General features: G+C 74.5%; 55 protein-coding genes and 1 riboswitch (1 of these 56 only partly in view). Of the genes, 10 read left to right on the top strand and 45 right to left on the bottom strand.

All coding sequences use genetic code 11. From position 1 onward, the window contains the following. The 3 genes from CLT72_RS02090 to CLT72_RS02080 form a co-directional block, all read left to right on the top strand. A protein-coding gene (locus CLT72_RS02090) for a cation-translocating P-type ATPase (protein WP_486484167.1) crosses the window boundary here: on the top strand, positions 1-1398 show its 3' portion. The gene continues 1275 nt to the left of window position 1, outside the view; only the last 1398 of its 2673 coding nucleotides appear in the window; its start codon lies beyond the left edge, outside the window; the stop codon is at positions 1396-1398. Between the two features lie 50 nt (positions 1399-1448). Beyond that, entirely contained in the window at positions 1449-2345 is an 897-nt protein-coding gene (locus tag CLT72_RS02085; protein WP_101409272.1) for a universal stress protein, read from the top strand. Between the two features lie 127 nt (positions 2346-2472). Then, positions 2473-3342: a universal stress protein gene (locus tag CLT72_RS02080; RefSeq protein WP_101409271.1), complete on the top strand. Its 870-nt coding sequence runs from the start codon at positions 2473-2475 to the stop codon at positions 3340-3342. Positions 3343-3390: 48 nt separating this feature from the next. Here CLT72_RS02080 and CLT72_RS02075 read toward each other — a convergent pair whose 3' ends face one another. From CLT72_RS02075 to CLT72_RS02065, 3 genes are all read right to left on the bottom strand, one after another. Beyond that, entirely contained in the window at positions 3391-4014 is a 624-nt protein-coding gene (locus CLT72_RS02075; protein WP_101409270.1) for an FMN reductase, read from the bottom strand. Next, positions 4011-5105 carry an LLM class flavin-dependent oxidoreductase gene (locus CLT72_RS02070; protein WP_101414884.1) on the bottom strand — a complete coding sequence of 365 codons (1095 nt, stop codon included), beginning with the start codon at positions 5103-5105 and terminating at the stop codon, positions 4011-4013. Before CLT72_RS02070 ends, CLT72_RS02075 begins: the two co-directional genes overlap by 4 nt. A gap of 153 nt (positions 5106-5258) precedes the next feature. Next, positions 5259-5888: a DNA-3-methyladenine glycosylase gene (locus CLT72_RS02065; RefSeq protein ID WP_374208848.1), complete on the bottom strand. Its 630-nt coding sequence runs from the start codon at positions 5886-5888 to the stop codon at positions 5259-5261. 93 nt (positions 5889-5981) lie between these two features. On the opposite strand from CLT72_RS02065, the gene CLT72_RS02060 reads away from it, so the two are divergent. Continuing rightward, positions 5982-6398: a DNA-binding protein gene (locus CLT72_RS02060; protein ID WP_101409268.1), complete on the top strand. Its 417-nt coding sequence runs from the start codon at positions 5982-5984 to the stop codon at positions 6396-6398. A 50-nt stretch (positions 6399-6448) separates the two neighbouring features. Further along, positions 6449-6805, top strand: a complete 357-nt coding sequence (locus CLT72_RS02055) for an MmcQ/YjbR family DNA-binding protein (protein ID WP_101414883.1) — start codon at positions 6449-6451, stop codon at positions 6803-6805. 41 nt (positions 6806-6846) lie between these two features. Here CLT72_RS02055 and argH read toward each other — a convergent pair whose 3' ends face one another. The 19 genes from argH to CLT72_RS01960 all read right to left on the bottom strand — a co-directional run bounded on the left by argH (position 6847) and on the right by CLT72_RS01960 (position 26978). Further along, positions 6847-8310, bottom strand: coding sequence for an argininosuccinate lyase (gene argH, locus CLT72_RS02050; protein WP_101409267.1), 1464 nt, complete (start codon positions 8308-8310; stop codon positions 6847-6849). Positions 8311-8324: 14 nt separating this feature from the next. Beyond that, entirely contained in the window at positions 8325-9530 is a 1206-nt protein-coding gene (locus tag CLT72_RS02045) for an argininosuccinate synthase (RefSeq protein ID WP_101409266.1), read from the bottom strand. Next, complete coding sequence (locus tag CLT72_RS02040) at positions 9527-10042, bottom strand: arginine repressor (protein WP_089000931.1); 516 nt, start codon at positions 10040-10042, stop codon at positions 9527-9529. Before CLT72_RS02040 ends, CLT72_RS02045 begins: the two co-directional genes overlap by 4 nt. Then, the gene (gene argF, locus CLT72_RS02035) at positions 10039-11016 is read right to left on the bottom strand and encodes an ornithine carbamoyltransferase (RefSeq protein ID WP_101409265.1); all 978 of its coding nucleotides are present in this window, start codon (positions 11014-11016) and stop codon (positions 10039-10041) included. Before argF ends, CLT72_RS02040 begins: the two co-directional genes overlap by 4 nt. Next, the gene (locus CLT72_RS02030) at positions 11013-12365 is read right to left on the bottom strand and encodes an aspartate aminotransferase family protein (RefSeq protein WP_486484166.1); all 1353 of its coding nucleotides are present in this window, start codon (positions 12363-12365) and stop codon (positions 11013-11015) included. Before CLT72_RS02030 ends, argF begins: the two co-directional genes overlap by 4 nt. Next, entirely contained in the window at positions 12362-13411 is a 1050-nt protein-coding gene (gene argB, locus CLT72_RS02025) for an acetylglutamate kinase (protein ID WP_486484165.1), read from the bottom strand. Before argB ends, CLT72_RS02030 begins: the two co-directional genes overlap by 4 nt. Further along, on the bottom strand, positions 13408-14580 hold the full coding sequence (gene argJ, locus CLT72_RS02020; RefSeq protein WP_101409264.1) for a bifunctional glutamate N-acetyltransferase/amino-acid acetyltransferase ArgJ: 1173 nt from the start codon (positions 14578-14580) through the stop codon (positions 13408-13410). Before argJ ends, argB begins: the two co-directional genes overlap by 4 nt. Before the next feature lie 166 nt (positions 14581-14746). Next, positions 14747-15748: an N-acetyl-gamma-glutamyl-phosphate reductase gene (gene argC / locus CLT72_RS02015; RefSeq protein WP_101409263.1), complete on the bottom strand. Its 1002-nt coding sequence runs from the start codon at positions 15746-15748 to the stop codon at positions 14747-14749. Positions 15749-15905: 157 nt separating this feature from the next. Then, entirely contained in the window at positions 15906-16931 is a 1026-nt protein-coding gene (locus tag CLT72_RS02010) for an NAD-dependent epimerase/dehydratase family protein (protein ID WP_101409262.1), read from the bottom strand. 8 nt (positions 16932-16939) lie between these two features. Beyond that, on the bottom strand, positions 16940-17734 hold the full coding sequence (locus CLT72_RS02005; protein WP_101409261.1) for a glycosyltransferase family 2 protein: 795 nt from the start codon (positions 17732-17734) through the stop codon (positions 16940-16942). Further along, positions 17731-18936 carry a nucleotide sugar dehydrogenase gene (locus CLT72_RS02000; RefSeq protein WP_101409260.1) on the bottom strand — a complete coding sequence of 402 codons (1206 nt, stop codon included), beginning with the start codon at positions 18934-18936 and terminating at the stop codon, positions 17731-17733. The genes CLT72_RS02005 and CLT72_RS02000 overlap by 4 nt, the downstream gene beginning before the upstream one ends. Positions 18937-19168: 232 nt before the next feature. Next, positions 19169-21748 (bottom strand): phenylalanine--tRNA ligase subunit beta, encoded by a 2580-nt coding sequence (pheT, locus tag CLT72_RS01995; protein WP_101409259.1) that lies wholly within the window; start codon positions 21746-21748, stop codon positions 19169-19171. A gap of 39 nt (positions 21749-21787) precedes the next feature. Next, positions 21788-22867, bottom strand: coding sequence for a phenylalanine--tRNA ligase subunit alpha (pheS, locus tag CLT72_RS01990; RefSeq protein ID WP_101409258.1), 1080 nt, complete (start codon positions 22865-22867; stop codon positions 21788-21790). A gap of 219 nt (positions 22868-23086) precedes the next feature. Beyond that, the gene (locus tag CLT72_RS01985) at positions 23087-23926 is read right to left on the bottom strand and encodes a TrmH family RNA methyltransferase (RefSeq protein WP_101409257.1); all 840 of its coding nucleotides are present in this window, start codon (positions 23924-23926) and stop codon (positions 23087-23089) included. 32 nt (positions 23927-23958) lie between these two features. Continuing rightward, positions 23959-24351 carry a 50S ribosomal protein L20 gene (rplT, locus tag CLT72_RS01980; RefSeq protein ID WP_030335718.1) on the bottom strand — a complete coding sequence of 131 codons (393 nt, stop codon included), beginning with the start codon at positions 24349-24351 and terminating at the stop codon, positions 23959-23961. A 32-nt stretch (positions 24352-24383) separates the two neighbouring features. Beyond that, entirely contained in the window at positions 24384-24578 is a 195-nt protein-coding gene (gene rpmI, locus CLT72_RS01975) for a 50S ribosomal protein L35 (RefSeq protein ID WP_007458415.1), read from the bottom strand. A 19-nt stretch (positions 24579-24597) separates the two neighbouring features. Further along, positions 24598-25221 carry a translation initiation factor IF-3 gene (gene infC, locus CLT72_RS01970; protein WP_089000940.1) on the bottom strand — a complete coding sequence of 208 codons (624 nt, stop codon included), beginning with the start codon at positions 25219-25221 and terminating at the stop codon, positions 24598-24600. Positions 25222-25555: 334 nt separating this feature from the next. Further along, on the bottom strand, positions 25556-26029 hold the full coding sequence (locus tag CLT72_RS01965) for a PH domain-containing protein (RefSeq protein WP_101409256.1): 474 nt from the start codon (positions 26027-26029) through the stop codon (positions 25556-25558). A 58-nt stretch (positions 26030-26087) separates the two neighbouring features. After that, positions 26088-26978, bottom strand: coding sequence for a Crp/Fnr family transcriptional regulator (locus CLT72_RS01960; protein WP_350820702.1), 891 nt, complete (start codon positions 26976-26978; stop codon positions 26088-26090). 175 nt (positions 26979-27153) lie between these two features. Between CLT72_RS01960 and CLT72_RS01955 the strand changes: the two genes are divergently transcribed. From CLT72_RS01955 to CLT72_RS01945, 3 genes are read left to right on the top strand one after another with little or no spacing between them, the layout of a single operon-like run. Next, positions 27154-27978, top strand: coding sequence for a hypothetical protein (locus tag CLT72_RS01955; RefSeq protein WP_101409255.1), 825 nt, complete (start codon positions 27154-27156; stop codon positions 27976-27978). Next, entirely contained in the window at positions 27975-30227 is a 2253-nt protein-coding gene (locus CLT72_RS01950; RefSeq protein WP_101409254.1) for a hypothetical protein, read from the top strand. The genes CLT72_RS01955 and CLT72_RS01950 overlap by 4 nt, the downstream gene beginning before the upstream one ends. Continuing rightward, entirely contained in the window at positions 30224-31048 is an 825-nt protein-coding gene (locus tag CLT72_RS01945; RefSeq protein ID WP_486484164.1) for a hypothetical protein, read from the top strand. The genes CLT72_RS01950 and CLT72_RS01945 overlap by 4 nt, the downstream gene beginning before the upstream one ends. Before the next feature lie 34 nt (positions 31049-31082). Here CLT72_RS01945 and CLT72_RS01940 read toward each other — a convergent pair whose 3' ends face one another. From CLT72_RS01940 to rpe, 10 genes are all read right to left on the bottom strand, one after another. Continuing rightward, positions 31083-32123 (bottom strand): DMT family transporter, encoded by a 1041-nt coding sequence (locus CLT72_RS01940; RefSeq protein ID WP_250101270.1) that lies wholly within the window; start codon positions 32121-32123, stop codon positions 31083-31085. After that, entirely contained in the window at positions 32120-32965 is an 846-nt protein-coding gene (gene hisG, locus CLT72_RS01935) for an ATP phosphoribosyltransferase (RefSeq protein ID WP_101409253.1), read from the bottom strand. The genes CLT72_RS01940 and hisG overlap by 4 nt, the downstream gene beginning before the upstream one ends. A 45-nt stretch (positions 32966-33010) precedes the next feature. Beyond that, a complete protein-coding gene (locus CLT72_RS01930) occupies positions 33011-33274 on the bottom strand; it encodes a phosphoribosyl-ATP diphosphatase (RefSeq protein ID WP_088947482.1) in 264 nt (87 codons plus the stop codon). 105 nt (positions 33275-33379) lie between these two features. After that, positions 33380-33877 carry a 6,7-dimethyl-8-ribityllumazine synthase gene (gene ribH, locus CLT72_RS01925; RefSeq protein WP_101409252.1) on the bottom strand — a complete coding sequence of 166 codons (498 nt, stop codon included), beginning with the start codon at positions 33875-33877 and terminating at the stop codon, positions 33380-33382. A gap of 2 nt (positions 33878-33879) precedes the next feature. Continuing rightward, the gene (locus tag CLT72_RS01920; RefSeq protein ID WP_101414879.1) at positions 33880-35145 is read right to left on the bottom strand and encodes a bifunctional 3,4-dihydroxy-2-butanone-4-phosphate synthase/GTP cyclohydrolase II; all 1266 of its coding nucleotides are present in this window, start codon (positions 35143-35145) and stop codon (positions 33880-33882) included. Positions 35146-35162: 17 nt separating this feature from the next. Next, positions 35163-35861: a nicotinamide riboside transporter PnuC gene (gene pnuC / locus CLT72_RS01915; protein ID WP_101409251.1), complete on the bottom strand. Its 699-nt coding sequence runs from the start codon at positions 35859-35861 to the stop codon at positions 35163-35165. Continuing rightward, a complete protein-coding gene (locus CLT72_RS01910; protein WP_101409250.1) occupies positions 35861-36529 on the bottom strand; it encodes a riboflavin synthase in 669 nt (222 codons plus the stop codon). The genes pnuC and CLT72_RS01910 overlap by 1 nt, the downstream gene beginning before the upstream one ends. A 1-nt stretch (position 36530) precedes the next feature. Next, entirely contained in the window at positions 36531-37592 is a 1062-nt protein-coding gene (gene ribD / locus CLT72_RS01905; protein ID WP_101409249.1) for a bifunctional diaminohydroxyphosphoribosylaminopyrimidine deaminase/5-amino-6-(5-phosphoribosylamino)uracil reductase RibD, read from the bottom strand. Positions 37593-37751: 159 nt separating this feature from the next. Continuing rightward, a riboswitch (FMN riboswitch) is annotated at positions 37752-37926 on the bottom strand. 81 nt (positions 37927-38007) lie between these two features. Next, complete coding sequence (locus CLT72_RS01900) at positions 38008-38964, bottom strand: GGDEF domain-containing response regulator (RefSeq protein WP_101409248.1); 957 nt, start codon at positions 38962-38964, stop codon at positions 38008-38010. Between the two features lies 1 nt (position 38965). Further along, positions 38966-39646 carry a ribulose-phosphate 3-epimerase gene (gene rpe, locus CLT72_RS01895; RefSeq protein WP_089000949.1) on the bottom strand — a complete coding sequence of 227 codons (681 nt, stop codon included), beginning with the start codon at positions 39644-39646 and terminating at the stop codon, positions 38966-38968. A 248-nt stretch (positions 39647-39894) separates the two neighbouring features. Between rpe and CLT72_RS01890 the strand changes: the two genes are divergently transcribed. Then, the gene (locus CLT72_RS01890) at positions 39895-40782 is read left to right on the top strand and encodes a septum formation family protein (protein ID WP_101409247.1); all 888 of its coding nucleotides are present in this window, start codon (positions 39895-39897) and stop codon (positions 40780-40782) included. 110 nt (positions 40783-40892) lie between these two features. Next, entirely contained in the window at positions 40893-41783 is an 891-nt protein-coding gene (locus CLT72_RS01885; protein ID WP_101409246.1) for a septum formation family protein, read from the top strand. A 42-nt stretch (positions 41784-41825) separates the two neighbouring features. On the opposite strand, the gene CLT72_RS01880 is transcribed toward CLT72_RS01885, so the two are convergent. From CLT72_RS01880 to pyrF, 13 genes are all read right to left on the bottom strand, one after another. Then, positions 41826-43565, bottom strand: a complete 1740-nt coding sequence (locus CLT72_RS01880) for a M28 family peptidase (RefSeq protein WP_101409245.1) — start codon at positions 43563-43565, stop codon at positions 41826-41828. A gap of 134 nt (positions 43566-43699) precedes the next feature. Next, positions 43700-45298: an RsmB/NOP family class I SAM-dependent RNA methyltransferase gene (locus CLT72_RS01875; protein ID WP_350820705.1), complete on the bottom strand. Its 1599-nt coding sequence runs from the start codon at positions 45296-45298 to the stop codon at positions 43700-43702. Continuing rightward, positions 45295-46221, bottom strand: coding sequence for a methionyl-tRNA formyltransferase (gene fmt / locus CLT72_RS01870; RefSeq protein ID WP_101409244.1), 927 nt, complete (start codon positions 46219-46221; stop codon positions 45295-45297). The genes CLT72_RS01875 and fmt overlap by 4 nt, the downstream gene beginning before the upstream one ends. Before the next feature lie 4 nt (positions 46222-46225). After that, the gene (gene def, locus CLT72_RS01865) at positions 46226-46786 is read right to left on the bottom strand and encodes a peptide deformylase (RefSeq protein WP_101409243.1); all 561 of its coding nucleotides are present in this window, start codon (positions 46784-46786) and stop codon (positions 46226-46228) included. Between the two features lie 42 nt (positions 46787-46828). After that, entirely contained in the window at positions 46829-48100 is a 1272-nt protein-coding gene (locus CLT72_RS01860; RefSeq protein ID WP_101409242.1) for a cytochrome P450, read from the bottom strand. A 134-nt stretch (positions 48101-48234) separates the two neighbouring features. Next, positions 48235-49218: an AAA family ATPase gene (locus CLT72_RS01855; protein ID WP_101409241.1), complete on the bottom strand. Its 984-nt coding sequence runs from the start codon at positions 49216-49218 to the stop codon at positions 48235-48237. Positions 49219-49462: 244 nt separating this feature from the next. Beyond that, on the bottom strand, positions 49463-51448 hold the full coding sequence (locus CLT72_RS01850) for a primosomal protein N' (protein ID WP_101414877.1): 1986 nt from the start codon (positions 51446-51448) through the stop codon (positions 49463-49465). Next, the gene (metK, locus tag CLT72_RS01845) at positions 51445-52638 is read right to left on the bottom strand and encodes a methionine adenosyltransferase (protein ID WP_089000957.1); all 1194 of its coding nucleotides are present in this window, start codon (positions 52636-52638) and stop codon (positions 51445-51447) included. The genes CLT72_RS01850 and metK overlap by 4 nt, the downstream gene beginning before the upstream one ends. Before the next feature lie 88 nt (positions 52639-52726). Further along, complete coding sequence (gene coaBC, locus CLT72_RS01840) at positions 52727-53935, bottom strand: bifunctional phosphopantothenoylcysteine decarboxylase/phosphopantothenate--cysteine ligase CoaBC (RefSeq protein ID WP_101409240.1); 1209 nt, start codon at positions 53933-53935, stop codon at positions 52727-52729. A gap of 14 nt (positions 53936-53949) precedes the next feature. Then, positions 53950-54213, bottom strand: coding sequence for a DNA-directed RNA polymerase subunit omega (gene rpoZ, locus CLT72_RS01835; RefSeq protein ID WP_007075826.1), 264 nt, complete (start codon positions 54211-54213; stop codon positions 53950-53952). Positions 54214-54229: 16 nt separating this feature from the next. Then, positions 54230-54793 (bottom strand): nucleoside/nucleotide kinase family protein, encoded by a 564-nt coding sequence (locus tag CLT72_RS01830; RefSeq protein ID WP_101409239.1) that lies wholly within the window; start codon positions 54791-54793, stop codon positions 54230-54232. Positions 54794-54818: 25 nt separating this feature from the next. Next, the gene (gene mihF, locus CLT72_RS01825; protein WP_007458370.1) at positions 54819-55136 is read right to left on the bottom strand and encodes an integration host factor, actinobacterial type; all 318 of its coding nucleotides are present in this window, start codon (positions 55134-55136) and stop codon (positions 54819-54821) included. A 175-nt stretch (positions 55137-55311) separates the two neighbouring features. Then, complete coding sequence (pyrF, locus tag CLT72_RS01820) at positions 55312-56151, bottom strand: orotidine-5'-phosphate decarboxylase (protein WP_101409238.1); 840 nt, start codon at positions 56149-56151, stop codon at positions 55312-55314. Positions 56152-56178: the final 27 nt, after the last annotated feature.

Genomic DNA, 56178 nt, shown 5'->3' with positions numbered 1-56178 from the left:
CGCTCCTGCGACCAGCGGTACCTGGTGGTGTGCAAGGGTGCCCCGGAGAACGTGCTGGCCGCGCCGCTGGTCGACGCCTCCGCCGAGGAGATCGCCGAGCTGACCGCCGCCGCGCACCGGCTGGCCGCCGAGGGGCTGCGGGTGCTGGCGGTCGCGTCCGCCGTGGTGGACGCCCCGCCGGCCGACCCCGCCCGGCCGGTCGGGCTGCGGCCCGTGGGGCTGGTCGCCGTCGGCGATCCGCTGCGCACGGGCGCGGCCGACATCGCGGGCAGCTTCGACGACGCCGGGGTCCGGCTGGTGCTGATCACCGGCGACCACCCCGCCACCGCCGCGGCGATCGGCGGCCAGCTCGGGCTCTGGCGCGAGGGCGACCCGGTCGTACGCGGGGACGACGGCGACCCGGCGCGGGCGCACCCGCAGGCACGGGTGTTCGCGCGGACCCAGCCGGAACAGAAGCTCGACATCATCGCCGGCCTCCAGTCGCGGGGGCACGTGGTGGCGATGACCGGCGACGGGGTGAACGACGCTCCGGCGCTGCGCCGGGCCGACATCGGGGTGGCGATGGGCGGCGGCACGGAGGTCGCCCGGCAGGCCGCCGACCTGGTGCTCGTCGACGACGACCTGTCCACCGTCGCCGCGGCGATCGGCGAGGGCCGCCGCATCTACGACAACATCCGCCGGTTCCTGCGCTACGCGCTCTCCGGCGGGGTCGCCGAGATCGCGGTGATGCTGCTCGGTCCGCTGTTCGGGCTGGCCGTGCCGCTGCTGCCGGCGCAGATCCTCTGGGTGAACCTGCTCACCCACGGCGTGCCGGGCGTGGCGCTGGGCGCGGAGCCGGCGGAGCCGGGCACGCTGCGTCGGGCGCCGCGCTCCCCGTCCGAGTCGGTGCTCGGTGCCGGCCTGGGTCGCGACGTGCTGGTCACCGGCGCGCTGATCGCCGCCGTGGTGCTCGGCGCCGGGGTGCTCGCCGCGCACTGGGACCGGCCCTGGCAGTCGGTGGTCTTCGTGGTGCTCGGCCTGGCCCAGCTCGGGGTGGCGCTCGCGGTACGCGCGCCGCGCCCGCGCGGCGCCCGGCACGGCAACTGGGCGCTACCGGTCGCGGTGGCGGTCTCCGCGCTGCTCCAGGTCGCCGGGGTGCTGCTGCCTCCGCTGCGGGAGCTGCTCGGCACCGAGCCGCTCGGCGCGGCGGAGCTGCTGGCCTGCGCCGCCGTCAGTGTGCTGCCCGGACTGGTGCTGCGGCTGGCCCGCCGGCCGGCCGGCGGCACCCCGACGGGCGCCGTCGGGACGGATCCGGCCGGGATGGACGTCGCCGCGACGGGCGCGGGGACGGACGCCGTCGACGCCCGTTGGCCTGCGATCCGGGACCAAGGTCCCACCGGTCGGGACGCCCGGCCCTGACCGGTAGCGTTCGGAGGGAGCAGGCTGGAGTTGGACAGAAGGAGGAGTCGATGACCATCAAGACCGGTGCCCCCGTCGTGGTGGGTGTGGACGGTTCGGCCGCCGCCCTGGACGCGGTCCGGGTGGCGGCGCGGGAGGCGGCCGACCGGCAGCGTCCGCTGCGGGTCGTACACGCCTTCATCTGGCCCCTGACGCGCGCCCCGCTCGGCGCCGCGGAGGGCGCGCCGGCCGGCGCCGGCCTGCGCAACCAGGCCGAGCGGTTCGTCGCCGAGGCCATCGCCGAGGCCAACAAGACCGCCCCGGACGTGCCGGTGACCGGCGTGGTGGTCGACGGCGCGGCGACTCCCGTCCTGCTCGGCGAGTCCCAGGACGCCGCCCTGCTGGTGCTGGGCCACCGGGGCCTAGGCGGTTTCGCCGGGCTGCTGCTCGGCTCCGTCACCGTGCAGGCCGCCGCCCACGCGAAGGTCCCCGTCCTGGTGGTACGCGGCGAGCAGCGTGCCGACGGCCCGGTCGTGGTGGGCGTCGACGGCTCCGAGTGCTCCCTCGAGGCCGTCGCGTTCGCCTTCGAGGAGGCGAGCCGTCGGGGCGCCCCGCTGGTCGCGGTGCAGGCCTGGCTCTACCCGACGCCGGTCGGCCCGGGCGACATCCTGCCCCTGGTCTACGACCTGGACGCCCTCGCCGCGGACGAGGAGCGCGCCCTCGCGGAGTCCCTCGCCGGCTTCGCCGAGCGCTACCCCGACGTGCCGGCGCAGCACCGGCTGGTCCGCGGCTCCCCCGGCGGCGTACTGGTCGAGGAGTCGAAGAAGGCCCAACTGGTGGTCGTGGGCGCGCGCGGGCGGGGCGCGTTGGGCGGGCTGCTGCTCGGCTCGGTCAGCCACGCGGTCCTGCACCACGCGCACTGCCCGCTGGTGATCGTGCGGCACCCCAAGCAGGCCGACGCGTCCTGACCCGGTCACCGCACCACGACGCCGTCGCGTCGGCCGCTCCCCCGGCCGGCGCGACGGCGTCGGCGCAAATGCCGGCGCCCCGGCGGTGCCGCGTCGACAATGACCTGATCGACCTCTGGGAGGGCTGATGAACCGACCCGTGGTGGCGGGTGTGGACGGATCCCCGGCGAGCCTGCTGGCGGCGGAGCACGCCGCGCGGGCCGCCGTGCTGCGGTCGCGCCCCCTGCACCTGGTACACGGCTACCTGCACCCGCTCGGCTACGGGGTGCCGCTCAACCCGTACGACGTGGGGTTGCCGGCGCCGACCGAGGAGGCGCAGAAGATGTTGGATCGCACGGCCGTCGACCTCGAGGGGCGTTGTCCGGGGCTGACCGTCGAGGTGCGCCAGGTGGCGGGCGGGCCGGGGGCGACGCTGGTCGAGGAGTCCCGACGGGCCGAGCTGGTGGTGGTGGGCAGCCGGGGGCTGGGCGGCTTCGCCGGGCTGCTGCTCGGCTCGGTCGGCACGCAGGTGGCCGCGCACGCGCACTGCCCGGTGCTGGTGGTGCGTCCCGCCGAGGAGCCGATCCCCGTCGCCGGGCCGGTGCTGGTCGGGGTGGACGGGTCGGAGTCCGCCGAGCTGGCGGTGGGGTACGCGGCCGACGAGGCGACCCGCCGCGGCGACGGGCTGGTGCTGGTGCACGTCCAGCCGCCCGACGGGGACGGCCCGGCGGACGGGGCGACCCGGACGCCGGACGCGGAGTCCGCCGAGCTGCTGGCCACCGCCGAGGCGGCCGTGCGGGGCAGCCACCCGGGGCTGGCCGTCGAGGCGCGGGTGCTCCGGGCGCCGAAGGCCGAGCAGGCGCTCGTCGAGGCCAGCGCGGACGCGGCGCTGGTGGTGGTCGGCTCCCGGGGCCGGGGCGGCTTCGCCGGGCTGCTGCTCGGCTCGGTCAGCCAGGCCCTCGTGCAGCACTCGCACTGCCCGGTGCTGGTGGCCCGCCCGTACGGTCACGCCCGCTGACGTGCCCCGGCCCGCCGGCCCCGGGTGGGGTCGGCGGGCCGGCGGGCCTCAGCGGTCCCGGCCGCCGAGCAGCTCGTCGAAGCTGGTGGTGAGCGCGAACGGGTCGGCGGGGCCGGTGGACGCCGGCCGTTGGTGGATCTGCTCGGCCAGCTCGTTGCCGGCGCGGACGATCCGCGCCCGCAGCGCGCCGTCGGCGACCCCGGCGGACCAGTCCTCCGGGGCGGCGAAGACGGCGGTGGGCACCACGACCGAGCGCAGGTGGGCGAACATCGGCCGGACGGCGTGCTCCAGCGCCAGCGAGTGCCGGGCCGTTCCGCCGGTGGCCCCGGCCAGCACCGGCCGGTCCGCCAGCGCGCCGGGCCCGACCAGGTCGAAGAACGACTTGAACAGCCCGTTGTACGAGGCGTGGAAGATCGGCGTGACGGCGATCAGCCCGTCCGCGCCGGTGACCGTGTCGAGCACCTGGCGCAGTGCGGGCGACGGGAAGCCGGTCAGCAGGTGGTTGACGACGTCGTGGGCGTGCTCGCGCAGCTCCACGGGGCGTACGTCGACGTCGTCGCCGCGCCGGGCCAGCTCGTCGCGGGTGGCCGCGGCGAGCTGGTCGGCGAGCAGCCGGGTCGACGAGGGCTGCCCCAGCCCGGCCGACACCACGGCGAGGGTACGGCGGCTCATCGGCCGGCCTCCGCCCCGGCCCGCTCGGCGTCCCGCAGCGAGGCGTGGGTGGGCGCGGCCGGCACGTGCGCCGGGCGCAGCGACTCGAACTCCTTGCGCAGCACGGGCACGACCTCCTCGCCGAGCAGGTCGAGCTGCTCCAGCACGGTCTTCAGCGGCAGGCCGGCGTGGTCCATGAGGAACAGCTGACGCTGGTAGTCGCCGACGTAGTCACGGAAGCCCAGCGTGCGGTCGATGACCTGCTGCGGGCTGCCCACGGTCAGCGGCGTCTGGGCGGTGAACTCCTCCAGCGACGGGCCGTGGCCGTAGACGGGCGCGTTGTCGAAGTACGGCCGGAACTCCCGCACCGCGTCCTGCGAGTTGCGCCGCATGAACACCTGCCCACCGAGGCCCACGATGGCCTGGTCGGCGGAGCCGTGGCCGTAGTGGGCGTAGCGCTGCCGGTAGAGCCCGACCATCCGCTGGGTGTGCTCCTTCGGCCAGAAGATGTGGTTGGCGAAGAAGCCGTCGCCGTAGTAGGCGGCCTGCTCGGCGATCTCGGGGCTGCGGATCGAGCCGTGCCAGACGAACGGCGGCACGCCGTCGAGCGGGCGCGGCGTCGACGTGAACGACTGCAACGGGGTGCGGAAGCGGCCCTTCCAGTCGACGACGTCCTCGCGCCAGAGCCGGTGCAGCAGGTCGTAGTTCTCGATGGCGAGGGGGATGCCGTTGCGGATGTCCTGGCCGAACCACGGGTAGACGGGCCCGGTGTTGCCGCGCCCCATCATCAGGTCCACCCGGCCGTCTGCGAGGTGCTGGAGCATCGCGTAGTCCTCGGCGATCTTCACCGGGTCGTTGGTGGTGATCAGCGTGGTGGAGGTGGAGAGCAGCAGGCGCTCGGTGCGGGCGGCGATGAAGCCCAGCATGGTGGTGGGCGACGACGGCACGAACGGCGGGTTGTGGTGCTCGCCGGTGGCGAAGACGTCGAGGCCGACCTCCTCGGCCTTGAGCGCGATGGTGACCATCGCCTTGATCCGCTCATGCTCGGTCGGCTCGCGACCGGTGGTCGGGTCGACCGTGACGTCGCCGACGGTGAAGACTCCGAACTGCATGACCAGCTCCTCGTGTCGTCCCTGGCCGGGGCCGTACGGCTCCCGGACGCACGGCACAACATATTTGACGAGTCAACTATTCCGCCGCCGGAGGCGCCGCCGGTGGCCGCCGTCACGCGTTCGCGTGGATCGCGCGGCAGGCGCCCGGGCAGGTCAGCGGCTGCGCGGCACGTGCCGGCGGTAGGCGCTCACGGTGGCATCGCCGGCGATCCAGAACCGCCACGGCACGTCGTGCGCGCCGGTCACGCCCACCCGGGGCCCGGCCGCGATCGCCTCCGCGGGCACCGGCACGTCGGCCGGGCGCAGGCGGACGGGGCCGTCGCCGAGCAGCCAGCGGCCGTAGGCGCCCTTGTCGATGCCCAGGGCCGCGCAGAGCCGGGCGGGCCCGCGCGCCAGGTCGACGTCCCGGCGTACGGCGGGGCGTCGGGCGCGGGCCGCCTCGACGCCGTCGACCACCTCGCCGGCGCGCAGCAGCACCGCCGAGGCCTCCCCGTCGAGCCCGGTGACGACGTTCATGCACCAGTGCATGCCGTAGGTGAAGTAGACGTAGGCGTGCCCCGCCGGCCCGAACATGACGGCGTTGCGCGGGGTGCGGCCCCGGTGCGCGTGCGAGGCCGGGTCCCCGGCCGTCCCGGCGTACGCCTCGACCTCGGTGATCCGGACGGTGACGCCGCCGGCGGTGAGTCGGCAGCCCAGCAGGCCGCGCGCCGCCGGCACCACGTCCCCGGCGAGCAGGTCGGCCAGCCCCGCGAGGTCGGCGGGGCGACGGTCGGAGTACGCCACCACGGCAACGACCCTATCTGCCGGCGGCGGTCGACGCCGACCGCTTATCAACATTTCGTTGACAACGGTTCGTTTGCATGCTGGAGTGTGGGCATGACCGACTCCTTCACCGGTCCCGACCCGAGCCGGGCCAGGGCCCACCGCACCTACGAGGCGCTGCACCGCATCAGCGAGCGGCACGCCGGCACCGAGGCTCAACGCCGCCGGCACACCAACCCCTACCTGCCGGACACCTGGGAGGCGGTCGCGCTGGTCACCGCCCTGGCCGCCGGCGGGGCCGAGGTCGAGCCCGGCGAGGAGCCGGTCGACGACGCGGACCTCGTCGCGGCGCTCACCCTCGTGCCGCACCTGCGTGCCGAGGTCGACACGATGGAGGCGGGGCTGCTGACGCTGGCCCGCAGCCGCGGGCTGACCTGGCAGCAGATCGCGTACGGGCTCGGGCTGGGCAGCGCGCAGGCCGCCAAACAGCGCTACGAACGACTCTCCGCCCGCACCGCCACCACCGACTGACCCCGCCGATGGGCGAGACTGGGCCCGACAGCGGTGTCGAGGAGGACGCGATGACGCGCGAGGAGATGCTGGCGTACTGCCTGGGCAAGCCGGGCGCCCGGCTGGACCAGCCGTGGGAGGGCGACGAGGTGGTGAAGGTCGGCAGCCGGATCTTCGCCTTCCTGGGCTCCTCCGGGGCCGACGACCCGACGGTCGGGGTCAAGTGCGGGCCGAGCCGGGAGGTGGCCGACGAGTGGCTGCACCGGCACCCGGGCGACGCGCGGCCGTCGCCGTACATCGGGCGCTCCGGCTGGAACACGCTGCGCCTGGCCGGCGGGATCGACGACGAGGAGCTGATCGAGGCGGTCGACGCCTCGTACGACGCGGTGGTGGCGAAGCTGCCGAAGCGCGAACGCCCGGCGGGCTGAACCCCGCGCGGCACCGGGTGGCGCCGCGCGGGGTCGGCGACTCAGCGGGGCACGACCCGCTCGACGGCCCACTCCCGCCAGCCGACGAGCTGGTCGGCGGCGGCGGCGAGCTGGTCGGCGACCGGCCCGGGGCCGGTCGAGCCGGGCGTGATCCGGGCGGCGAGCGCCGAGCGGACCGAGAGCACGTCGCGCACCGACGGGTCGAGGTGCTCGCTGACCGCCGCGAGGTCGTCGTCGCTGACCTCGTCGAGGGCGCAGTCCCGGGCCACGCAGAGCGCCACCAGCTTGCCGGTGATCTCATGCGCGTCGCGGAACGGCACGTTGCGGCGGACCAGCCAGTCGGCCACCTCGGTGGCGAGGGAGAAGCCCACCGGCGCGGCCGCGACGAGGCGGTCGGCGCGTACGGTCATCGTGGAGATCATCCCGGCGAGCGCGGGCAGCAGCAGCTCCAGGGTGTCGACCGCGTCGAAGGCCGGCTCCTTGTCCTCCTGCATGTCCCGGTCGTAGGTCATCGGCAGGCCCTTGAGCATGGTCAGCACGCTCATCAGCCCGCCGACGAGCCGACCGGACTTGCCTCGCGCCAGCTCGGCGATGTCCGCGTTCTTCTTCTGCGGCATGATCGACGAGCCGGTGGCGAACGCGTCGTCCAGCTCGACCCAGCCGAACTCCTGCGACGTCCAGAGCACCACCTCCTCGCCGAGGCGGGACAGGTGCACCCCGATCATCGCGGTGGCGAACAGGAACTCGGCGACGAAGTCCCGGTCGGCCACGGCGTCCATCGAGTTGGCGAAGGACGTGCGGAAGCCCAGTTCCTTGGAGACGGCCACCGGGTCCAGCGGCAGGCCGGAGCCGGCGAGCGCGCCCGCGCCGAGCGGGCTGACCGCCGTGCGGTGGTCCCAGTCACGCAGCCGCTCCAGGTCACGCAGCAGCGGCTGCACGTGCGCCAGCAGCCAGTGCCCGAAGGTGACCGGCTGGGCGTGCTGGAGATGCGTCATGCCGGGCGCGGCCGTCTCCACGTGCCGCTCGGCCTGCTCCACCAGGGCGTCGGCCAGCTCGACCAGCCGGCCGGCCACGCCCCGGGCGTGGTCGCGCAGGTAGAGCCGCAGGTCGGTGGCGACCTGGTCGTTGCGGGAGCGGCCGGCGCGCAGCTTGCCGCCGAGGCTGCCGAGCCGCTCCAGCAGCCCGCGCTCCAGGGCGGTGTGCACGTCCTCGTCGTCGACCGTGGGGCGGAACTGCCCCGAGGCGCAGGCCGCCTCCAGGTCGTCCAGGGCGGCGAGGATGCGGCCCAGCTCCTCCGGGTCGAGCAGGCCGGCCCCCGCGAGCACGCGGGCGTGCGCGCGGGACGCCGCGATGTCGTACGGGGCCAGCCGCCAGTCGAACTGCACGCTCACCGACAGGCGGGCCAGTGCCTCGGCGGGGCCGCCGGCGAACCGGCCACCCCACAGGCTCGTGCGGTTGGTCGCGGCGCTGTTCTCGGTCAGGCTCTTGTCGTCCACGCCGCCCATTGTGGTGCCCATGCTCAGCAGCCTCCCAGCCGGGCGTCCCGCGCGGCGGCCAGCTTGCTCGGCAGGCCCCAGAGCTGCACGAAGCCCTTGGCCAGGGACTGGTCGAAGGTGTCGCCGGTGTCGTAGGTGGCCATGCCGAAGTCGTACAGGCTGGCCTCCGAGCGGCGCCCGGAGACGGTGGCCCGACCGCCGTGCAGGACCAGCCGTACCTCGCCGGTGACGTGGCGCTGCGCGTCGTCGATGAACGCGTCCAGGGAGCGCTTCAGCGGGGAGAACCACAGGCCGTCGTAGACCAACTCGCCCCAGCGCTGGTCGACGCCGCGCTTGAACCGGGCCAGGTCCCGCTCCACGGTCACCGCCTCCAGCTCCTGGTGGGCGGTGATCAGCGCGACCGCGCCGGGCGCCTCGTACACCTCGCGGCTCTTGATGCCCACGAGGCGGTCCTCGACCATGTCGAGCCGGCCGACGCCCTGGGCGCCCGCGCGCCGGTTGAGTTCCAGGATCGCCTGGTACGGGGTGACGGTCTCACCGTCGATCGCCACCGGGACGCCGGCGTCGAAGGTGATCACGACCTCGTCGGGGTCGCGCTCCTGCGCCGGGTCACAGGTGTACGCGTACAGCTCCTCGACGGGTGCGTTCCAGATGTCCTCCAGGAAGCCCGTCTCGACGGCGCGGCCCCACAGGTTCTGGTCGACGGAGTACGGCGACCTCGCCGACACGTCGATCGGCAGCCCCTTCTCCTCGGCGAAGGCGATCGCCTTGTCCCGGGTCCACGCGAAGTCCCGGGCCGGCGCGACGATTCTCAGGTCGGGCGCGAGCGCGCCGAGGCCGACCTCGAAGCGGACCTGGTCGTTGCCCTTGCCGGTGCAGCCGTGCGACACGATGGTGCCGCCGTGCCTGCGGGCCGCGGCCACCAGGTGCTTGACGATCAGCGGCCGGGACAGCGCGGAGACCAGCGGGTAGCGGTCCATGTAGAGCGCGTTCGCGCGGATGGCCGGCAGGCAGTACCCGGCGGCGAACTCGTCGCGCGCGTCGATGACCTCGGACTCCACGGCGCCGCAGTCCAGCGCGCGCCGCCGGATGGCGTCGAGGTCCTCGCCGCCCTGCCCGACGTCGACCGCCACCGCGATCACCTCGGCGCCGGTCCGGTCGGCCAGGTAGGGGATGGCGACGGAGGTGTCCAGTCCTCCCGAATAGGCGAGTACGACCCGCTCGGTCATGGTGTGGCGTTCCCTTCCACGTTCTCCTCCCGGCGGGCCCACCCGGTGAGCTTGTCGCCGAGCGCGGCGCCGCCGACGGCCTCGCGGGCCACGACGAGGATGGTGTCGTCGCCGGCGATGGTGCCGACGATCTCAGGCAGGCCCGCCCGGTCCAACGCGCTGGCCAGGTAGTGGGCTGCGCCCGGCGGGGTACGCAGCACGGCGATGTTGCCGCTGGCGTCGACCCCGTTGAGCAGCTCGCGCAGCAGCCGGACCAGCCGGGCCGGCGCCGCCTCCGCGTCGCGCAGCGGCCGGTGGCCGTCCTCGGGGATCAGGTAGACGGCCCGCCCGTCGCCGCCGCGCGCGGTGACCGCGCCCAACTCCTTGAGATCCCGGGAGAGCGTGGCCTGGGTGACCTGGATGCCGTCGCCGGAGAGCAGGTCGGCCAGCTCGGTCTGCGAGTGGATCGCCTTGTCGCGGATCAGCTCGACGATGCGGGCGTGCCGGGCGGCGCGGGTCAGTGGGGCGGTCATGGTGTCTCCCTGGTGGCGGCGACGCCCGGCCCCGCTGCGTCCGGGGCGACGGGCGCGGCCCCGAGGAGGAACGTCAGCAGCGCCTTCTGGGCGTGCAGTCGATTCTCCGCCTGGTCGAACACCACGCTCTGCGGGCCGTCGAGCACCTCGTCGGTGATCTCCTCGCCCCGGTGCGCGGGCAGGCAGTGCAGCACGACGGCGCCGGGCGCGGCGTGCCCGAGCAGCGCGGCGTTGACCTGGTACGGCAGGAACGGGGTGATCCGGTCCAGCCCGTCGTCCTCCTGACCCATCGAGGTCCAGGTGTCCGTGGCGACCACGTCGGCGCCGGCCACCGCCGCCACCGGATCGGTCAGCGCCCGCACCGAGCCCCCCGTCCCGTCGGCGATCTTGGCGGCCCGGTCGACCACCTCCGGGTCGGGGCCGAAGCCGACCGGCCCGGCGACCCGGACGTGCATGCCGGCCATCGCCCCGGCCAGCAGGTACGAGTGGGCCAGGTTGTTCGCGGCGTCCCCCACGTACGCCAGCGTCCGCCCGACGGTGCCGCCGCAGTGCTCGCGGACGGTGAGCAGATCGGCCAGGAGCTGACAGGGGTGGAAGCCGTCGGTCAGCGCGTTGACCACCGGCACGGACGCGCCGTCGGCCACCTCGGCGATCCGGTCGTCGCCGTGGGTACGCAGCACGATCGCCGCCACGTAGCGGGACAGCACCCGGCCGGCGTCGGCGAGGGTCTCGCCCCGCCCGAAGTGGGTGACCTGGGTGTCCACCACGAGCGGATGCCCGCCCAGCTCCGCGATGCCGACGTCGAACGAGAACCGGGTACGCAGGCTCTGCTTGTCGAACAGCACCGCCACCGAGCGGGGCCCGGCCAGAGGCCGGTAGCCGAACCGGTCGGCCTTCATCCGCGCCGCGAGGTCGAGCACGGCCGACTGCTCGGCGGGGGTCAGGTCGTCGTCGCGCAGGAAGTGCCGGATCACGCGCTCGCCTCCGTAGCGTTCGGCATCGCCGCCACGCTGGCGGTGGGCGTGGTCGGCGTGGTCGGCGAGATCTTGGTAGGTTCCGGCCCCTCCAGGGGCCGATTCGTACCAAGATCTGAAACGGGATCGGGGGCGGCGGCCGGGGACACTCCGGCCAGGGTCGGGACGGAGCCGGCGGCGGCGGGGGTTGCGGCGTCCAGAGCGGCCGGGAGGGCGGCCAGGAGGGCGTCGGCCTGGGCGACGGTGAGGATCAGCGGCGGGGCGAGCCGTACCACGCCAGGCTGCACCGGGTTGACCAGGAAGCCGGCCTCGCGCAGCGCCTCGGCGAGCACCTTCGCGACGGGCGCGGCCAGCACCACACCGAGCAGCAGGCCGGCGCCGCGTACGCCGTCGATCAGCGGGTGGCCCAGCGCCTCGATCCCCCGGCGCAGCCGCTCGCCGACCCGCTTGACGTGGTCGAGCAGCCCCTCGCTGGCGATGGTCGACACCACCGCGAGGGCGGCGGCGCAGCTGACCGGGTTGCCGCCGAAGGTGGTGCCGTGCGACCCGGGGGCGAGCAGCTCGGCGGCCCGGCCGAAGGCCAGGCAGGCGCCGATGGGCAGCCCGCCGCCGAGCCCCTTGGCCAGGGTCACCACGTCGGGCTCGACACCATCGGCCTGGTGCGCGAACCAGTGCCCCGTACGCCCGACGCCGGTCTGCACCTCGTCGAGCACCAGCAGCGCGCCGTGCCGGGCGGTGATCCGCCGCGCGGCGGCCAGGTAGCCGGCCGGCGGGACCACCACGCCGTTCTCCCCCTGCACCGGCTCCAGGATCACCATGGCGGTGGCGTCGCCGACCGCCGCCTCCAGGGCGGCCACGTCGCCGTAGTCGACGTGCGTCACCTCGCCGGGCAGCGGGCGGAACGGATCGGCCTTGGCCGGCTGGCCGGTGAGGGCGAGCGCGCCCATGGTGCGCCCGTGGAAGCCGCCCCGGGTGGCGACCACGTGCGAGCGGCCGGTGAGCCGCGACAGCTTGAACGCCGCCTCGTTGGCCTCCGCGCCCGAGTTGGCGAAGAAGACCCGCCCGGGCCGCCCGGCCAGGGCCAGCAGCAGCTCGGCGAGGGCCACCGGCGGCTCGGCGACGTAGAGGTTGGAGACGTGCCCGAGGGTGGCTACCTGCTTCGACACGGCCGCCACCACCGCCGGATGGGCGTGCCCGAGGGCGTTGACCGCGATGCCGCCGACGAAGTCGACGTACTCCCGGCCGGCGTCGTCGACCACGACGGCGCCGGAGCCGGAGACGAGGGCGAGCGGCGGCGTACCGTAGTTGTCCATCATGGACTGCGCCCAACGCTCGACGAGCGTGCTCATCCGGCGGCCCTGCCTTCCTGGTTGACGACCGCGGGGCCCGCGGATCCACTGCTCGCGCTCCCGGCGCCCGCGTCGTTCCCGACTGCGGGGCTCACAAGCTCACTCCTCGCGCCCACCACACCGCCCTCGTTCCCGACTGCGGGGCTCGCAAGCTCACTCCTCGCGCTCACCACCATGGTGCCGAATCCTTCGGAGGTGAAGACCTCCAGCAGCGTGGAGTGGGCGACCCGGCCGTCGACGACGTGCGCGGCCGGCACCCCCTGTTGCACCGCCCGCAGGCACGCCTCCATCTTGGGCACCATGCCGCTGGACAGGGACGGCAGCAGTGCCGCCAGTTCGTCGACGGTGATCTCGCTAATCAGGCTGTCGGTGTCGGGCCAGTCGGCGTAGAGGCCGGGCACGTCGGTGAGGACGACCAGCTTGCGGGCGTCGAGGGCGACGGCGAGTGCGGCGGCGGCCGTGTCGGCGTTCAGGTTGTGCAGCACCCCGTCGACGTCGGGCGCCACGGTGGAGATCACCGGAATGCGGCCGGCCGCGATCAGGTCGGTGACCGCCGATGCGTCGACCGACTCCACGTCGCCGACCTGCCCCACGTCGACCGCCTCCCCGTCGACGTACGCGGGCCGCCGCACGGCGGTGAACAGCCCGGCGTCCTCGCCGGAGAGGCCCACCGCGAACGGCCCGTGGGCGTTGATCAGCCCGACGAGTTCCCGGCCGACCTGGCCTACCAGGACCATCCGGACCACGTCCATCGCCTCCGGGGTGGTTACCCGCAGGCCGCCCCGGAACTCGCTGGCGATGCCCAGCCGGCCGAGCATGGCGGAGATCTGCGGGCCGCCGCCGTGCACCACGACCGGCCGGAGGCCGGCGTAGCGCAGGAAGACCATGTCGGCGGCGAAGGCCCGCTGGAGCTCGGGGTCGACCATGGCGTTGCCGCCGTACTTGACCACGACGGTCGAGCCGGAGAAGCGGGCCAGCCAGGGCAGCGCCTCGATCAGCGTGGCCGCCTTGACCTGGGCGCGGGCGAGATCGGTGGAGAGGCTCATGTCGAGTAGGCCGAGTTCTCGTGCACGTACGCGTGGGACAGGTCGTTGGTCCAGATCGTCGCCTCGGCGGCGCCGGCGTGCAGGTCGATGCGAATGGTGACGTCCCGGCCGCTCAGGTCGACCTTCGACCGGTCCTCGGCGGCGGCGCCGGAGCGGCACACCCACACGCCGTTGACCGCGACATCGACCCCGTCGGGCTCGAACGCGGCGGCGGTCGTGCCGACGGCGGCGAGGATCCGCCCCCAGTTCGGGTCGTTGCCGAACAGCGCGGTCTTGACCAGGTTGTTGCGCGCCACCGACCGCCCCACCTCGACGGCGTCGTCCTCGCTGGCCGCCCCGACCACGTCGATGGCGATCTGCTTGGTGGCGCCCTCGGCGTCGGCGATGAGCTGCTGGGCCAGGTCGTGGGCGGCGGCGGTGACCGCCGCCGCCAGCTCGGCCGGGGTCGGCGCGATGCCGCTCGCGCCGCTGGCCAGCAGCAGCACCGTGTCGTTGGTCGACATGCAGCCGTCGGAGTCGATCCGGTCGAAGGTGACCCGGCACGCCTCGCGCAGGGCGGCGTCGAGGGCCTCCGGCCCGGCCACCGCGTCGGTGGTCAGCACGCAGAGCATGGTGGCCATCGCCGGGGCGAGCATGCCGGCGCCCTTGGCCATGCCGCCGACGGTCCAGCCGCTGCCCCGCGCCACCGCGGTCTTGGGCCGGGTGTCCGTGGTCATGATGGCCTCGGCGGCCGCCGCGCCGCCGTCGCGCGACAGCCGGCGGATCGCCGAGCGTACGCCGGGGAGCAGCTTCTGCATGGGCAGCCGCTCGCCGATCAGGCCGGTCGAGCAGACCGCCACGTCGGCGGCGCCGAGCATCATCCGCGCGCTGGCCGAGGTGAGCGCGGCGGCGGTGTGCTCGGCGGTGGCGTGGGTGTCCTGGAAGCCGGCCGGCCCCGTGCAGGCGTTGGCGCCGCCGGAGTTGAGCACCACGGCCCGGGCGACCCCGCCGCGCACCACCTGCTGTGTCCAGAGCACCGGCGCGGCCTTGACCCGGTTGGCGGTGAACACGCCGGCGACACCGGCGTCCGGGCCGTCGTTGACGACCAGCGCGACGTCGCTCGCGCCGCTGGTCTTGAGCCCGGCGGCCACCCCGGCCGCCCGGAACCCCCGCGGGGTCGTGACGCTCACCGCGCTCCCCCTTCGTCCGCGACCGCCCGGCCGCGCCGCGCCGCACTCACAGCTACTGCTCCCTCGCTCGCTACCGCCCGGATCCGCCGCGTCGCGTTCCTCACGCCCACAGGTGCCGCTCCCTCGCTCGCAACCGCCGGGCTGCGCCGCGTCGTGCCCCACGCGCTCACGGTGCGACGCCCCAGACGGACAGGCCCGTGGTCTCCGGCAGGCCGCACATGAGGTTGGCGTTCTGCACCGCCTGGCCGGCGGCGCCCTTGCCGAGGTTGTCCAGCGCGCTCAGCACGATCATCCGCCGGGAGTCGACATCGACGGTGGCCTGGAGGTGGCAGGAGTTGGAGCCGAGGGTGGCGGCGGTGTGCGGCCAGGCCCCCTCCGGCAGGACGTGCACGAAGGGCGCGTCCGCGTACGCCTCGGCGAGCACCGCCCGGGGGTCGACCCCCCGGGCCGGCACGGCCGTCACCGTGGCGAGGATGCCCCGGGGCATCGGCGCGAGCACCGGCGTCAGCGACAGGCCGGTCGCGCCGGTGGCCTGCTTGATCTCCGGTACGTGCTGGTGGGTGCCCACGCGGTAGGGCGACAGGTCGCCCATCACCTCGCTGCCGAGCAGGTGCGGCTTGGCCGCCTTGCCCGCGCCCGAGGTGCCCGAGGCGGCGACGACCACCACGTCGGCCGGGGCGGCGGCGCCGGCGGCGACCAGCGGGGCGAGGGCCAGGATGATCGCGGCGGCGTAGCAGCCCGTGTTGGCGACCCGGGTGGAACCGGCGATCAGCTCCCGCTGGCCGGGCAGCTCCGGCAGGCCGTAGGTCCACGGGCCGGCGTGGGTGCCGCCGTAGTAGTTGGCCCAGGCGTAGGGGTCGGCGAGCCGGTGGTCGGCGCCCAGGTCGACGACGCGCACCTCGGGCGAAAGCTGGGCCGCCAGGGCCGCCGACTGCCCGTGCGGCAGGGCCAGGAAGACCAGGTCCGCGTCGGCCAGCGTCGCCGCGTCCGTCTCGCCGAGGATCATGTCCAGGCCGGCGAGCTGCGGATGTACGACGTCGAGCCGGTGCCCGGCCTGGCTGTGCGCGGTGGCGGCGACCAGCTCGAACTCCGGGTGCCCGGCGACCAGGCGGATCAGCTCGCCCCCGGCGTAGCCGCTCGCTCCGGCGACCGCGACTCGGATACCCATCCCCACCTCCGCATGACTATGCAGAGAGCCTAGCAATGACGGACCCCCTCTGCAAGTTCATGCAGCCGGCCGCATGAGGATACGAGACGTGACCCCGGTCACGACGGAGGCCCGCGCCGCAGTACCGCGACACGGGCCTCCAGCCGACGGAAACCACTCAGAGGCGGCCCTCCTTGACCGCGCGGGTCACCCACGGGATCACCTCGTCCAGCATCTCGTCCAGCGAGGTGCTCGCCGTGAAGCCCAGCACCTCACGGGACTTGGTCACGTCCGGCACCCGCTTCTGCACGTCGTACTGGTAGGGCTCGTCGGAGACGTACTGGAACGGCACACCCTCACCCTTGATCTTGCGCCAGATCAGCTCGGCCAACTCCAGCACGGTGGTCGACTCGGCGGTGGAGAGGTTGAAGTCCTCGTTGCGTGCCGCCGGATGCTCGATCGCCGTGGCGATGCCCCGGGCCAGGTCGCCGCCGTAGGTGTAGTGCCGGATCTGGTTGCCCTCGCCGAGGATGTGCAGCGGGTCCTGCCCCTTCACGATCTTCTGCACCAGATCGGGCACGACGTGCGACATGGCCAGCTTGACGTTGCCGGAGAGCACCTCGGCCTGTCCGAGCGCCCGCCCCTCCCCCACGCCGACGCAGTTGAACGGTCGCACGATCGTGTACGGCAGCTGGTACTGCTCCCAGGCCGCCCGGGCGTAGTACTCCACGGCCAGCTTCTGGAAGCCGTATGACGACAGCGGCGGCGGGATGCGGCGCTCGTCGCCCTCCCGGCTGGGCCAGTGCTCAGTGGACTCGAAGACCATCGAGGAGGAGAGGTAGGTGACCTTCGCCAGACGGCCGTCGCGATGAGCGCGGATCGCCGCGTCGCAGGTGGCCGCCATGATCCGCTCGTTCGTGGCGAGCAGGTCGTAGGCGTACGCGTGGAAGTAGGAGATGCCGCCGATCATCGCCGCACCGGCGACCAGGTGGTCGCAGCCGTCCAGCAGCTCGGTGAGCAGGTCCGCGTCCCGGGCGTCGCCCTCGACGAACCGGAACCGGGGGTGCTGGTCGTAGCTGTGGGTGACCGGGCCGTACTTGGAGAAGTCGTCGACACCGACGACCTCGTGGCCCCGGTCCAACAACTCGGAGACGAGGTAGCCGCCGATGAAGCCGGCAGAACCAGTTACCAGGACCTTCGCCACGTGCGCTCCTATGCGGTCTGTTCGAACTCGGTGCTGTCCTGCGGGCCGCGCTGGGCCGGCACGACCCCGGTCGGGATGGTGCGCCCGGACAGTTCCTCCCGTGCCAGCCGTCGACCGTATGCGAAGAAGTACCAGCGCAGGTAGCCGGGAAGGAAGCGACCCAGGTCGAAGTGGGACTCCCCCAGCGGCCGATCCAGCCAGATGGTCGGGATCTCGGCCACGGGCAGCCGCAACCGGGTCGCCTTCGCGGTCAGTTCCAGTCCGATCTCGAAGCCGGTCCGCGACTCGATCCCCACCTCCCGCACGAACGCGGTGTCGTACGCCTTGAAGCTGTTCGTGGCGTCGCGGGTGCCGACGCGGGCGAGGGTGTAGAGGCTGCGTCCCGCCCAGCGCGACATCATCCGCTTCAGCCGGGGCCCGCCGACCTGCTGGCCTCCGGGCATGTAGCGGGAGGCGGCGGCGACCACCACCCCCCGGTCGACCAGCCGGGCCAGCTCGTCGATCTGTCGGGGATCGTCACAGCCGTCGGCCATGGTCACGACCACGACCGGCGCGAGCGCCGTGTCGATGCCGAACCGGATCGCGTTGGCCGGACCGCGACCGTAGGTGTTGAGCACCGCCCGCACCCGCGGGTCCGTGCGGGCGACCTGCTCGACGTACGGCACGGTGGTGTCCTCGGGCATGTCGTGCACGATTAGCACCTCGGCGGGCAGCCGCATCTCGCGCAGCATCCGCTCGAGGCAGCGCAGGATCGCCTCGCCCTCGTTGTAGACCGGCACGATCACCGAGACCTGGGGCTTCACACCCGCACCCCCTGCCCGGTCAGGCCCCACATGTCGATGACCGGCTTGTCGGTGTCCAGGCGGGCGTACTGCTCGTGCGGGGCGGCGATCACCAGCAGGTCGGCCCGGCGCAGCACCTCGTCCAGGTCGATCAACCGCTCGTCGGCCACGTGGGGGTCCGTGCAGAGCGTCTCACGGGTCTTCAGCGCCAGGATCTTGCGCAGCTTGTACGCCAGGCTCTCCCGGGGATCGTCGCTGCCGCCCTTGAAGGCCATCCCGAGGATGCCCACGGTCAGCTCGGACAGGTCGAAGCGGTCCTCCAAGCGGGACACCAGGTAGAGCGGCAGCCCCTCGTTGATCAACATGGCGGAGTGGCCGAGCACGAAGTTGTTCCGGTTGAACGCGGCCAGCTGCATGGCGTCCTTGAACAGACACGGCCCGGCCGCGAACCCGGGCATCGGCAGGTCCGCCGCGCGCGGGTAGTCGTACGCCACGGCGTGCCGGATCCGGGCGAAGTCCAGACCGAAGTCGTTGGCCATCATCCAGAACTGGTTGGCGGTGGCGAACTTGATGTAGCGCCACGTGTTGGTGAACAGCTTCGCCAGCTCGGCCTCCTCGGGCTCGAGCGGCACGATCTGGGTGGTGAGGTGTCGGAACAGCTTCTCGGCCCGGGCCAGTGCCCCCGGCGTACGGGCGGCGACGATCTGCGGCAGCGTGAACAGCTCCGTCATCGCCCGCCCCTCGGCGATGCGCTCCGGACAGAACGCCACGTCGGCGCGGATGCCCTTGCCAACGAGCAGCTTCTCGGTCAACGCGGTGACCCCGGGGTAGACGGTGCTGCGCAGCACGACGAGCTGCCCGTCGCGCAGGTGCTCGGCGCAGCGCTCCAGGGCGCGGGGCACGGCACCCAGGTCCGGGTTGAGGTGCTCGTCGACCGGGGTGCCGACCACCACGACGAGGTGCTCGGAGGCGCCGACGCTGGACGGGTCGGTGCTGGCCCGCAGTCGGCCGGCGGCCACCGCCTCCGCGAGCGCCTCGGCCGCGCCGGGCTCGGCGAAGGGCAGCGTGGCCGCGTTGACGGTGTCGACCGCGTCAGCGTTGAGGTCGTACAGCACGACGGAGAGGCCGCGCGAGGCGAAGGCGATGCCCAGCGGCAGCCCCACCCGCCCGCAGCCGCCCACGATGCAGACATCGACGGTGATGATCGGCGGATCCTCGGACATGACTCGACTCCCGTGGGGGCGGCGGGGGTGTGACTCCGGCTACACCTGGAATCAAAGCAGGTTAACCGCTCGGATGTGACTGGCGGGTAGCCAAAAATTCCGAGGCCCCTGACCTTTTAGCCGATACGTCGAAGGTGATCTTGTGTCGAGTCGCTCGCTCCTCGAGGAGCAGGATCTCCGGGTGCATGACGAATGCCCCTCCCGCGCCGGCGGAAGGGGCATTCGTCGTCACTCAGGTGCCGCGCAGGGTGGCGCCGAAGCGCTCCGCGGCGCGGGCGACCGCCGCGTCCCGGGCGGCCACCGCCTCCTCCACGGTCAACGTGCGGTCCGGTGCCCGGAAGGTGAGCTTGTACGCCAGCGACCTGCGGTCCGCCCCCAGCTGCTCCGAGGCGTACACGTCGAACAGGCGCACGCCCTCCAGCAGGCCGCCGGCACCCTCGACGAGGGCCTGCTGCACCTGTGCCGCGGGCACCGAGGAGTCGACGACCAGCGCCACGTCGATCAGCGCCGGGGGGAAGCCCGACACGACCGGCGCGGACGCCACCGGGGCGGCCGGCAGCGCGTCCAGGTCGAGCTCCATGGCGCTGGTGCGCCGGGGCAGCTCCAGCGCTGCCAGGACCGCCGGGTGCAGTTCGCCGGCGTGCCCGACCACGGTGCCGTCGACCAGCAGCTCGGCGCACCGCCCGGGGTGCCAGGGGGCGTGCTCGGCGGCCCGGACCTCGATCCGCTCGGCGGGGACCTCGGCGGCGGCCAGCACGTCCCGGCCGGCCTGCACGGCGTCGGCCCAGCCGGCCGGGCGGCCCGCGCCCCACCAGCCCGCCGGCTCCACGTCGCCGGTCAGGACGACGGCGACGTGCCGGGGCTGCTCGGGCACCACCGCGTCGGCGGCGGCGAACTCCTCGTCGGTGGGGCGCCGGTCCACGCCCATCGCCGGCGGGCTGCCGGCGCCGGTACGCGGGTGGAACACCGCGCCGATCTCGTAGAGGGCGAGGTCGCGCTGGCCCCGGCCGAGGTTGCGCTTGACGATGCCGAGCAGCGGACCCAGCAGCGTGGTGCGCAGCAGCGGCTCCTCCTCCGACAGCGGGTTCGCCAGCCGCACCGCGCGCCGACGCGGGTCGTCGGCCGGCAGGCCGAGCTGGTCGGCCAGCCCGGGGGCGACGAACGGGTGCGCGAGCACCTCGACGTACCCCCGCTCGGCCAGCGACCGGGCCACGGCCCGGCGGCGCCGCTGCTGCCAGGTCAGGCCGCGGCCGGGCGGCGCGGTCGGCAGCACCGACGGCACCCGGTCGTACCCGTCGAGGCGGACCACCTCCTCGACCAGGTCGGCCGGGTCGGTCAGGTCGGGCCGCCAGGTCGGCGGGGTGACGCTGAGCGCGTCGTCGGCACCGGCGCCGACGCCGACCTCGCCCGGATCCTCGGCCAGCCGGTCGGCGCCCCGCGCGACGGTGCAGCCGACCTGCTCCAGCAGGGCGACCACCCGCGCCGGCGGGTAGCTCACGCCGACCCGCCGGCTCGGCAGGTCGACCGGCAGCACGACGGGGGTACGCGGACGCACGTGGTCGATGTCGAGGATCTCGTCCCCGGCCGCGCCGCCGGCGTGCTCGGTGAGCAGCCCGACCGCCCGCGCGATGGCGACCAGCGGCAGGGCCGGGTCGACGCCCCGCTCCCACCGCTTCGCCGCCTCGCTGAACAGCTTGTGCCGGCGGGCGGTGCGCCCGACCATCACCGGGTCCCAGTGGGCGGCCTCGAAGAGCACGTTCGTCGTCCCGGCGACGACCTCGCTGGTCTCGCCACCCATCACGGCGGCCAGCGAGATCGGGACGCCGGCGCCCTCGCCCGCGAGGGCGTTCGGAAGCCCGGCGTCGCAGATCACCATGTCCTCGGGCGCGAGGGTGCGGGTGACCCCGTCCAGGGTCGTCAGCTTCTCCCCCGCCTCGGCGCGGCGGACCACCAGCGGCCCGGCGATCCGGTCGGCGTCGAAGGCGTGCATCGGCTGGCCCAGTTCGAGCATCACGTAGTTGGTGATGTCGACCGGCAGCGAGATGCAGCGGATGCCGGCGGCGGTGAGCCGCCGCTGCATCCAGCCGGGGGTGGGCGCCGCCGGGTCGACGCCGCGCACGAGGCGGGCGGCGAACCGGTCGCAGCCGACGGTGTCGCGCACCTCGACCGGGTACGCGGGCATGTCGGTGCCGCCGGGCGCGGGCGCCAGGCCCGGGTCGCGGAACGGCACGCCGAGGGCGTGCGACAGCTCCCTGGCCAGGCCGCGCACGCTCATCGCGTACCCCCGGTCGGGGGTGATCTCCACCTCGACCACGACGTCGTCGAGCCCGACGACGGGCCGCGCGTCGTCGCCCGGCTTGGCCGGTACGTCCCCGGGCAGCACGATGATGCCGTCGTGGTCGTCGCCCAGGCCGAGCTCCCGCGCGGAGCAGATCATGCCGTTGGAGTTGCGCCCGTACGTCTTGCGCGCGCCGATGGCGAAGCCGCCGGGCAGCACGCCACCGGGCAGGATCACCACGACCCGGTCGCCGGGGGCGAAGTTGCGCGCCCCGCAGACGATCTCCTGCGGCTCGCCGGTGCCGTTGGCGTCGCCGACGTCGACCCGGCAGAACCGGATCGGCTTCTTGAAGCCGGTCAGCTCCTCGATCTCGCGGACCTCACCGACGACCAGCGCACCGGTGACGGTCTCCCGCAGGTCCACCACGGACTCGACCTCGACGCCGAGGTCGACCAGGGCCTGCTCCAGGCCGGCCGTGGGCAGGTCGGCGGGGAGGTCGACGTACTCCCGCAGCCAACTGACAGAAACTCGCATGACTCAGACCACCGTCTCCGTGACTCGTACCCGCATCGCCTACGCCCCGACCCCGAACGCGCGGGTGAACCGCACGTCGCCCTCGGCCATGTCCCGCATGTCGCTGACCCCGTGCCGGAACATCACCGTCCGGTCGATGCCCATGCCGAACGCGAATCCGGAGTAGACCTCGGGGTCGATGCCGCAGGCGCGCAGCACCCGCGGGTTGACCATGCCGCAGCCGCCCCACTCGACCCAGCGCGGGCCGTCGCGGTGCTCGGGGAACCAGACGTCGAACTCGGCGGACGGCTCGGTGAACGGGAAGTAGTGCGGCCGGAAGCGGGTCCTCGCGCCCGCGCCGAACATCGCCCGGGCGAAGTGGTCCAGGGTGCCGCGCAGGTGCGCCATGGTGATGCCCCGGTCGACCACGAGGCCCTCCACCTGGTGGAAGACCGGCGCGTGGGTGGCGTCCAGCTCGTCGGTGCGGTAGACCCGGCCGGGCACGATCACGTAGATCGGCGGCTTGCGGGCCAGCATGGTGCGCGCCTGCACCGGCGAGGTGTGCGTACGCAGCACCAGGCCGGAGCCCTCCGCGCCCTGCGGCGGCGCGACGTGGAAGGTGTCCATCAGGCCGCGCGCCGGGTGGTCGGCCGGGATGTTGAGGGCGTCGAAGTTGGTCCACTCCAACTCGACCTCGGGCCCCTCCGCCACCTCGTAGCCCATGCCGACGAACAGGTCGCTGACCTGCTCCATCAGCGTGCTGATCGGGTGCCGGGCGCCCCGGGGCCGCCGGTCGTTCGGCAGCGTCACGTCGACGCGCTCCTCCACCAGCACCCGCTGCGCCTGCTCCCGGTCCAGCACCTCCTGGCGGGCGGCGTACGCGGCCTCGACGGCGCGGCGGGCCTCGTTGACCCGCTTGCCGGCGTCGGACTTCGCGGCTGGCGGCAGCGCGCCGATCTCGCGGCGGGCCAGCGAGATCGGCGACCGGTCGCCGAGGTGCGCCGGGCGCAGCGCGGTCAGCGCGTCGGGGTCGGCGGCCTCGGCGAACGCCTTCTCGGCGGCGGCGACAGCCTCGGCCAGGGCGGCCGGGTCGAGCAGGGCGACCTGCTTCGGATCGTACGGATCGTTGCGGTAGCTCATGACGTACGGGCACTCCCTCACGGCGGCGCCAGCCCTCACTCAGGCGGCGAAGCGAGTCTACGGACGCGCGGCTGTGCCGCAGCCCGCCGGTGGGAGTTGTGCGGGGAGCAGGTCAGGCCCGCCGCCCGCCGACACCGGCGGGCTGGCTAAACGAACGCCGTGGCGCGTTCATGGGCGGACGCTCTCCTCTGCTGGACGGCTCGCGGGACCGGCGACCGGTCACCGCTGCGCTCTCGCTGAAGCGTACAGGCAGACCGCGGCGGCCGCAGCCAGGTTCAGGCTCTCGGCGCGCCCGTGCAGGGGCACCCGGACCCGGGCGTCGGCGGCGGCGGTGAGGGCCTCGGGCAGCCCGTGCGCCTCGGAGCCGAAGAGCCACGCGGTGGGGGCGGCCAGCCGCCCCTCGTCGGCCAGGTCGTCGAGGTCGTCCTCACCGTAACCGGTGGTGGCGAGGACGGTGAGCCCGGCGGCGCGCAGCGCCGCGACGACGTCCACCGGGTCGGGGGCGCGGACCACGTCGACGTGGAAGAGGCTGCCGGCCGAGGCCCGCACGCACTTGCCGTTGTACGGGTCGACGGCCTCGCCGGCGAAGACCACCGCGCTGGCACCCGCGGCGTCGGCGGTGCGCAGCACGGTGCCCGCGTTGCCCGGGTCACGGATCCCGGCGAGCACCGCCACCAGGCGGGGCCCCTCGGCCAGGGCCCGCTCCAGGGGCACGTCGAGGTGGCGGCAGACGGCGACGAGGCCCTGCGGGGCCACGGTCTCGGCCAGCGCGGCGAGCGCCTCGTCGGTCGCCTCGGACACGGGCACGTCGGCGCGGGCCGCGACGGCGGCCAGGTCGGCGTGGCGGTCCAGGGCGGCGGGCGTACCGAAGAGTTCGGTGACCACCCCCGGGCGGGCCAGGGCCTCGCGGACCGCCTGCGGTCCCTCGGCCAGGAAGCGGCCGGCGGCCTCGCGGTCCCGGCGGCGTTGCAACCGCCGGGCGGCGACCACCCGGGGCGTACGCGGGGTGAAGGGGCCGGAGACAGCGTCGAGGCGTCTCCCGCGCGATGGTGACTGCATGGGAGACGCCTCGATCTGCTGGTGCGCGGGGATCAGGCGGCCTGGGCCGCCGCGCCGCCGGTGCCCTCGGCCGCGACCGCGGCCCGGGCCAGCTCGACGATCGCCGCGAAGGCGGCGGCGTCGTTGACGGCCAGGTCGGCCAGGATCTTGCGGTCGACCTCGATGCCGGCCAGGCGCAGGCCCTGGATCAGGCGGTTGTAGGTCATCCCGTTGGCGCGGGCGCCCGCGTTGATCCGCTGGATCCACAGCTGCCGGAAGTCGCCCTTGCGGTCGCGACGGTCCCGGTAGGCGTACTGCATCGAGTGCAGCACCTGCTCCTTGGCCTTGCGGTAGAGGCGGGAGCGCTGACCGCGGTAGCCGCTCGCGGTCTCCAGCAGGGTACGGCGCTTCTTCTGGGCGTTCACAGCCCGCTTGACGCGTGCCATCTCAACTCCTAGTTACGTAAAGGTGGCGCGCGTCAGCGGCCGAGCAGCTTCTTGATGCGCTTGACGTCGGCCTTGGCCAGCACCACGGTGCCGGTCAGCCGACGGGTCTGGGTGGAGGGCTTCTTCTCCAGGTTGTGCCGGAGGCCGGCCTGCTGGGCAACGATCTTGCCCTTGCCGGTCACCTTGACCCGCTTGCCCATCCCCGTGTGGCTCTTCATCTTCGGCATGTGGAACGTCTCTCCCCTGTTACTCGCCGCTGTTGTCGGCGACTGTGCCGGTGTCACCGGCCGCTGCGGGCTCGCCGGCCGGGGCGCCCTCGGCGTCCCGTTCCCTCGGCCCGCCTCGGGTGGCCGTGGCGGCGACCGCTGCGGCCTTGGTGGCGCGGTGCGGCGCGAGCACCATGATCATGTTTCGACCGTCCTGCTTCGGAGCGGCCTCGACGTACCCCAGCTCCGAGATCTCCGACTCGAGCCGGCGCAGGAGCCGGTAACCCAGCTCCGGGCGGCTCTGCTCGCGACCGCGGAACATGATCGTCACCTTGACCTTGTCGCCGGCCTTCAGGAACCGCACCACGTGACCCTTCTTGGTCTCGTAGTCGTGCGGGTCGATCTTCGGCCGGAGCTTCATCTCCTTGATGACGGTCTGCTGCTGGTTACGCCGCGCTTCGCGCGCCTTGAGTGCGCTCTCGTACTTGAACTTGCCGAAGTCCATGAGCTTGCACACCGGCGGGCGCGCCATCGGCGCAACCTCGACCAGGTCCAGGTCGACGTCCGCGGCCAGCTGAAGGGCGCGCTCCAGCGGGACGATGCCCACCTGCTCACCCTCGGGGCCGACCAGTCGGACCTCACGTGCCCGGATCTGCTCGTTCACGCGTGGTTCGACGCTGATGGGGCCTCCTCGAGTCAAAATCTCTGCGTGGCCGACCCCGCGGCTCCCGGGTGGGAGCCGACCTGGAAAGCAGAAGGCCCCGGCGCATGCCAGGGCCCGCTCGACCGGTCGGCACGATCACAGGATCGCGCATCCGGCGCCGGGACGTGCCCGGAACCGGTGACCGGACCCGGCCACCGTGGCGGTGACTCGGGTGGGAGCAGGCGCTCCTCTTTCAAGGCTGTCGTGCGTGGCGCGACTGCGCACACGCGGGGACAGCCTGGTCGACTTGCCCACACTACACCCTCGCCGGGGCGAGCACCCACCCGGCACCCGGTCAGCGGCCGGTGGCGCCCTCGGCCAGCCGGGCCTGGTGCGCCTGGTGCAGCCGGCGCAGGGCGCGGACCCCTTCCACGGCCCGCTCCTTGTCGGCGGCCTGGAGGGCGACCATCGGCAGCAGGTCGTCGTCGTGCAGCTCCAGGCTGGCCCAGGGCGCGCCCCGGTCGAAGCGGACGCCCCGGACGACCTCCCACGGCAGCTCGTACGAGCCGACGAGATTGCGGACCCGCACGCCCCGTGCGGTCGCGTCGACCCGGGGGCGGGTGAAGATCAGGAGGGCGAGCGCGCCCAGGACGCCGAGCCCGACCATCGCGATCTGGTCGCCGCGCTGGAAGCTGCCGTAGCCGTTGCCGGTCGCGCCGCTCAGCGTGGTCGCCAACAGGCTGAACACCACGAACAGCACGGCTGCGGAGACCCAGCAGACCAGCCGGACGCGGTGCGGGCGGAGGTGGACGGACTCGGTTTCGCTCACCCCACCAGTCTGCCACCCGCACCCGGCCGCCCCCGCGCCGCCACACGCCCCGGCCCTGTCAGCCCTCCTCGGCCTCCAACTCGCCCATCCGCCGCAGGCGGGGCAGGTCGCGTACGGTGATCCGGCGATAGTCCGTGTCGACCAGGCCCTCCGTGCGCAGGTCCCGCAGGGCCTTCTGGATGGACGTCTCGGCGGCGCCGCAGATGCTGGCCAGTTCGGGCTGCGTGAGCCGCACGTCGATGACCACGCCGTCACGCACCTGGCGGCCGTGCGTACGGCAGAGTTCGGCGACGACCCGGGCGACCCTGATCTTCACCGGGTACGAGGTGAAGTCGATGCGGCGCCGGTTGGACCAGCGCAGCCGGTCGGACACCATCGCCGCCAGTTCCAGGGCGGCCTCCGGGTGCTCCGTGAGGAACGCCTTGAACCGGTCGGGCTGGATGACCCGGTAGGTCGCCGGCCCGCAGGTGGTGACGCTCGCCGAGCGGGGCCGGTCGTTGAGCGCCGACATCTCGCCCACGAGGTCTCCGCCGACGCGCAGGGCCAGCAGCGCGGCGCGCCCGTCCGGGAGGGTCGCGGTGACCTTCGTCAGCCCCTCCTCGAGCAGCACCAGGTGCGACTCCCGTACGCCCTCGTGGATGACGATCTGCCCGGGCGGCACCCGCCGGCGCACACCCAACTCCAGCAGGGAGACACGGACCGCGGGGCCGAGTCGTTGCAGGAACGTGCCGTACGGCCAGGTGACGGCGGACGGTTCGGCCGGTCGTCGCATCAGCGCTCTCATCCTCCTCGGCCAGCGACAGCGGTCGAAGCGTAGCCGGCCCTGCGCGGTGCGCGACGCCCGCAGCCGCAGGGCGGCGGCGACGGCGAGCTGGACGACGACCAACGCCAGCAGGACGCCCGGCGGCCAACCGACCGCGAGCAGCAGTTCCAGCAGACCGATCCTCATGCGACCAGGACACCGGCCCGCCGCGCGCCGGACACCCGCACAGGAGGGGATGACGCCCCGCCGACAGTTGCGGTGATGCCGTACTTCTACGGGGTTCCGCGGTGCCGGCCCCGGTTCGATGTCCCCTGCGGTGCCCGCCTGTGGGGCGGGTCGGGCGAGGAAGGGCGGCACGACGATGCGACATCCCGAGCGGCGACTGTTGATCTCCGTGGACATGGAGCGGTACAGCCGACGCACCAATCTCCAGCAGTACGAGGCGCAGCAGGACTTCCGGGACCTGCTGCACGAGGCCGCCCACGACGTCGGGCTGGACCGGGTCGCCTGGACGACGCAGCAGGCCGGCGACGGCGAACTGGCCATCCTGCCCCGGGACGTGGCCGAGTCCCGCGTCATCGGCCGCTTCGTACCGGAGCTGAACCGGCGGCTGCGCGCCTACAACAGCAGCCGGGTGCCCGCCGCCCGGATCCGCCTGCGGGTCGCCGTCCACCAGGGACTCGTCCACCTCGACGGGGCCAACGGCTTTCCCGGCAACGCCGTCGTCTTCGTCTGCCGGCTGTGCGAGGCGGAGCCCGTCAAGCGCGCCCTGGCGGCCTTCCCCGACGCGGGGGTGGCGCTGGTCGTGTCGGCGGAGATCTACCGCGACGTCGTCACCGAGTACCCGGAGGAGATGCGCCCGGAGCGGTTCCGCCGGGTCGAGGTCGTCCACCCCGACAAGGGGTTCCAGGAGGACGCGTGGCTCTGCGTCGTGGACGAGGACATGTCCGCCCCTCCGGGGGCGGGGACCTCGACGCCGCCGCCCGCACCGCGCGGCGGCGGACCCGCCGCGGAGCACCGACGGGAGCCGTCGGACCCCCCGGCGAGGCCACGGGACGCGGGCGGCATCCGGACGGGCGACGTGCGGGTCGACGGCCAGAACGCGATCGGGCCCGGCGCCACGGCGATCGGCTCCGTCGGCCGCGACGTGACCTTCGGCGGCGGGCGGGAGGGCCGGAACCGGTGACCGCCCCCGACTTCCCGTACCCGCACGGCGACGTCGTCGGGGGCCCGGCCGGGCCCCGGGACGACCCCGACGAGGGGTACGACCGGCTCGGGGCTGGCCCGGAGCAGGACCCACCGGACGGGCCGGCGGACCCGGGTGGGCCGTCGGACGGCGGCGAGGCGGACGAGCCGGAGGAGCAGCTCGACTCGGGCGACGTGCTCCGCCGGCTGGCCGGCCTGCTCGGCGGCCCCACGATCGGCCTCGGCGACGTGCGCGTACGCGGCCAGAACGCCACCGGTCACGGCGCCGTCGCCATCGGCACCGTCAACGTGACCACTTCGGCGCCCGACGGCACGGGACGGATCTGGTACGAGCGACTGAGCGCCACCGACGTCCGGGAACTGGCGCAGGGGTACGCGCCGACGTCGAGCGACCAGCAACTCGACCGGCACCTCAAGCGCCGCCACCTGGTGTGCCTGTCCGGCCCGCCCGCCAGCGGCCGGTTCACCTCCGCCGTCCTGGCCAGCGCGCGCAGGCACGGGCACGACCGCGCCTGCGTACTGGGCGCGGAACAGCCCGACGACCTGCTCGGACAGAGCGAGCGGTTGCCCGCCGGCCACGGGTACGTGCTCCGGCTCACCGACGCCGCGGCGAACGCCGTCGACGGGTTCACCCTGGTGGCGCTCGCGGCCCGGGCCGAGGCGACCGGCATGACGCTGGTCCTGGTGGGCGACTTCGCCCGGCGCGGTCAGGATCTCGCCGGGCACGTCGTGGAGCACCGGGTGCCGCCGGCGGTGGAGGTGTTCCGGGCCCGGCTGCGCCAGCAGCTGGCGGGACGCTGCGTCGGCTGGTGCCCGGACGGCTGCGACGGCAGCTGTGTGGAGCGCTACCTCGACGACGAGTGCGTCGCCCATCCGTTGCTCTCGGCCTACCTCGCCGGCGAGCCCCGCCCGGGGGAGGTCGTGCCGGTGGTGGAGCTGGTCGCCCGGTCGGTTCCGCACGGCCCCGCCCTCACCGAGCGGTTGGAGCAGCTGCTCCCCCGCCAGCTGCGCGAACGCGCCACGCAGATCCTCGACGTCGGCCGGCACGAGGGCCCGGACCGGGTCGACGGCTGGGCAGCCGACCAGGCCCGCGCGTTCCGGCTGGCCTGCGCCGTGCTGGCCGGGCAGCCGGTGGCGGAGATCCGGCAGGCGGCCCACCGCCTGGCCGGGCCCGACCTCGCCGGGATCCCGTCCGCCGGCCCGCGGCTGCGCGGCCCGGACCTCGACACGCTGCTCGGGTCGACGCTGCGCCAGGCGGTCGTCGTGGTGAGCGACGAACGCGCCGCAGGTGGCTGGCGCATCGAGTTCGGCGCCGGCAGCGAGCAGCTGCGCTCGACGCTGCTGGAGGTCGCCTGGACGGACTGGTGGCTGCCCGGGCACCTGCTCGGCTGGCTGGCGGACCTGGTCCGCTCCGACGTGCCGGGAGTCCGGCAGGCCGCCGCGGGAGCCATCGGCTGGTCGGCCGGGCGGGACGTGCGGGCAGCCCTGGAGACGGTCGGCGAGCTGGCCCGGGAACGGCGGGCGGGCGTCCGGCAGGCCGCCGCCATCGTGCTGGTCGCGATGGCGATGCAGCCCGGCCTGCGACAGCGCGTACGCGCCGAACTCGACCAGTGGGCGGCCGGGTCGGCGGCGCACCTGCGGGACACCGTCGCCCGGGCGTACGGCCTCGGCCTGGCGCGCCTCTGGCCCGACGCCGCCCTGATGCAGCTGCGCCTGGTGGCGCAGGCCCGCATGCAGCGGCGGAACAACTCGGTGGTCCGCGGCCTGGTGGAGGTCTACCGGGACGGCCACGCGGCCACGCTCGTGCCGGAGCTGGTCGACTGGAGCGCCTCCGACGACCCGGAGGTGCGGCTGCACGCGGCGCGCACGCTGCGCGTCCTCGCCGACCGCTGGGCCGAGCCGCCCCGGGCGCACTGGCCGGAGCTGCTCGACCTCGTCCGGCGGCGGGTCGTCGAGCCGGGCGACGTCGCCGCGCTCTGGGCCGTGGCGCTGGGCATGCCGCAGACGGCCTACCGGTCGTGGCGGACGCTCGGCTTCTGGCTCAACCGGGCCGACGGCGACGGCGAGGTCGCGGCCCAGTGCCTGGACCTGCTGCGGCACGTGATCGCCGGCCGGCCGCCGCTGCGCCACCGCCTCGACCACCAGATCCGCCACGTCTGGCGGCCCATCATGCCGCGCAACGACCTGCTCGACGCCGTACACGCACTCATCGACGAGGACCTGCCATGACCACTCACCCCACCGGCCCGCCCACCACCGCGACGTCCGTGCCGTCCCAGCCGGAGCGCCGCCGCTGGTGGCACACCTTCCTCACGCCGGCCGGACCGCTCCCCCTCCCCTCGCCGCCGCCGGTTCCCAGCACGGTGACGTTCCGCCACGACGTGCCGCAGCCGATCCTGGTCCCGGCGAGGGGCGACGCCTTCGACTTCCGGCTGCACGCCGTCTACACCTGGACCGCGCAGAACATGGCCTACGAGGAGCTGCGGCTGCGCGCCGAGCGGTATCTCGCCTGGGCGGGCGGCATCGTCCGGGAGCGGGCGGTGGAGCTGGCCCGGCAGTACGAGCCGCACCGCTCGCACGACCTGGAGCGGGCACTGAACGACCGGCTGGCCGGTCAGCGCTGGCCCCGGGAGGGTTCCCAGCCGCACTTCCGGGTGCAGGTGCGGGTCAGCCCGGACGAGCGGGTCCGGGAGCGGCTGCGGCCGTACTGGGAGGAACGGATCAAGCTCGAGTGCGACCACGAGTTGCAGAAGATCAGGGCGCAGCAGGCGGACGAGTTGACGCGCCGGTGGTGCGCCGTGTTGCAGAGCCTGGAGGACGATCCGGTGACCGCGCACGCGGCCCGGCTCACCGGTGAGCAGTTCGCCGAGGTCTTCCGTCGCTACGTGCAGGAACGCCGGGAGACGGTGCCGGAGCTGGTCGAGCTCCTGCGCGAGGCCGTACGTGGGCACGGCGACCTCGGCATGGGGCCGTCGGAGTACACCGAGGCGTGGGACGCGGCGATCCGGACGTACGAGCGGCGCCACGGGCTGGGCGAGCGGGTGAACTGACCGTTGCTGCTGCGTACCGCCGGATCGTCGGCGCCTACCCGGGCGTCGCTGATCCGGCGGTCGCCGCGGCAGCCCGCGGGCCACCGGCGGTGGGCGGACCGGCGTCGCGCGGGCCCCGGCGGCCGGTTCCCCGGCCGGCGACCAGGGCCGCCGTCAGGGTGAGCAGAGCCCCGGCGAGCACCGGCAGCCGCAGGCCGGGGCCGCCCGGCAGCAGCGCGTCCAGCAGCAGGGCGCCGCCCAGCTGGCCGGCGACCAGGGCGAGCCCGGTCCGCAGCACGCCGACGGCCGGGACCCCGACCAGCAGGGCCGCCACGATGACGACGCCGAGCAGGCCGCCGGTGTAGAGGTACCAGTCGCCCGGCCAGGTCGGACGCGGCCCGGTGAGGGCCCCGGCCAGCGCCGCGACCAGCAGTACGACGGGCGTGGCCGTGGCGAAGTTGACCACCATCCCGGCGGCGGCCGAGCTGGCGGCGGAGACGCGCGCGTTCAGCGCGGACTGGAGCGCGACGCCCAGCCCGCCGGCCACGGCGAGCAGGACCAGGCCGAGGGCGAGGTCGCCGACGGGCTGGCCGAGCTGGGCCAGCGTCACGGCCGCCACGCCGAGCAGCGCCCCGGCCACCCGTGCCCGGGTGAGCGCCAGCCGTCCCACGGGCGCCAGCCCGGCCCGGTCGACGGCCAGCCCGCCGAGGCTGCCGCCGGCGACCTGGGCGATGGTGAAGACCGCCACCCCGAGCACCGGCACGATGTACGCCCCGGCCAGCACGATCGCCGCCCCGCCGAGCCCGCCCAGGTACGTCCACCAGGGCAGCCGGGACCGGCGCAGCGCGGCGAGGCCGGTGCGGGCCGACGGCAGCGCCAGCACCCCGAGGCCTACCAGCAGGGCCCCGCCGAGGTTGTTGACCACCGCGCCGAGGGTCGCGTTGCCGGCCCGCTCGCCCAGCTCGGCGTTGGCCGCGCCCTGGGCCGCCGAGGCGACGCCGGCGAGGGTGACCAGGGTCAGCGCCGCCCACGGCGGCAGGGCGCGCGACACCGCCGACGGCGCCGCGGCGCCCGCCGCCGTGGGCGGGCGGCTCACAGCCGGCAGGCGTGGATGTTGGTGACCAGGATCGCGCGGGCGCCGAGCTCGTACAGCTCGTCCATGATCCGGTGCACGTCGTCGCGGAGCACCATCGCCTGCACCGCCACCCAGCCCTCGCGGTGCAGCGGCGAGACGGTGGGCGACTCGATGCCCGGGGTCAGCGAGCTGGCCCGGTCGAGCAGGCCGGCGGGCACGTCGTAGGCGAGCATCACGTAGCGGCGGGCGACCAGCACCCCGTGCAGCCGGCGCAGCAGCTGCGCGGACTGCGGGTGGGTCTCGGCGGCGGCGCGGCGCACCAGCACCGCCGACGAGCGCAGCAGCGGCTCGCCGAAGACCACCAGGCCGGCCTGGCGCAGCGTGGCGCCCGTCTCCACCACGTCCGCGACCACGTCGGCGACGCCGAGGCGTACGGCGTTCTCCACCGCGCCGTCGAGGCGGATCACCTCGGCCTCGAGCCCCAGCTCCGCGAGGTGCCGCTCGACGAGCCCCGGGTACGCGGTGGCGATGCGGTGCCCGCCCAGCTCCCGCACCGAGGCGATGTCGTCGGGGCGGGCGGCGAAGCGGAAGGTGGCCCGGCCGAAGGCGAGGTCGACGACCTCCTCGGCGGGGGCGCCGGAGTCGATCAGCAGGTCCCGGCCGGTGATGCCCAGGTCCAGGTCGCCGGAGCCGACGTAGGTGGCGATGTCCTTCGGGCGCAGGTAGAAGAACTCGACGTCGTTGGCCTCGTCGCGGCAGACGAGGTCCTTCGGGTCGGTGCGCTGACGGTAGCCCGCCTCGCGCAGCATCTGGGCGGCCGGCTCGGCCAGGGTGCCCTTGTTGGGGATGGCGACACGCAGCATGACGGAGTGCTCCTTCGATCGAAACTGATCAACGACGGGGCGCACTCACAGATGTCGGTAGACGTCCTTCAGGTCGAGACCGCTGGCCAGCATCAGCACCTGGACCTGGTAGAGCAGCTGGGAGATCTCCTCCGCCGTACGCTCCGGTCCCTCGTGCTCGGCGGCCATCCACGACTCGGCCGCCTCCTCGACGACCTTCTTGCCGATGAAGTGCACGCCCTTCTCGAGCGCGGCGACCGTGCCCGAGCCGGGGGTGCCCGCGGCGGCCTTGGCCTGCAGCTCGGCGAACAACTCCTCGAACGTCTTCACGCCGCGATTCTTCCAGCCGCCCCGACGACCCCGGCGCGCCGGGTAGGAGCCCCGTTCACCGACCGGGAACGCCACACGGCGGTGCGTCCCCGGTCGGGGGCGGGATCAGCCGCCGAAGCCGACCCGGTGGCCGTTGCCGGCGAGGTCGCGGATCGTCAGCGCGGCATCCAGGGCGGCCACGGTTGCCGCCCAGCCCTTGTCCTCCGCCGAGCCGGGCAGCCCGGCGCGGTCGCGGGCCTGCGCGAGGGTGTCGACGGTCAGCACGCCGTGCGCGACCGGCTTGCCCTCGTCCAGCGCCACCCGGGTCAGCCCGTCCGTCACGGAGCGGCACACGTAGTCGAAGTGGGCCGTGGCGCCCCGGACCACCACGCCGAGGGCGACCACCACGTCGCAGCGCCGCGCGAGGGCCTGGGCCACCACGGGCAGCTCGACCGAGCCGGCCACCCGGGCGGTGACCGCCCGGGCCCCGCACGCCTCGGCGGCGGCGACCGCCCGGTCGAGCATGTGATCGGTCAGCTCGCCGTGCCAGCGGGCCGCGACCACGCCGACGGTCATCCCGGCGGCGTCGACCGCCGTCACTCCCGGTTCACCGAAACCCGCCACGCCTACGCTCCGATCTCGTCGCCGAGGACCGGGCGGCCCATGGGGGCCTCGGTCACCTCGTCCAGCTCGTCCAGCAGGTGCCCCATCCGGTCCCGCTTGGTGCGCAGGTAGCGCACGTTCTCCGGGTGCGGGCGCACCGGCAGCCCCTCGCGGCCGGTGACGGTCAGCCCGTAGCCCTCCAGCCCGGCGCGCTTGGCCGGGTTGTTGGTGAGCAGCCGCATCGAGCGCACCCCGATGTCGTAGAGGATCTGCGCGCCGGTGCCGTAGTCGCGGGCGTCGGCCGGCAGGCCCAGGTCGAGGTTGGCGTCGACCGTGTCCCGGCCCTGGTCCTGGAGCTGGTACGCCTGGAGCTTGTGCAGCAGCCCGATGCCGCGCCCCTCGTGGCCGCGTACGTAGAGCACCACGCCCCGCCCCTCCCGGGCGACCCGGTCCAGGGCGGCGTCGAGCTGCGGGCCGCAGTCGCAGCGCACCGAGCCGAACACGTCGCCGGTGAGGCACTCGGAGTGCACCCGCACCAGCACGTCGCGCCCGTCGCCGATCTCGCCCATGACCAGGGCGACGTGCTCGGCCGAGTCGTGCTCGCTGCGGTAGCCCAGGGCCCGGAACACGCCGTGGCGGGTGGGCATCCGGGCGTCGGCGACCAGCTCGACCTGCTTCTCGGTGCGCCGCCGGTACGCGACCAGGTCCGCGATGGTGATCAGGGTCAGCGAGTGCTCGGCGCAGAACTTCTCCAGGTCCGGCACCCGCATCATGGTGCCGTCGTCGTTGACCAGCTCGCAGAGCACGCCGGCGGGGCGCAGCCCGGCCAGCCGGGTCAGGTCGACGGCGGCCTCGGTGTGCCCGGGCCGGCGCAGCACGCCGCCCTCGCGGGCCCGCAGCGGCACCACGTGCCCGGGGCGGGCCAGGTCGGCCGGGCCGGTGCCGGGGTCGGCGAGCAGCCGGATGGTGTGCGCCCGGTCGGCGGCGGAGATGCCGGTGCTGACGCCCTCGCGGGCGTCGACGGTCACCGTGTAGGCGGTGCCGCGCCGGTCCTGGTTGGTGTGGTGCTGCGGCGGCAGGTCCAGCCGGTCGCACTCGCTCTCGGTCAGCGGCGCGCAGATGTAGCCCGACGTGTGGCGCACCATGAAGGCGAGCAGCTCCGTCGTCGCCAGCTCGGCGGCGAAGATCAGGTCGCCCTCGTTCTCCCGGTCGGCGTCGTCGACCACGACGACGGGCCGGCCCGCGGCGACGTCCGCCACCGCCTGCTCGATGCTGCCAAAGGTGCTCATGCCGGCACTCCGCTCGCTCATGCCACGGCCTCCGAGTAGGTCGACGGGATCGGGGCGGGCGCCGGGCGGGCGACCCGCGAGGTGCGCCACCAGGCCACCAGGCCCCAGGCGCAGAAGGCGCCGTAGACGAGGTACATGGCGGCCGACGGGTAGAACCCACCGCGCAGCAGCAGTGGCACGCCGACCGCGTCGACGGCGATCCAGATGAGCCAGAAGTCCACCCAGCCGCGCGCCATCCCGTACGTGGCGAGCAGGCTGCCGGTGAGGATCCAGGCGTCCGGCAGCGGCCCCCAGGAGCCGAGGGCGGCGAGCGCCGGGTACGCCGCGGCGGTGCCGATCACGGCCGCGAGCAGCAGGCCCAGCCGTTCCCGGCCGGTGGCCCAGCGGGGCGCCACCGCGCTCCGGTCGCCGTCGACGCCCCGGCGGCGGTGCTGCGACCAACGCCACCAGCCGTAGACGCTGACCGAGAAGAAGAAGACCTGCCGGCCGGCCTGCCCGTAGAGGTCGTGCGCCTGCGGGGTGGCGAAGACGCCGCCCAGGAAGACGGTGAACAGCAGCGCGTTGCCGATCATGCCGACGGGCCAGGCCCAGACCAGCCGGCGCAGGCCGAACACCGCCGACGCCAGCCCGAAGCCGTTGCCGACGATCTCGCGGACCAGCACCGGCGAGCCGGCGATGTCGACCTGCGCGTCGAGCAGCCAGCCGAGCGGGCCCATCAGGCCGCTCCGCCCGGCAGCCCGGCGACCGGCAGCCCGCCGGGCGGGTCGGCGTCGGGGACGGCGGGCCCGGCCAGCCGGGCACCCAGCAGCCGCTCGACGTACTTGGCGAGCACGTCCACCTCGAGGTTGACCGGGTCGCCGACGCGGCGGGCGCCGAGGGTGGTCAGCTTCAGCGTGGTGGGGATCAGCCCGACCGCGAACCAGTCCTCCCCGACCCCGGCGACGGTCAGCGAGACGCCGTCGACCGTGATCGAGCCCTTCTCCACCACGTACCGGGACAGGGCGGCGGGCAGCCGGAACCGGACGGTCTCCCACTGCGCGGCCGGCTCGCGGGCGTCGACCTCGCCGACGCCGTCGACGTGCCCCTGCACGAGGTGCCCGCCGAGGCGGCTGCCCAGCGCGGCGGCCCGCTCCAGGTTGACCGGGTCGCCGGCGCGCAGCGCGCCCAGCGCGCTGCGGCGCAGGGTCTCCCCCATCACGTCCGCGGTGAAGGTCCCGTTCTCGACGTCGACCACGGTCAGGCAGACGCCGTTGACGGCGATCGAGTCGCCGTGCCGGGCGTCCGAGGTGACCAGCGGGCCGCGGACGGCGACCAGCGCCGAGTCCCCCGCCGTCTCGGTGACGCGGACGACCTCACCCAACTCCTCGACGATGCCGGTGAACATGTCAGCCCTCCCTCTTCCGGGGCAGCGCGGTGATCCGCAGGTCGGGTCCGACCTGCGTGACGTCGACGTACTCCAGGTCGATGGCCTCGGCGATGGTGGTCACGCCGGCGTCGACGAGGGCGGTCGGCCCGGCGCCGAGCAGCCGGGGCGCCACGTAGCCGACGATCTTGTCGACCAGGCCGGCGGCCAGGAAGGCGCCGGCCAGCTTCGGACCGCCCTCCAGCAGCGCGGCGCGGACCCCGCGCCCGTGCAGGGCGGCGAGCAGCGCCGGCAGGTCGACGCGGCCGTCGGGCCCGGCGCCGACCTCCGCGGCGGTGGCGATCCAGGTGCGCGCCGCGCCGTCGCGGACCCGGGCGTCGGCCGGCGTACGACCATCGGTGTCCACCACGACCCGCAGCGGCTGCCGGATGGCGAGCGTGCCGTCGCGCAGGTTGCGGGCGGTGAGCCGGGGGTCGTCGGCGAGGACCGTGCCCACCCCGGCGAGGACCGCGTCGACGGTGCCGCGCAGCGCGTGCACGTCCATCCGGGCGGCCTCGGAGGTGATCCACATGCTGGTGCCGTCGGCCGCCGCCGACCGGCCGTCCAGCGTCGCGGCGAACTTCCAGATGACGTACGGCCAGCCGCGGCGCATCGAGGTGAGCCAGGCGATGTTGCCGGCCTCCGCCTCGCAGGCGCGTACCCCCGTGTCGACCTGGACCCCGGCGGCGCGCAGCGTGGCGGCGCCCCCGGTGGCCAGCGGGTTGGGGTCGGGCACGGCGATGACGACGCGGGCCACGCCGGCCCGCACGAGCGCGGTGCTGCAGGGGCCGGTGCGGCCCGTGTGGTCGCAGGGTTCCAGGGTGACCACAGCGGTGCCGCCGCGGGCCCGCTCCCCGGCCTGGGCGAGCGCGACGATCTCGGCGTGCGGCCCGCCGGCGTAGGCGTGGAAACCCTCGCCGACCACGTGCCCGTCCGCGTCGAGCAGCACGCAGCCGACCACCGGGTTGGGGCTGGTCGTGCCGAGACCGCGCGCGGCGAGTTCCACCGCGCGACGCATCGCCTCGTCGACGGAGACGCCGGCCATGCCCTGCCCTCTCACTCGCCGGTCGACGCGCGGGCGGTGACGGGAGGCAACGGCATGGGGCCGCGAGCGTGCGGCGGCGGAGATCCGGGTACGGCGGAGCCGCCCCGGGGGGCGCGCACGGCACGCTGAACTCAGCGGCCGGGCAGGCCCGTCCGTCCCGCGCGCTGTCTCCCATCCGGACTGTCTGGGGGCGGGGGTTGCCCGCTCCCAACCGTCGGCCCCGGATTCTCACCAGGTCCACCGGGCGGCACGAGGCCGACCGGGTCGCGGGCTTACCACGGTCACGCCGTGGATCACCGCCGGTTCGGAATTACACCGAGTCCCGCCAGCGCGTGGTGGGTACACGGGAAGTGTTACACGCCGCACGGGGGGTCGCGCCACCCGGGCGGTGCACTTCACAGCAACAGCGCACGAATCAGGTAACGCCGCGCCGCCGGTCCACCGCCACGTACGAGCCGGGCTGACTCTTGGCCACGGTCTTCATCTCGGAGGCGACGGCGATCGCCTCCAGCGGGTTGGTGAAGCGCTTGCCGGAGTCGGAGAGGCACACGCCGATCGACAGGGTGACCAGGGCGGCGCGGCGGATGTTGCCCCGGCGGTCCTTCAGCTCCACGTAGCCGCGAGCGGCGTCCACGGGGTCGTAGAGCGAGTCGGCGGCCTTCTCGAAGTCGGCGGAGACCCGGGAGGTGAGCGGCCGGACCTGCTCCGGGGCGCAGACGATGACGAAGTCGTCCCCGCCGACGTGCCCGAGGAAGGCCGGCGGCAGCCCCACCGAGACCACCGCCCGGTGCAGGCTGCGGGCCAGGGCGGAGATGAAGTCGTCGCCCCGGACGAAGCCGTAGCGGTCGTTGACGCTCTTGAACCGGTCGATGTCGATGTAGCCGACGGCGTAGTCGACCCCGCTGCGGACCCGGTCGGAGATCTCCCGGCGGATCCGGCTGTTTCCGGGCAGCCCGGTCAGCGGCGAGACCTCGCGGAACTCCTTGTTGCGGCGCAGCGTGGAGCTGACCCGGGCGACCAGCTCGGCGGTGTCGAAGGGCTTGACCAGGTAGTCGTCGGCGCCGGCGCTGAGCCCGTGCACCTTGTCCACCGTCATGCCCTTGGCGGTCAGCATGATCACCGGCAGGGCCGAGGTCATCGGGTCGGCCCGCAGCCGCCGGGTCAGCTCCAACCCGTCGATGCGCGGCATCATCAGGTCGACCACCGCCAGGTCGGGGCGCTGGCGCTCGATGACCTCGAGCGCCTCCTGCCCGTCGCTGGCGTGGATCACCTCGAAGCCGTGCAGGCGGAGGTTGAACTCGACGAAGCGCGCGATGTCCTCGTCGTCGTCGACGACGAGGATCACGTCCTGGCGGTCGTCGGCGGGTTCCACGTCAGGCCCCGGAGGCGGCGCGTTCCGCGAGCGCCCGCAGCTTCCGCACGGCCTCGGCGGGGTCGTCGGCGCCGTAGACCGCGGTGCCGGCGACGAAGGCGTCGGCCCCCGCCTCGGACGCCTGGGCGATGGTGTCGGCGGCGATGCCGCCGTCGACCTCGATGCGCAGTTCGAGGTGGCCGGCGTCGACGTGCCGGCGGGCCGTACGCACCTTGTCGAGCAGTTGCGGGATGAACCGCTGCCCGCCGAAGCCGGCCTTGATCGTCATGATCAGCAGCGTGTCGAAGCTCGGCAGCAGCTCCAGGTAGGGCTCGATCGGGGTGTCCCGGTCGATCGCCAGCCCGGCCTTGGCGCCGGCCGAGCGCAGGTCCTTGGCCAGGGCCACCGGGTCGTCGCACGCCTCGGCGTGGAACGTCACGTTGTACGCCCCGGCGTCGGCGTACCCGGGCGCCCACCGGCGCGGATCCTCGATCATCAGGTGCACGTCGAAGGGCAGCTCGGTGGCGGCCCGCAGGCTCTGCACCACGGGCAGCCCGATGGTCAGGTTGGGCACGAAGTGGTTGTCCATGACATCCACGTGCAGCCAGTCCGCGGCGTTCTCGACGGCGCGGACCTCTTCGGCGAGACGGGCGAAATCGGCGGCGAGGATGCTGGGCGCGACGATCGGCGGCGGTACGGTCACCGGGCCAGTGTACGAACGCGGCCGACGGCCGCCCGCAGCGCGCCACCACCCGGGACACCCGGTGACCCGACGGTGACCAGTGGTGCAGAATTGGCCCTCCCGGCGCGGCGAAACCGGACGAAGGGCCATCCGTGACTGGCCGAACGACGGAAACGCGGCAAGACTCCATCAGGGACGGTGACGTGAGCCGCACGCCCGCGCGGTGCCCCGGCGGCGGTCGACGCGTCAGCTCCCGGAAAGGGCGGACGATGCGACGGTGGCTCGCGGCGCTGGCGCTGGCCGGCACCCTGACGACCCTGCTGTCCGGGTGCGTACGACCGGGCGGCTCCGACGGCGACCTCACCGACGACTGGCCGGCGCTGCGTGCGCCGCAGCTGTTCGTGCCGGCCACGGACGCCTGCCTGCCCCGGATCACCGCCGTCGCACAGGCGCGCACCTACGAGGCGGTGGACTGCTCCCGCAGCCACCTGGCCGAGACCGTGCACGTCGGCAGGTTCACCGGGCCGGCCGCCGACGGCGACCGGCCCGAACCGGGATCCGCCGCCCTGCGTCCCGCCCGCGCCGAGTGCGACCAGCGCGCCCGTGAGGTGCTCGGCGGCGACTGGCACGCCGCCCGCATCACCCTGACCGTCGCGCTGCCCGCCACCTCGGCCTGGCGCGGGGGCGCCCGCTGGTTCCGGTGCGACCTGAGCGAGACCGGCAGCATCGACGACACCCGGCCGGTGAACCGCACGGGCAGCCTGCGGGGCGCGATGATCGGCGACTCCCCGCTGCTGCACCGCTGCTTCGACCCCAAGCTGATCGGCGACAACCTGAACTACATGGCCCCGGTGCTGTGCACCGAGCCGCACCGCGCCGAGTTCGTCGGCGTCTACGTGGAGCGGGACATGAGCTGGGCCGAGTTCGGCCGGTCCCACCAGCGGGCGCACACCCGCTGCATGGCGCTCATCGCCGCCTTCGCCGAGGTGCCCAACAACAGCGACCTGCCGTACCGGGCCGGTTCGATCTTCTATCCGCCCTCGCAGCGGGAGTGGCAGGAGGGCGACCGCGGGGTGCGGTGCTTCCTGTGGAGCGACGACCGGAAGCTGACCCGCTCCATGCGGGGCGCGGGCCCGCAAGGGTTGCCCGCGAGCTGAGCGAGGGTGCCGTATGCTGCCGCACCGTGGCGTGTCCGGCCGCCCGCGCGCCGGTGGGAACGCCGCGACGGCCGCCGCCGGGTGCGGCCCACGGACGGCGGGAGGTCGGGATGCGACGGTGGTGGACGGCGGCCACGGTGGGCGCGGTGGTGGCGCTGGCGCTCACGGCCTGCGCCACCCCGGCCGGCACCGACCGTGACCTGACCGACGACTGGCCGGCGCCCGCCGCGCCGCAGGCGTTCGTCCCCGCCGCCGGGGTCTGCCACTCCGGCGTGCAGGACGTCGGCTACCTCTCCGCCTACCGCCCCGTCGACTGCGCGCTGCCGCACCGCACGGAGACCGTGCACGTCGGCACGCTGACCGGCGCGGGAGCCGAGCGCGCCACGCCCCCGCCGGCCGGCTCGGCCGGCATGCGGGCCGCCCGCGCCGAGTGCGACACGAAGGTCAGGACGGTGCTCGGCGGCGACTGGCGCTCCGGGCGGCTCGGGCTCACCGTGGTGCTGCCGTCGCCGCAGGCGTGGGGTGGCGGCGCCCGCTGGTTCCGCTGCGACCTGAGCGAACAGACCAGCCTCGACGAGGCCGGCGCGAAGGACCGGACGGGCAGCCTGAAGGGCGCGCTGACCGGCGCCGCCCCCCTCGCCCACCGCTGCTTCAACCCGAAGACGCGCGGCGACCAGGTGCGCGAGATGGTGGCGGTGGCCTGCACCAGCAGGCACCGCGCCGAGTTCGTCGGCGTCTGGCAGGCCCCCGACACCAGCTACGACGCCTTCAGCCGCGACACCCGCAAGGTGCACCGGGCGTGCCGGACGCTGATCGCGAAGTACGCCAGGGTGCCGGACAACGGCGACCTCCAGTACCGGGCCGGCTCGATCTACTACCACCCCTTCGAACGGGAGTGGCGCAACGGCAACCGCGGCGTGCAGTGCTTCCTGTGGATCAGCGACCGCAACCTCACCAGGTCGGTCAAGGGCGCCGGCACGAAGGGCCTGCCGGTCACCTGAGCGGGGCGGTCAGCGTCGCCGACCGCCCCGACCCTGTGGTGTTCAGCTCGCCTGGAGCGTCACGTCGTCGATGACGAAGCTGGTCTGCAACGAGGCGTCCTCGGTGCCGGTGAACTTGAGCGTCACCGTCTGCCCCGCGTACCCCGCCACGTTGAACGACCGCTGCGTGTAACCCGCCGCCGCGTTCAGGTTCGAGTACGTCGCCAGGGTGGCCGTGCCCACCTGCACCACCAGCCGGTCGTACGCGGTGCTCGTCGTCGTCTCCGCCGTGTCGACGTGCAGCCAGAACGACAGCGTGTAGCTGGCGCAGCCCGCCGGGATCGTCACCGACTGCGACAACGTGTCGGTGCGCGTCGAGCCGTACCCCACCAGCCACGCCTTGTACGAGCCGGTCCGCGCCGGCTGGTCGGCGTCGTTGGTGATGACGCCCGACGACGCCGTCCACGGCGAGGACCCGCTCTCGAACCCGCCGTTGCCGATGAGCTGCCCACCGGCGCACCCGCCGCCGCCACCGACGGTCAGGGTGTAGCTGGCCGTACGCGAGACGCCGCCGGAGCCCGCGCCGGTGACCGTGACGGTGTAGGTGCCCACCGCGGCCGAGGCCGACGCGCTGAGCGTCATGGTGGCGGAGCCGCCGGAGGTGACCGAGGACGGGCTGAACGAGGCGGTGACGCCCGCCGGAAGGCCGGTCGCCGACAGGCCGACCGTCTGGGCCGAGCCGGCGGTGGTGGCCGTGGAGACCGTCGCCGTGGTCGACGCGCCGCGCTGCACCGAGCCCGACGTCGGGCTCACCGCGACGGAGAAGTCGTTGGTCGCCGAGCCCACGGCGGTCTGCCAGATGGCGTACGCGATCCCGTCGGCGCTGCGGTTGAGCACCGTGGCGCTGACGTTCGAGGTGGTGTCGCAGGAGCGGTGGTAGCACGGGTCGTACGCCGAGCCGGAGGTGCCGCCCCACTTGGCGGCCTGCGCCGAGGTCTTGCGGGCGCTGGCGCCCGCGGCGTACCCGGAGGTCTGGATGCCGGCCTGCGCGAAGGGGTAGTCGTCGGAACGGCCCTGGCCCTCGACGTTCTCCTCCGGCTGGATGTTCAGCGAGTCCCAGTACGCCTTGAGCGGGGCGGCCGTGGCGGAGGTGATCCGGTTGATGAAGTAGCCGCCGTTGACGGAGCCGATCATGTCGAAGTTGTAGTAGCCCTTGATGTAGCCCCGCTGGGTGGCGCTCAGCGAGCGGACGTAGAAGTCCGAACCGTTGAGGCCCTGCTCCTCGTCGGTCCACCAGGCGAACCGGACCCGCTTGGTCATCGTCGGGTTCTGCCGGGCCAGCACGAGCGCGTTCTCCAGCAGCGCCGACGAGCCGGTGGCGTTGTCGTTGATGCCCGGGCCGGCGGAGACGCCGTCGAGGTGCGAGCCGAACATGACGACCTGGTCGGCGGGCCCGCCCGGCCACTCGGCGATCAGGTTGTTCGACCGGTAGGTGCAGTCGGTGCAGACCTGCTCCGTCACCGTGTAACCGGCGGCCTGGAGCTTCGTCTTGACGTACGCCACGGAGGCCGTGTAGCCGGCGCTGCCGGCACGCCGGTTGCCGCCGTTCTGGGTGGCGATGGTCTGGAACTGCGTGAGGTGGGCCTGAACGTTGGCCACCGCGATGTCCGGCGCGGCCAGGGCCTGCGCGGCGGGCGCGGGCACGCCGGCCGCCGGGGCCGCCGACGCCGGCGCGACGGCCGTCGCCACGCCGCCGGTGAGGACGGCGAGCGCGAGCCCAGCGGTCAGGATTCTTCGCTTCATGGACACTCCTCGATAAGTGGTGGCCTGATCATGCCATCGAGGAGTGCGAATGGGCGATAGGCCCGGGCGGGCGGATCCGAGTCCACCCGCCCGCCCGGGCGCCGCCCGCTCAGGGCCGGCCCTGCGCCGCCCGCTCAGGTGCGGCGCAGCATCGCCAGGAACATCGCGTCGGTGCCGTGCCGGTGCGGCCACAGCTGCACCGTCGGCCCGTCGCCGAGGCCGGGCATCCCCGCCGGCAGCAGCGGCCGGGCGTCGACGAAGTCGACCGGCACCCCGGAGCGGCGGGCCGCCTCGGTCACCGTCACGTGCGTCTCCACCGTGTGCGGGGAGCACGTGACGTAGGCGACCAGCCCGCCCGGACGGGCCGCGCGCAGCGCCGCGGCCAGCAGCTCGCGCTGCAACCGGGTCAGCGGCGGCAGGTCCGAGGGCTGGCGTCGCCACCGGGACTCCGGCCGGCGACGCAGCGACCCCAGCCCCGTGCAGGGCGCGTCGACGAGCACCCGGTCGAAGTGCCCCTCCGGCAGCTTCGGGTCCGCGCCGACGGTGCGGCCGTCGGTGTGCAGCACGGTCACCGGCAGGCCCCGGGTGGCCTGCTCGACCAGCCGGGCCCGGTGCTCGGATACCTCGACCGCGGTCAGCCGCGCGTCGCGTTGGGCGGCGAGGGCGCCGAGCAGGCCGGACTTGCCGCCCGGGCCGGCGCACAGGTCCAGCCAGCGGCCGTCCGGACCGTCGAGCGGAGCCACCGCGAGGGCGTTGGCCACCAGTTGGGAGCCCTCGTCCTGCACGTGGGCACGGCCCTGCGCGAGCGCCGGCACGTCGCCGGGCGCCCCGCCGGAGAGATAGACGGCGTACGGCGAGAAGGCCCCCGGTGCGCCGCCGGTCTGGTCGGCCAGCTCCGCCGGGTCGGCCAGCCCGGGCCGCGCGCACAGGTGCACGGGCGGACGCTCGTTGTCCTCGATCAGCAGCCGGGTCGTCTCGCCGAGGTCGCCGCCGAGCGCCTCGGCGAAGGCCCGCACGATCCACTGCGGATGGCTGTACGTCAGGGCGAGGTGCCCGATCGGGTCGCTCTCGGCCGACGGGGCCAGCTTGGCCACCCAGGCGTCGGCGTCCCGTCCGGCGACCTCGCGCAGCACCGCGTTGGCGAAGCCCGTCGCGCCGGCGCCCACCGACTTGACCAGGTCGACGGTCGAGGAGACGGCGGCGTGCGCCGGCACCCGCGTGTGCAGGAGCTGGTACGCCCCGAGCCGCAGCGCGTCGCGCACCGGCGGGTCGATGCGCTGCACGTCGCGCCCGGCGGCGTCGCCGAGGATCGCGTCGAGGGTGCCGAGGTGGCGCAGCGTGCCGTAGGTCAGCTCGGTGGCGAAGGCGGCGTCGCGGCCGACCAGTCCCGCGTCGCGCAGCAGCGACGGGAGCACCAGGTTGGCGTACGCGTCGTCGCGGTGCACCGCCGCGACCGCCTCGTAGGCCACCTGGCGCGGCAGGTCCACCGTCGGCCGGGCCATGGGGCGCCGGCCGCCGTCCCGGCGGTCACCGCCGGACCGGGCGCCCCACTGGCCGCCCCGCGCCGGCCGCTCGCCACGCTGACCGCCCGAGGGACGCTGGTCACGCCCGCCGGACCGCTCGTCGCGTCGTCCACCGTCGAAGCGTTCGCCACGCCGCTCGGCGTCGAAGCGCTCGCCACGCCGCTCGGCGGGGAAGCGGTCGCCCGAGGGCCGTTCCGATGGGCCGGTCACGCGAGCTCCTCCCCCGCGGCGACCCGGACGCCCCGCGCCCAGTCGGTCGCCGGCATCGCCCGCTTGCCCGCCGCCCGGACCTCGCCGAGCCGCACCGGGGTGGTGGCCGTGCCGGCCAGCACCCGCGACTTCTCCACCAGCAGCTCGCCCGGCTTCAGCTCCGGGCCGTCGGGCACCGGGGTGACCGGGCCCAGCTTGACGCGCTCGCCCCGGAACGTCGTCCACGGGCCGGGCGCCGGGGTGCAGGCCCGGATCCGCCGGTCGACCGCGAAGGCGGGGTCGGACCAGCGCACCCGGGCGTCCTCCACGGTCAGCTTCGGCGCCAGCGACACCCCGTCGGCGGGCTGCGGCTCGGCCCGGGCCGTGCCGTCGTCGATCGCGTCGAGGACGGCCACCAGCAGGCCGGCGCCGGAGTGGGCCAGCCGCTCCAGCAGGTCGCCGGACGTGTCGGCGGGACGGATCTCGTCGGTCAGCGTGCCGTAGACCGGGCCGGTGTCCAGCCCCTCCTCCAGCTGGAACACGCTCGCCCCGGTCAGCTCGTCGCCGTGCAGCACGGCGTGCTGCACGGGCGCGGCACCGCGCCAGGCGGGCAGCAGCGAGAAGTGCAGGTTGATCCACCCGTGGCGGGGGATCTCCAGGGCCGCCGGCGGCACCAGCGCGCCGTAGGCGACCACGGGGACGCAGTCGGGGGCCAGCTCGCGCAGCCGGTCCTGGAACTCCGGCTCGCGGGGCCGGGCGGGGGTGAGCACCTCGATCCCGTGCTCGTCGGCCCATGCCCCCACCGGGGAGCGGGCCAGCCCGCGACCGCGCCCGGCGGGGGCGTCCGGCCGGGTGACCACGGCGACGAGTTCGTGCCGGGAGGCCGCCACGGCGGCCAGGGCGGGGACGGCGACGGCCGGCGTGCCAGCGAAGATCACGCGCACGGGCTCACCGACCCAGGCCGAAGGGGCTGCCGGAGGCGTGCGGGTTGAGCTTGACCGTCGGCGGGGCGCCCGGGTCGTACCACTCCGCCTGGCGGATCGCCTTCATCGCCTCCTTGCGCCCGGCCGGGTCCAGCCGGTCCACGAAGAGCACCCCGTCGAGGTGGTCGGTCTCGTGCTGCACGCAGCGCGCCATCAGGCCGGTGCCGACGATCTGCATCGGGTCGCCGTAGCCGTTGAAGCCCTTGGCGATGACGTTCTGCCGGCGCTTGGTGTCGAAGTAGAGCCCGGGGATGGACAGGCAGCCCTCGGGGCCGTCCTGCTCCTCGGCGTCGGGAAACTCCAGCACCGGGTTGACCAGGTGGCCGACCACGTCGTCGACGTCGAAGGTGAACACCCGCAGGCCCACACCGAGCTGCGGCGCGGCGAGGCCGGCGCCGTTCTGCTCACGCATCGTGTCGGTCAGGTCGGCGATGAGCTTGCGCAGCTCGACGTCGAAGTCGACCACCGGGTCGGCCGGCGTGCGCAGCACCGGATCTCCGAACAGACGGATGGGCTGGACGGTCACTCGGCATTGCTCCTTCGGCGGGCGGACTGCTGCCGTACCAGTCTACGGAGTGCCGCCGGCCGCCCCGGCCGGCGTACCGTGACGCGGCGCGGGCGGCGGGGTGTCGATGGTCACCGGCAGGCTCTCGTAGCCGCGCAGGACCAGCCTGGACCGGTGCCGCGGCGGGGCGGCGAGGGCCAGTCCGGGCAGCCGGCGCAGCAGCTGCGGGAAGGCGACCTGCGCCTCCAGCCGGGCGAGGCCGGCGCCGAGGCAGAAGTGCGGGCCGGCGCCGAAGGACAGCGGGTGGCTCTGGGCCCGCCACGGGTCGAAGCGCTCCGGCCCGGGGTAGCGCCGGGGGTCCCGGTTGGCGGCGGCGAGCAGCAGCAGCACCCAGCCGTCCGTGGGCACCTCGACGCCGCCCACGGTGACCGGCGCGCCGGCCAGCCGGGTGGTGAGCTGCACCGGCGGGTCGAAGCGGAGCAGCTCCTCGACGTACGCCGGGGCGAACTGCGGGTGCCCGCGCAACGCGTCGGCCGCGCGCGGGTGCGCCAGCAGGACCGCCAGGCCGTTGCCGAGCAGGTTGGTGGTCGTCTCGAAGCCGGCGACCAGCAGCACCACCAGGTTGGCCAGCAGCTCGTCGCCGGAGAGCCGCTCGCCGTCGGTGTCGTGCACCCGCACCAGCGCGCTGGTCAGGTCGTCGGCCGGGGCGCGCCGACGGGCCGCGACCAGCTCGGCGAAGTAGTCGCGCAGCTCGACCGCGCCCCGGTCGGCCACGGCCAGCTCCTCCGGCGTGATCACCGGCTCCAGCACCCCGGTCAGGTCGGCCGCCCAACGCCGGAACAGCGGCCGGTCCGCCGCCGGTACGCCGAGCAGCGCGCAGATCACCCCGACCGGCAGCGGGTAGGCGAACTCGGCCAGGAAGTCGACGGGCTCGCCGCCGGCGCCCCGCCGCAGCATGGCGTCGATCAGCTCGTCGGCCTGGGCCGCCACCACGTCGCGCATCGCGGCGATCCGGCGCGGGGTGAAGGCGCCCGCCGCGAGCCGGCGCATCCGGCTGTGGTCGGGCGGGTTGGTGCGCAGCATCGACCGGGAGATCGACGCGATGGCGGGGCTGTCCCGCCAGCCCGGCAGGAACCGGTCGCGCAGCGCGTCGTCGAGCACCCCGAGCCGGGGATCGCGGAGCAACTCGTCGGCCTCGGCGTAACCGGTCACCGCGTACATCGCCGGGCCGGCCTGGACCACCGGCCCGAAGGCGCGCAGCCGCTCGTACGCCGGGTAGGGGTCGATCCGGCCCTGCGGCGACATGAGCAGCGCGACGGTGTCGGCGGCGTCCATGGTCGGCCTCCCGTCCGTAGCCGAGAGACCCATCATGCCCCCGACGGCCGCATCCGGCTGTCCTGCGGGGCACGGACGCCGGCACCCGCCTCCCCACCCGGGGCGGCGCGGGGTGGCGTGCGGCGGCGCGGGGCTCAGACGCCGGTGCCCGGCTCCCCGGCCAGGACCGCGTCGCCGCCGAGCAGGGCGTGCTCGGGCAGCGGCAGCTCGATGGAGTGGGCGGCCTCCCAGTCGTGGATCAGGCCGGGGCGCGCCTGGGCGGCGAAGTAGTCCACCGCGCTCATCCCGCCGACCACCGGCTCGTCCACCTCGGCGACGAGCAGCGCCGGCACCAGGTGGAAGCCGCTCTGCAGGGCGGCGCTGAGGCGGCGGTGCCCGTCGACGACGAAGAAGTACTCGCCGGTGTAGCCGATCCGCAGCGGCTCCAGCGCCTCGTCGCCGGCGGCGGCCACCTCGCCGACGAACTCCGAGTCCCACAGGTCGCGCAGGTGGGCGACGTCCTCGGTCGGGTAGACGCGGGCCGGGTCGAGCAGCAGCAGCGGCGGCGCGTCGCGCAGCACGTGCGCGCCCAGCCGGCCCTCGTACGCGTCGATGATGTGCTCGATGACCTCGGCGGCCGAGGCGCGGGTGGTGTCGCAGACCAGGTCGTAGTTGCGCAGCCGGGCCTTGTCCACGCCGTAGCGGACGATGAACCGGCCCCGCTCGCTCTCGCTGCGCTCGCGCAGCTTGGCCTTGGCCTCCTCCATCGAGGCGTAGCTCTCGGCCGGGCCGGAGGGGCGGGCGAGCACCCGTCGGGCCGCCTCGCCCGGCTCGGTGATCATGTGCACCTTGAGCGCGTCCGTGAAGAAGTGCCAGGCCAGCCGGGAGTCCATGACCAGCCGCTCGCCCGAGGCCGCGATGTCGCGCTGGAGCTGGTCGACGTAGCCGTCGACGGCCTGGTCCAGCTCCGCGTGCAGGTTGAGCTGGAGGGCGGTCATCTGCCGCTCCTGCGCCATCTGCCGGTAGAGGTCGCCGACGCTGACCCGGCGCAGGCCGAGCCGCTCGGCGATCTCCACGGAGACGGTGCTCTTGCCGCTGCCGAGGTCACCATTGAAGACGATCGACTGACGAACGGTCACGACTGGTCCACCCCTGCTCACCGGCTGTTTGGCATCATCGACATCGCGCCGGACCGACGCGCTCCCGCCATCGTCGCGCGAGCCCGCGACGGCCCCGGCTCGGCACCTGCGGCGCCGCGCCGCGACCTGGAGCCGTCGTACGCCCGGGCATGACGGGCGATGCTATCACCCGCGCGGCGACGCCCCGCCGCACACGGCGTGCGACGACGGGCCAGGTCGGGCGGTCGGGCACCCCGCCCACCCGTCAGAAGAGGGCCAGCGGGTCGACCTGGAGACGGACCGGGTCGACGGCCTTGCGGGCGGCCCGCACCCCGGCCGCCGAGTGCAGCGCGTCGGCCAGCGCGGCGGCCCGGGCCCGGGGCACCCGCACCAGCATCCGCTCCCGTTCCCCGTCGGCCGGCACCGGCCCGAGCAGCTCCGCCTCCGCCGGCAGCCGCGCCTCGGCCAGCAGATCGGCCACCGCGGCGGGCGCGCCGGTCACGCTCGCCATCCGCACCGCCGGCGGGAAGCCCAGCTCCCGCCGCTCGGCCAGCTCCCGGGCGGCGAACCAGCCCGCGTCCCAGCGCAGCAGCGCCTGCACGGGGGCCAGCGCCCCGTCGGCGACCACCACGACCCGGCCGCCGGCGGCGGCGGGGCGGGCCAGCGCGGCGGCCGCCAGCCAGCGGCGCAGCGCCTCCTCCCCCGCCCGCAGGTCGGCCCTGGTGAGCAGGGCCCACGAGTCGAGCAGCAGCACCGCCCCGAAGCCGCCCTCGGCGACCGGCTCGGCGCCGGGGGTGGCGATGACCAGGCCGGCGCCGCCCGGGACCGTGGCCAGCACCTCCTCCCGCCCGGAGGTGCGCACCGGCACGCCGGGAAAGGCCCGGCCCAGTTCCTCGGCCGTGCGCCGGGCGCCGGTGACGGAGGCGCGCAGCCGCCGCCCGCCGCACTCCGGGCAGGCGTACGCGGCGGCGACCCGCCCGCACCAGCGGCAGGCGGGGGTGCCCTCGGCCGACGGCAGCGCGAGCGGCCCGGCGCAGTGCGGGCACCGCGCCGGGGTGCGGCACTCGGCGCAGGCCACCGAGGGCAGGTAGCCGCGGCGGGGCACCTGGACCAGCACCGGCAGGTCGGCCCGCAGCGCCTCCCGGGCGGTGGTCCAGGCCAGGCTGGGCAGCCGGGCGGTGGCCGCCCCGGGGTCCCGGGCCAGTTGCGGGTCGTCGCCGGTGGGTGCGATCGCCGGCATCCGGGCCCGTACGGTCGCCCGGTCGGCCACCACCTCGCGGGCCCAGCCGGTCTCCACCAGCAGCTGCGCCTCGGCGGTGCGGGTGAACCCGCCCACGATGGCGGCGGCGTCGGCGAGCTGGGCGCGGGTGAGCAGCACCTCCCGGGCGTGCGGGTACGGGGCCCGGGGCTCGGCGTGCAGGTCGTCGCCGTCGTCCCAGATCGCCACCAGCCCGAGCCGGGCGACCGGGGCGAACATCGCGGCCCTGGTGCCGACGACCACCGCCACGTCGCCGCGCCGGGCGGCCAGGAAGGCCCGGTAGCGCCGGGCGGGACCGAGCGCGGCGGAGAGGCTGACGTGCCGCCCGGGGCCCAGGGCGTCGTGCAGGGCGGCGTCGAGGCGGTCCAGGTCGCGGTTGTCGGCGACGACCAGCACCGCGCCCCGGCCGCCGGCCACGGTGGCGGCGGCGGCCTCGGCGTACCGGGCGGGCCAGTCCTCCCCGGGCAGCGCCGACCAGACCGCCCGGGGGGCCCGCCCGGCGGCGAGTGCCCGGAGCAGGGCCGGGCCGGCGGGATAGTCCGGCCAGCCGTCGGCACCGGGCCCGTCCGGCGCGTCGGGCACGGGCCCGTCTGCGGCGGCGCGGGCGCGCACGTCCTTCTCCACCCGGGCGTGCCGGGGCGGGACGGCGAGGCGGAGCACGTCGGCGAGGCTGCCGGCGTAGCGGTCCGCGACCGTCCGGGCCAGCCGGGCGACCTCCGGCGCGAGGACCGGCTCGGGCGAGACGACCTTCTCCAGGTACGCCAGCCGGCCGGTGTGCCCCGAGTCGTCGGCCCGCTCCAGCAGCCAGCCGTCGACGAGCTGACCGGCGAAGCGGACCTTCACGCGCACGCCGGGGACGGCGTCGGCGTCCAGCTCGGCCGGCACGAGGTAGTCGAAGGGGCGGTCCAGGTGGGCCAGGGGCACGTCGACGCAGACACGAGCGACCGGCGACCCGTTCGCGGGTCGCCGGTCGCTGCGCCTGGTGCCGGTCAGGCTCCCGCGGCCGACTTGAGGTCGGCGGCCCGGTCGGTGCTCTCCCAGGTCAGCTCCGGCAGCTCCCGGCCGAAGTGGCCGTAGGCGGCGGTCTGCTGGTAGATCGGGCGGAGCAGGTTGAGGTCCCGGATGATGGCGGCCGGGCGCAGGTCGAAGACCTCGGAGACGGCCTTCTCGATCGAGGCGACCGGCACGGTCTCGGTGCCGAACGTCTCGACGAAGAGGCTGACCGGGTGGGCCTTGCCGATCGCGTACGCGACCTGCACCTCGCACCGCTCGGCCAGGCCGGCGGCGACCACGTTCTTGGCGACCCAGCGCGTCGCGTACGCCGCCGAGCGGTCCACCTTCGACGGGTCCTTGCCGGAGAACGCGCCGCCGCCGTGCCGGGCGTAGCCGCCGTAGGTGTCAACGATGATCTTGCGACCGGTCAGGCCGGCGTCACCCATCGGCCCGCCGATCTCGAACCGGCCGGTCGGGTTGACCAGCAGCCGGTAGCCCTCGGTGTCGAGCCCGAGGCCCTCCAGCTCGGGGCCGATGACGTGCTCGCGCACGTCGGGGGTGAGCAGCGAGTCCAGCGAGATGTCGGCGGCGTGCTGGCTGGAGACGACCACCGTGTTGAGCCGGACGGGGCGCAGCCCCTCGTACTCGATCGTGACCTGGGTCTTGCCGTCGGGCCGCAGGTACGGGATCGTGCCGTCCTTGCGGACCTGGGACAGCCGCCGGGCCAACCGGTGCGCGAGGGCGATCGGCAGCGGCATCAGCTCCGGTGTCTCGGAGCAGGCGAAGCCGAACATCATGCCCTGGTCGCCGGCGCCCTGCGCGTCCAGCGCGCTCTCGGACGCACCGGTACGCAGCTCGAAGGCGTTGTCGACGCCCTGCGCGATGTCCTCCGACTGGGCGCCGATGGAGACGCTGACGCCGCACGAGGCGCCGTCGAAGCCCTTCTTCGACGAGTCGTAGCCGATGTCGAGGATGGTCCGCCGGACGATGGTCGGGATGTCGGCGTACGCCTTGGTGGTCACCTCGCCCGCGATGTGCACCTGACCTGTGGTGATCAGGGTCTCCACGGCGACGCGGCTGCGCGGATCCTCGGCGAGCAGGGCATCGAGGATGCCGTCGCTGATCTGGTCAGCGATCTTGTCCGGGTGGCCTTCCGTGACCGATTCGGAAGTGAAGAGGCGGCGTGTCACGGCACTCCTAAATTGTGGAAGTCGTTCCGCGGCAGTGTAGTCATCCGCGGCAGGGCCTGGCCCCTTCGGTCACATCCGGTTCCAGCCGTCAGGAACGGCCGGGCAACCGGGCGACCACGAGGTCCCAGACACCGTCGGCGAGGTCCTCCTTGGACCGCTCGGGCATCCGGCTGACCGAACCGTCCGCGCCGATGACCGTCGCCGCGTTGGTCTCGGCGCCGAAGACCTTGTCGGACCCGACCTCGTTGATCACGACGAGGTCCGCCCGCTTGCGGGCGAGCTTGGCCCGGCCGTTGGCCTCGGCGTCGCCGGTCTCCGCGGCGAACACCACCAGCACCTGTTCCGGGCGCCGGCGTCGGCCCAGCTCGGCGGCGATGTCCGGGTTGGTGACGAGCTCGATGGTGGGTGCGCTGCCGTCGTCCGACTTCTTGATTTTGCCAGTCGCGTACGTCGCGGGACGGAAATCGGCCGGAGCCGCCGCCATCACCACCGCGTCGGCCTCGGCCGCCGCCGCCAGCGTCGCGTCGCGCAGCTCGCCGGTGGTGCCGACCCGGACCAGGTCGACGCCGGCGGGATCGGGCAGCGAGACGTTGGCCGAGATCAGGGTGACCCGGGCGCCCCGGGCCACCGCGCAGCGGGCGAACGCGTAGCCCTGCTTGCCCGAGGAACGGTTGCCCAGGAAGCGGACCGGGTCGAGGGGCTCGCGGGTGCCGCCGGCGGTCACCACCACGTGCCGTCCGGCCAGGTCGGCGGGGGCCCCGACGCCCCTGGCGAGGGCCCGGCGGGCGACCGCGAAGATCTCCGCCGGGTCGGGCAGCCGGCCCTTGCCGGTGTCGGCCCCGGTGAGCCGGCCGACGGCGGGCTCGACGACGCGTACGCCACGGGCGCGCAGGGTCGCGACGTTGGCGACGGTGGCCGGGTGCTCCCACATCTCCGTGTGCATGGCCGGGGCCAGCACGACCGGGCAGCGGGCGGTCAGCAGCGTGTTGGTGAGCAGGTCGTCGGCGAGGCCGTGGGCGGCCTTGGCCAGCAGGTCGGCGGTGGCCGGCGCGACCACCACCAGGTCGGCCTGCTGACCGAGCCGGACGTGCGGCACCTCGTGCACGTCCGACCAGACGTCGTCGGCGACGGGCTGGCCGGAGAGCGCCGCCCAGGTCGGGGCGCCGACGAAGCGCAACGCCGAGGCGGTCGGCACGACCCGGACCTGGTGGCCCGACTCGGTGAAGAGTCGCAGCAGCTCACACGCCTTGTAGGCCGCGATGCCACCGCCGACCCCGAGGACGATCCGGGGGGACATCGACGCGCGGCGGGTTACGGCTGGTCGGTCGGCTCGGCGGTGAGCAGGCCCGCGTTGATCTCGCGCATGGCGATGGAGAGGGGCTTCTCCTGCGGCGTGGTCTCGACCAGGGGGCCGACGTATTCCAGCAGGCCCTCGCCGAGCTGGCTGTAGTAGGCGTTGACCTGGCGCGCACGCTTGGCGGCGAAGATCACCAGCGCGTACTTCGAGGTCGTCTTCTCGAGGAGCTCGTCGATCGGCGGGTTGGTGATGCCTTCGGGGTTTGCGATGGATCCCACGAATTAACCTCTGCGTCTATCGCACCGCACGCGGCGGTGCTGGCGGTCCACCGCGTGCGGGCGGTGGCGCCGGAGCCAGGAAAGAAGAACCGGACAAGCCTACCAGCTCGTCGACGACCCGCCCGGTGAGGTCGTGCGCGAGGGTGTGTTCGAAGGCGGCCGGCGTGGCCTGCGCGGGGATGTTCCCCGGCGGGTGCAGCAGCACCAGCCGGGCGTCGGGCAGTACCGCCCGGACCAGCAGCGCGCCAGGGAGGTCGAGGCCGATCAGCACCGGTTGCCCGGCGGCGAGCCGCGACCGCAGCGGCGCGAGGGGGGTGCCGCGCCGGTGGGGCCCGGCCCGGCTCCACTCCAGCAGCTCCCCGGCGGCGACCATCCGGTCGAACTCGGCGGGGGTCAGGAAGAGCCGGTCGACGCCGTCCAGCTCGCGCTCCCGGCGCGGGCGCGTGGTGGCCGGCACCGGGACCCAGACGGATGGAGAACGCGCCCGGACGCGCTCGACGACACTCTCCGTGCCGGAGCCCGAAGGCCCCGTCAGGACAGTGAGCCGAGCCGCCGGGCGCGCCTCGTCATCCGTGCTCACTGCTTGTTTCTACACGCAGCCAGCCTCAGTTGGCGGCGAACTCCCCAAGCAGTGCCTTGCGCTGCTGCTCGCCGAGGCCACGCAGGCGACGGCTGTCGGCGATCTTGAGCTTCTCCATGATCTGGGTGGCCCGGATCTTGCCGATACCCGGCATCGCCTGCAGTACGGCGGAGACCTTGAGCTTGCCGACGACGTCGTCGGACTCGGCACGCTCGAGGACGGCTCCGAGGGTGGTCTTGCCCTGCTTGAGCTGCTCCTTCAGCTCAGCACGGGCCTTGCGGATCTCCGCGGCCTTCTCCAGCGCGGCAGCACGCTGTTCGGGGGTCAGTGACGGGAGCGGCACCAGTTCTCCTCAGGTCCCTATAGCGACGGGCGGGACGCACCGCCGCATCTGTGAAACGTGGTGTCGCTGTGAACCAAGGGGTCCGTGGTTCCCAGCGCGGGGAAAACTAGCGTTCGTCGGCGCATTCGGCAACGTGGACGCGCGATGATCTTTACAAAGGTGACCGAGCCGTCAGTCAGTCACCAGTGGCGAGGGCGGCCCGACAGTCGGTCAGCGCCCGGTCGGCGGCGGCGCGCAACGCGTCCGGATCCGGGCCCGCGCCCAGCACCTCGCGCGAGTACGAGGGCAGCACCGCGGGCAGGGCGGAGCCGAAGACGACGCGCAGATCCGCCGCGGTCCCGCCCTGCGCCCCGAGGCCCGGGGCGAGCAGTGGACCGTTCACCGCGGAGAGGTCGTGACCGGTGTCACCGATGGTCGCGCCGACCACCAATCCGACGCTGCCGAGCGGCTGCGCACCCGCGTTGAGCTGGGAAATCTCGTCGATGACGGTCTGCGCGACGGTGCGCCCGTCGGCGGTGCGGGCGCGCTGCACGGCGGCGCCCTCGGGGTTGGAGGTGAGCGCCAGCACGAAGACCCCGCCGCCGTGCTCGGCGGCCAGTTCGAACATCGGCGCGAGCGCGCCGACACCGAGGTACGGGCTCGCGGTCACCGCGTCCACATGGACCGGGCTGGATGGATCGAGGTACGCGGAGGCGTACGCGGCGACCGTCGAGCCGATGTCGCCGCGCTTGACGTCAAGCAGAACGAGTGAGCCGGCCTCGCGTAACTGTCGGATAGTTGACTCAAGAATCTCCATGCCCTTAGAGCCGAACCGCTCGAAAAAGGCCGACTGGGGCTTGACCACCGCGACCCGGTCACCGAGGGCTTCCGTGACCGTCCGGGCGAACCGGTCAAGGCCCCGGACGTCGTCGTCGAGCCCCCAGCGGGCCAGCAGCCCCGGGTGCGGGTCGATGCCGACGCAGAGCGGTCCCCGCTCGGTGACGGCCCGGTGCAGGCGGGCGCCGAAGCTCTCCATCCGGTTCTCTCCCTCTCCTCGGCGCCC

This window comes from Micromonospora sp. CNZ309, assembly GCF_002846525.1.
The sequence above is the reverse complement of the archived record's forward strand: the minus strand, read 5'-3'. Positions and strand labels throughout refer to the sequence as shown.

What these genes read in the sequence shown, in the direction of transcription:
- CLT72_RS02075 (WP_101409270.1), bottom strand. Translation starts at nt 4,014, where the DNA reads ATGAGCCGCCGTACCCTCGCCGTGGTGTCGGCCGGGCTGGGGCAGCCC.
- CLT72_RS02070 (WP_101414884.1), bottom strand. Translation starts at nt 5,105, where the DNA reads ATGCAGTTCGGAGTCTTCACCGTCGGCGACGTCACGGTCGACCCGACC.
- CLT72_RS01910 (WP_101409250.1), bottom strand. Translation starts at nt 36,529, where the DNA reads ATGTTCACCGGCATCGTCGAGGAGTTGGGTGAGGTCGTCCGCGTCACC.
- pnuC (WP_101409251.1), bottom strand. Translation starts at nt 35,861, where the DNA reads ATGGGCCCGCTCGGCTGGCTGCTCGACGCGCAGGTCGACATCGCCGGC.
- CLT72_RS01885 (WP_101409246.1), top strand. Translation starts at nt 40,893, where the DNA reads ATGCGACGGTGGTGGACGGCGGCCACGGTGGGCGCGGTGGTGGCGCTG.
- CLT72_RS01985 (WP_101409257.1), bottom strand. Translation starts at nt 23,926, where the DNA reads ATGCAGTCACCATCGCGCGGGAGACGCCTCGACGCTGTCTCCGGCCCC.
- CLT72_RS02030 (WP_486484166.1), bottom strand. Translation starts at nt 12,365, where the DNA reads ATGAGCACGCTCGTCGAGCGTTGGGCGCAGTCCATGATGGACAACTAC.
- CLT72_RS02000 (WP_101409260.1), bottom strand. Translation starts at nt 18,936, where the DNA reads ATGTCCGAGGATCCGCCGATCATCACCGTCGATGTCTGCATCGTGGGC.
- CLT72_RS02040 (WP_089000931.1), bottom strand. Translation starts at nt 10,042, where the DNA reads ATGACCGCCCCACTGACCCGCGCCGCCCGGCACGCCCGCATCGTCGAG.
- pheS (WP_101409258.1), bottom strand. Translation starts at nt 22,867, where the DNA reads ATGAGCTACCGCAACGATCCGTACGATCCGAAGCAGGTCGCCCTGCTC.
- CLT72_RS02085 (WP_101409272.1), top strand. Translation starts at nt 1,449, where the DNA reads ATGACCATCAAGACCGGTGCCCCCGTCGTGGTGGGTGTGGACGGTTCG.
- CLT72_RS01890 (WP_101409247.1), top strand. Translation starts at nt 39,895, where the DNA reads ATGCGACGGTGGCTCGCGGCGCTGGCGCTGGCCGGCACCCTGACGACC.
- pyrF (WP_101409238.1), bottom strand. Translation starts at nt 56,151, where the DNA reads ATGGAGAGCTTCGGCGCCCGCCTGCACCGGGCCGTCACCGAGCGGGGA.
- CLT72_RS02060 (WP_101409268.1), top strand. Translation starts at nt 5,982, where the DNA reads ATGACCGACTCCTTCACCGGTCCCGACCCGAGCCGGGCCAGGGCCCAC.
- CLT72_RS02055 (WP_101414883.1), top strand. Translation starts at nt 6,449, where the DNA reads ATGACGCGCGAGGAGATGCTGGCGTACTGCCTGGGCAAGCCGGGCGCC.
- argB (WP_486484165.1), bottom strand. Translation starts at nt 13,411, where the DNA reads ATGAGCCTCTCCACCGATCTCGCCCGCGCCCAGGTCAAGGCGGCCACG.
- CLT72_RS01920 (WP_101414879.1), bottom strand. Translation starts at nt 35,145, where the DNA reads ATGAGCACCTTTGGCAGCATCGAGCAGGCGGTGGCGGACGTCGCCGCG.
- CLT72_RS02080 (WP_101409271.1), top strand. Translation starts at nt 2,473, where the DNA reads ATGAACCGACCCGTGGTGGCGGGTGTGGACGGATCCCCGGCGAGCCTG.
- CLT72_RS01860 (WP_101409242.1), bottom strand. Translation starts at nt 48,100, where the DNA reads ATGGACGCCGCCGACACCGTCGCGCTGCTCATGTCGCCGCAGGGCCGG.
- argC (WP_101409263.1), bottom strand. Translation starts at nt 15,748, where the DNA reads ATGGGTATCCGAGTCGCGGTCGCCGGAGCGAGCGGCTACGCCGGGGGC.
- rpmI (WP_007458415.1), bottom strand. Translation starts at nt 24,578, where the DNA reads ATGCCGAAGATGAAGAGCCACACGGGGATGGGCAAGCGGGTCAAGGTG.
- CLT72_RS01960 (WP_350820702.1), bottom strand. Translation starts at nt 26,978, where the DNA reads ATGAGGATCGGTCTGCTGGAACTGCTGCTCGCGGTCGGTTGGCCGCCG.
- CLT72_RS01945 (WP_486484164.1), top strand. Translation starts at nt 30,224, where the DNA reads ATGACCACTCACCCCACCGGCCCGCCCACCACCGCGACGTCCGTGCCG.
- coaBC (WP_101409240.1), bottom strand. Translation starts at nt 53,935, where the DNA reads ATGTCCCCCCGGATCGTCCTCGGGGTCGGCGGTGGCATCGCGGCCTAC.
- pheT (WP_101409259.1), bottom strand. Translation starts at nt 21,748, where the DNA reads ATGCGAGTTTCTGTCAGTTGGCTGCGGGAGTACGTCGACCTCCCCGCC.
- CLT72_RS02045 (WP_101409266.1), bottom strand. Translation starts at nt 9,530, where the DNA reads ATGACCGAGCGGGTCGTACTCGCCTATTCGGGAGGACTGGACACCTCC.
- rplT (WP_030335718.1), bottom strand. Translation starts at nt 24,351, where the DNA reads ATGGCACGCGTCAAGCGGGCTGTGAACGCCCAGAAGAAGCGCCGTACC.
- ribD (WP_101409249.1), bottom strand. Translation starts at nt 37,592, where the DNA reads ATGGCCGGCGTCTCCGTCGACGAGGCGATGCGTCGCGCGGTGGAACTC.
- CLT72_RS01880 (WP_101409245.1), bottom strand. Translation starts at nt 43,565, where the DNA reads ATGAAGCGAAGAATCCTGACCGCTGGGCTCGCGCTCGCCGTCCTCACC.
- hisG (WP_101409253.1), bottom strand. Translation starts at nt 32,965, where the DNA reads ATGCTGCGTGTCGCCATCCCCAACAAGGGCACCCTGGCCGAGCCGGCC.
- CLT72_RS01955 (WP_101409255.1), top strand. Translation starts at nt 27,154, where the DNA reads ATGCGACATCCCGAGCGGCGACTGTTGATCTCCGTGGACATGGAGCGG.
- argH (WP_101409267.1), bottom strand. Translation starts at nt 8,310, where the DNA reads ATGGGCGGCGTGGACGACAAGAGCCTGACCGAGAACAGCGCCGCGACC.